The sequence below is a fragment of the Bradyrhizobium genosp. SA-3 genome (assembly GCF_004212635.1).
Classification (GTDB): Bacteria; Pseudomonadota; Alphaproteobacteria; order Rhizobiales; family Xanthobacteraceae; genus Bradyrhizobium.
Genome location: NZ_PSRT01000044.1, coordinates 1 through 57,671, shown reverse-complemented (window position 1 = coordinate 57,671; position 57,671 = coordinate 1). Strand labels below are relative to the sequence as shown.

General features: G+C 60.4%; 51 protein-coding genes and 1 pseudogene (1 of these 52 running past the window's edge). 12 read left to right on the top strand and 40 right to left on the bottom strand.

From position 1 onward, the window contains the following. From CWO91_RS17405 to CWO91_RS17355, 11 genes are all read right to left on the bottom strand, one after another. On the bottom strand, positions 1-753 hold the 5' portion of the coding sequence (locus CWO91_RS17405) for an ABC transporter permease (RefSeq protein WP_130214701.1). Its footprint begins 66 nt before the window's first position; only the first 753 of its 819 coding nucleotides appear in the window; its start codon is at positions 751-753; its stop codon lies off the left edge, out of view. Next, positions 750-1,535 carry an ABC transporter permease gene (locus CWO91_RS17400; RefSeq protein WP_130214699.1) on the bottom strand — a complete coding sequence of 262 codons (786 nt, stop codon included), beginning with the start codon at positions 1,533-1,535 and terminating at the stop codon, positions 750-752. The genes CWO91_RS17405 and CWO91_RS17400 overlap by 4 nt, the downstream gene beginning before the upstream one ends. Then, positions 1,519-2,298, bottom strand: coding sequence for an ABC transporter ATP-binding protein (locus tag CWO91_RS17395; RefSeq protein ID WP_208753041.1), 780 nt, complete (start codon positions 2,296-2,298; stop codon positions 1,519-1,521). Before CWO91_RS17395 ends, CWO91_RS17400 begins: the two co-directional genes overlap by 17 nt. A 22-nt stretch (positions 2,299-2,320) precedes the next feature. After that, positions 2,321-3,265 carry an ABC transporter substrate-binding protein gene (locus tag CWO91_RS17390; RefSeq protein ID WP_130214697.1) on the bottom strand — a complete coding sequence of 315 codons (945 nt, stop codon included), beginning with the start codon at positions 3,263-3,265 and terminating at the stop codon, positions 2,321-2,323. A gap of 50 nt (positions 3,266-3,315) precedes the next feature. After that, complete coding sequence (locus CWO91_RS17385; RefSeq protein ID WP_130214695.1) at positions 3,316-3,708, bottom strand: RidA family protein; 393 nt, start codon at positions 3,706-3,708, stop codon at positions 3,316-3,318. Between the two features lie 28 nt (positions 3,709-3,736). Then, positions 3,737-4,450, bottom strand: a complete 714-nt coding sequence (locus CWO91_RS17380) for an ABC transporter ATP-binding protein (RefSeq protein ID WP_130214693.1) — start codon at positions 4,448-4,450, stop codon at positions 3,737-3,739. Further along, positions 4,447-5,220 carry an ABC transporter ATP-binding protein gene (locus CWO91_RS17375; RefSeq protein WP_130214691.1) on the bottom strand — a complete coding sequence of 258 codons (774 nt, stop codon included), beginning with the start codon at positions 5,218-5,220 and terminating at the stop codon, positions 4,447-4,449. Before CWO91_RS17375 ends, CWO91_RS17380 begins: the two co-directional genes overlap by 4 nt. A 1-nt stretch (position 5,221) precedes the next feature. After that, entirely contained in the window at positions 5,222-6,100 is an 879-nt protein-coding gene (locus CWO91_RS17370; protein WP_130214689.1) for a branched-chain amino acid ABC transporter permease, read from the bottom strand. An 11-nt stretch (positions 6,101-6,111) separates the two neighbouring features. Further along, positions 6,112-6,984, bottom strand: coding sequence for a branched-chain amino acid ABC transporter permease (locus CWO91_RS17365; RefSeq protein ID WP_130214687.1), 873 nt, complete (start codon positions 6,982-6,984; stop codon positions 6,112-6,114). Positions 6,985-7,007: 23 nt separating this feature from the next. After that, a complete protein-coding gene (locus CWO91_RS17360) occupies positions 7,008-8,135 on the bottom strand; it encodes an ABC transporter substrate-binding protein (protein ID WP_130214685.1) in 1,128 nt (375 codons plus the stop codon). Between the two features lie 79 nt (positions 8,136-8,214). Continuing rightward, positions 8,215-9,255 carry a LacI family DNA-binding transcriptional regulator gene (locus CWO91_RS17355; RefSeq protein ID WP_208753040.1) on the bottom strand — a complete coding sequence of 347 codons (1,041 nt, stop codon included), beginning with the start codon at positions 9,253-9,255 and terminating at the stop codon, positions 8,215-8,217. Positions 9,256-9,335: 80 nt separating this feature from the next. Here CWO91_RS17355 and CWO91_RS17350 point away from each other — a divergent pair, with 80 nt between their 5' ends. The 7 genes from CWO91_RS17350 to CWO91_RS17320 all read left to right on the top strand — a co-directional run bounded on the left by CWO91_RS17350 (position 9,336) and on the right by CWO91_RS17320 (position 15,879). Further along, the gene (locus tag CWO91_RS17350; protein WP_130214684.1) at positions 9,336-10,481 is read left to right on the top strand and encodes an acyl-CoA dehydrogenase family protein; all 1,146 of its coding nucleotides are present in this window, start codon (positions 9,336-9,338) and stop codon (positions 10,479-10,481) included. 14 nt (positions 10,482-10,495) lie between these two features. After that, positions 10,496-12,031, top strand: a complete 1,536-nt coding sequence (locus CWO91_RS17345) for an AMP-binding protein (protein WP_130214682.1) — start codon at positions 10,496-10,498, stop codon at positions 12,029-12,031. 10 nt (positions 12,032-12,041) lie between these two features. Then, positions 12,042-12,821: a citryl-CoA lyase gene (locus CWO91_RS17340; RefSeq protein WP_130214680.1), complete on the top strand. Its 780-nt coding sequence runs from the start codon at positions 12,042-12,044 to the stop codon at positions 12,819-12,821. Between the two features lie 11 nt (positions 12,822-12,832). After that, positions 12,833-13,291: an acyl-CoA thioesterase gene (locus CWO91_RS17335; RefSeq protein WP_208753039.1), complete on the top strand. Its 459-nt coding sequence runs from the start codon at positions 12,833-12,835 to the stop codon at positions 13,289-13,291. Positions 13,292-13,293: 2 nt separating this feature from the next. Next, complete coding sequence (locus CWO91_RS17330) at positions 13,294-14,055, top strand: enoyl-CoA hydratase/isomerase family protein (RefSeq protein ID WP_130214678.1); 762 nt, start codon at positions 13,294-13,296, stop codon at positions 14,053-14,055. A 3-nt stretch (positions 14,056-14,058) separates the two neighbouring features. After that, positions 14,059-14,703, top strand: a complete 645-nt coding sequence (locus CWO91_RS17325) for a flavin reductase family protein (protein WP_130214676.1) — start codon at positions 14,059-14,061, stop codon at positions 14,701-14,703. 233 nt (positions 14,704-14,936) lie between these two features. After that, positions 14,937-15,879, top strand: a protein-coding gene (locus CWO91_RS17320) for an IS630 family transposase (RefSeq protein ID WP_130214674.1) whose coding sequence is annotated in 2 segments (ribosomal slippage) — positions 14,937-15,272 and positions 15,274-15,879 — 942 coding nt in all. Because the reading frame shifts where the segments join, the coding sequence is not laid out codon by codon here. 47 nt (positions 15,880-15,926) lie between these two features. Here the strand turns inward: CWO91_RS17320 and CWO91_RS17315 are convergent. The 12 genes and pseudogenes from CWO91_RS17315 to mdeB all read right to left on the bottom strand — a co-directional run bounded on the left by CWO91_RS17315 (position 15,927) and on the right by mdeB (position 30,353). Next, on the bottom strand, positions 15,927-16,424 hold the full coding sequence (locus tag CWO91_RS17315) for a MaoC/PaaZ C-terminal domain-containing protein (RefSeq protein ID WP_130214672.1): 498 nt from the start codon (positions 16,422-16,424) through the stop codon (positions 15,927-15,929). Between the two features lie 18 nt (positions 16,425-16,442). Next, positions 16,443-17,570 (bottom strand): thiolase family protein, encoded by a 1,128-nt coding sequence (locus tag CWO91_RS17310; protein WP_130214670.1) that lies wholly within the window; start codon positions 17,568-17,570, stop codon positions 16,443-16,445. Beyond that, positions 17,567-19,075 carry an AMP-binding protein gene (locus CWO91_RS17305; RefSeq protein ID WP_245471285.1) on the bottom strand — a complete coding sequence of 503 codons (1,509 nt, stop codon included), beginning with the start codon at positions 19,073-19,075 and terminating at the stop codon, positions 17,567-17,569. Before CWO91_RS17305 ends, CWO91_RS17310 begins: the two co-directional genes overlap by 4 nt. Next, positions 19,072-19,626 carry a biotin transporter BioY gene (locus tag CWO91_RS17300; RefSeq protein ID WP_130214668.1) on the bottom strand — a complete coding sequence of 185 codons (555 nt, stop codon included), beginning with the start codon at positions 19,624-19,626 and terminating at the stop codon, positions 19,072-19,074. Before CWO91_RS17300 ends, CWO91_RS17305 begins: the two co-directional genes overlap by 4 nt. An 11-nt stretch (positions 19,627-19,637) precedes the next feature. Continuing rightward, a complete protein-coding gene (locus CWO91_RS17295; RefSeq protein ID WP_130214666.1) occupies positions 19,638-20,264 on the bottom strand; it encodes an energy-coupling factor transporter transmembrane component T in 627 nt (208 codons plus the stop codon). Next, positions 20,261-21,031, bottom strand: a complete 771-nt coding sequence (locus CWO91_RS17290; protein ID WP_245471284.1) for an energy-coupling factor ABC transporter ATP-binding protein — start codon at positions 21,029-21,031, stop codon at positions 20,261-20,263. Before CWO91_RS17290 ends, CWO91_RS17295 begins: the two co-directional genes overlap by 4 nt. A 24-nt stretch (positions 21,032-21,055) precedes the next feature. Then, positions 21,056-21,904, bottom strand: coding sequence for a pantoate--beta-alanine ligase (gene panC / locus CWO91_RS17285; RefSeq protein ID WP_130214664.1), 849 nt, complete (start codon positions 21,902-21,904; stop codon positions 21,056-21,058). Between the two features lie 2 nt (positions 21,905-21,906). Continuing rightward, the gene (gene panB / locus CWO91_RS17280) at positions 21,907-22,791 is read right to left on the bottom strand and encodes a 3-methyl-2-oxobutanoate hydroxymethyltransferase (RefSeq protein WP_130214662.1); all 885 of its coding nucleotides are present in this window, start codon (positions 22,789-22,791) and stop codon (positions 21,907-21,909) included. Positions 22,792-22,843: 52 nt separating this feature from the next. Beyond that, positions 22,844-23,275 (bottom strand): annotated as a pseudogene (panD, locus tag CWO91_RS44325) (aspartate 1-decarboxylase); the annotation flags it as partial. 1,337 nt (positions 23,276-24,612) lie between these two features. Next, positions 24,613-26,343: a dihydrolipoyl dehydrogenase gene (gene lpdA / locus CWO91_RS17260; protein ID WP_130214656.1), complete on the bottom strand. Its 1,731-nt coding sequence runs from the start codon at positions 26,341-26,343 to the stop codon at positions 24,613-24,615. Between the two features lie 7 nt (positions 26,344-26,350). Next, positions 26,351-27,640 carry a 2-oxo acid dehydrogenase subunit E2 gene (locus CWO91_RS17255; RefSeq protein WP_130214654.1) on the bottom strand — a complete coding sequence of 430 codons (1,290 nt, stop codon included), beginning with the start codon at positions 27,638-27,640 and terminating at the stop codon, positions 26,351-26,353. 19 nt (positions 27,641-27,659) lie between these two features. After that, positions 27,660-30,353, bottom strand: a complete 2,694-nt coding sequence (gene mdeB / locus CWO91_RS17250; protein WP_130214652.1) for an alpha-ketoglutarate dehydrogenase — start codon at positions 30,351-30,353, stop codon at positions 27,660-27,662. Between the two features lie 387 nt (positions 30,354-30,740). Between mdeB and CWO91_RS17245 the strand changes: the two genes are divergently transcribed. Continuing rightward, positions 30,741-31,604, top strand: coding sequence for an AraC family transcriptional regulator (locus tag CWO91_RS17245; protein ID WP_245471283.1), 864 nt, complete (start codon positions 30,741-30,743; stop codon positions 31,602-31,604). A gap of 53 nt (positions 31,605-31,657) precedes the next feature. Here CWO91_RS17245 and CWO91_RS17240 read toward each other — a convergent pair whose 3' ends face one another. The 16 genes from CWO91_RS17240 to CWO91_RS17165 form a co-directional block, all read right to left on the bottom strand. Further along, positions 31,658-32,890 carry an ABC transporter substrate-binding protein gene (locus CWO91_RS17240; protein WP_130214650.1) on the bottom strand — a complete coding sequence of 411 codons (1,233 nt, stop codon included), beginning with the start codon at positions 32,888-32,890 and terminating at the stop codon, positions 31,658-31,660. A gap of 142 nt (positions 32,891-33,032) precedes the next feature. After that, the gene (locus tag CWO91_RS17235) at positions 33,033-34,904 is read right to left on the bottom strand and encodes an AMP-dependent synthetase/ligase (protein ID WP_130214648.1); all 1,872 of its coding nucleotides are present in this window, start codon (positions 34,902-34,904) and stop codon (positions 33,033-33,035) included. Between the two features lies 1 nt (position 34,905). Next, positions 34,906-35,685, bottom strand: coding sequence for an enoyl-CoA hydratase/isomerase family protein (locus tag CWO91_RS17230; RefSeq protein WP_091890190.1), 780 nt, complete (start codon positions 35,683-35,685; stop codon positions 34,906-34,908). Positions 35,686-35,714: 29 nt separating this feature from the next. Beyond that, positions 35,715-36,845: an LLM class flavin-dependent oxidoreductase gene (locus CWO91_RS17225; RefSeq protein WP_091890187.1), complete on the bottom strand. Its 1,131-nt coding sequence runs from the start codon at positions 36,843-36,845 to the stop codon at positions 35,715-35,717. Between the two features lie 220 nt (positions 36,846-37,065). Continuing rightward, the gene (locus tag CWO91_RS17220) at positions 37,066-37,833 is read right to left on the bottom strand and encodes a creatininase family protein (protein ID WP_130214646.1); all 768 of its coding nucleotides are present in this window, start codon (positions 37,831-37,833) and stop codon (positions 37,066-37,068) included. 6 nt (positions 37,834-37,839) lie between these two features. Continuing rightward, entirely contained in the window at positions 37,840-38,550 is a 711-nt protein-coding gene (locus tag CWO91_RS17215) for an enoyl-CoA hydratase/isomerase family protein (protein WP_276486193.1), read from the bottom strand. Between the two features lie 267 nt (positions 38,551-38,817). Then, complete coding sequence (locus tag CWO91_RS17210; RefSeq protein ID WP_130214644.1) at positions 38,818-39,537, bottom strand: ABC transporter ATP-binding protein; 720 nt, start codon at positions 39,535-39,537, stop codon at positions 38,818-38,820. Then, on the bottom strand, positions 39,530-40,255 hold the full coding sequence (locus CWO91_RS17205; RefSeq protein ID WP_130214642.1) for an ABC transporter ATP-binding protein: 726 nt from the start codon (positions 40,253-40,255) through the stop codon (positions 39,530-39,532). Before CWO91_RS17205 ends, CWO91_RS17210 begins: the two co-directional genes overlap by 8 nt. Further along, positions 40,252-41,229: a branched-chain amino acid ABC transporter permease gene (locus CWO91_RS17200; protein WP_130214640.1), complete on the bottom strand. Its 978-nt coding sequence runs from the start codon at positions 41,227-41,229 to the stop codon at positions 40,252-40,254. Before CWO91_RS17200 ends, CWO91_RS17205 begins: the two co-directional genes overlap by 4 nt. A gap of 37 nt (positions 41,230-41,266) precedes the next feature. Further along, entirely contained in the window at positions 41,267-42,136 is an 870-nt protein-coding gene (locus CWO91_RS17195) for a branched-chain amino acid ABC transporter permease (RefSeq protein WP_130214638.1), read from the bottom strand. 252 nt (positions 42,137-42,388) lie between these two features. After that, positions 42,389-42,844, bottom strand: a complete 456-nt coding sequence (locus CWO91_RS17190; protein WP_244551197.1) for a flavin reductase family protein — start codon at positions 42,842-42,844, stop codon at positions 42,389-42,391. A gap of 122 nt (positions 42,845-42,966) precedes the next feature. Then, positions 42,967-43,326, bottom strand: a complete 360-nt coding sequence (locus CWO91_RS17185; protein WP_091890167.1) for a VOC family protein — start codon at positions 43,324-43,326, stop codon at positions 42,967-42,969. A gap of 604 nt (positions 43,327-43,930) precedes the next feature. After that, positions 43,931-46,084 carry a methylmalonyl-CoA mutase gene (scpA, locus tag CWO91_RS17180; protein WP_130214710.1) on the bottom strand — a complete coding sequence of 718 codons (2,154 nt, stop codon included), beginning with the start codon at positions 46,082-46,084 and terminating at the stop codon, positions 43,931-43,933. 34 nt (positions 46,085-46,118) lie between these two features. Next, complete coding sequence (locus CWO91_RS17175; RefSeq protein ID WP_130214636.1) at positions 46,119-47,999, bottom strand: methylmalonyl-CoA mutase family protein; 1,881 nt, start codon at positions 47,997-47,999, stop codon at positions 46,119-46,121. 111 nt (positions 48,000-48,110) lie between these two features. Continuing rightward, a complete protein-coding gene (locus CWO91_RS17170) occupies positions 48,111-50,126 on the bottom strand; it encodes an acetyl-CoA carboxylase biotin carboxylase subunit (protein WP_130214634.1) in 2,016 nt (671 codons plus the stop codon). Between the two features lie 7 nt (positions 50,127-50,133). Beyond that, positions 50,134-51,663, bottom strand: a complete 1,530-nt coding sequence (locus tag CWO91_RS17165; RefSeq protein ID WP_433995563.1) for an acyl-CoA carboxylase subunit beta — start codon at positions 51,661-51,663, stop codon at positions 50,134-50,136. Between the two features lie 144 nt (positions 51,664-51,807). On the opposite strand from CWO91_RS17165, the gene CWO91_RS17160 reads away from it, so the two are divergent. The 4 genes from CWO91_RS17160 (at position 51,808) to ribB (ending at position 57,088) form a co-directional block, all read left to right on the top strand. Further along, positions 51,808-53,214, top strand: a complete 1,407-nt coding sequence (locus CWO91_RS17160) for a helix-turn-helix domain-containing protein (protein ID WP_130214708.1) — start codon at positions 51,808-51,810, stop codon at positions 53,212-53,214. Positions 53,215-53,577: 363 nt separating this feature from the next. Beyond that, the gene (locus tag CWO91_RS17155; protein ID WP_128918405.1) at positions 53,578-54,204 is read left to right on the top strand and encodes an Lrp/AsnC family transcriptional regulator; all 627 of its coding nucleotides are present in this window, start codon (positions 53,578-53,580) and stop codon (positions 54,202-54,204) included. Positions 54,205-54,297: 93 nt separating this feature from the next. Beyond that, positions 54,298-55,953, top strand: coding sequence for an acyl-CoA synthetase (locus CWO91_RS17150; protein ID WP_433995562.1), 1,656 nt, complete (start codon positions 54,298-54,300; stop codon positions 55,951-55,953). Between the two features lie 58 nt (positions 55,954-56,011). Beyond that, positions 56,012-57,088, top strand: coding sequence for a 3,4-dihydroxy-2-butanone-4-phosphate synthase (gene ribB / locus CWO91_RS17145; RefSeq protein WP_130214630.1), 1,077 nt, complete (start codon positions 56,012-56,014; stop codon positions 57,086-57,088). A 262-nt stretch (positions 57,089-57,350) separates the two neighbouring features. Here the strand turns inward: ribB and CWO91_RS17140 are convergent. Then, positions 57,351-57,671 (bottom strand): helix-turn-helix domain-containing protein (locus tag CWO91_RS17140; protein WP_130214628.1); only part of this gene is annotated, 321 nt, incomplete at its 5' end.

Sequence of the window (57,671 nt, the reverse complement as noted above, 5' to 3'; positions counted from 1 at the left end):
GCCGAACGAGCCGACGACGGCCAGCAGACCGAAGACCTCGGCCGCGTTGAAATTGCGTTGAGCCATCAGGAGCAACGCGCCGAGCCCCGGCATCAGTGTCAGCATCTCTGCCAGCAGCGATACGATGATCGCCAGCGGAGCGGCGACGCGCACGCCCGTCAGGATCGACGGCAGCAGCGCCGGCAGGAAAATCTTGGTCACTCGCGCGATCGCACCGAGCTGTAGGGATCGCGCGGCCTCGAGCAGCGTCGGATGCAGCGACCGCACGCCCGACGTGGTGTTGAGCAGAACCGGCCAGAGCGCCGCGAACACGATCACCAACAGCTTCATCTTTTCGTTGACGCCGATGATCAAGGCCACCACCGGCACGATGGTGGGAGGCGGCAACGTGCGCAGGAATTCCAGCGTCGGCCCGAGACAGCGCGCCAGACCGGGCGAGGCGCCGATCAGTCCGCCGATGCCGACGCCCAGTGCCGTGGCAAGGACAAGAGCCGCAGCGACCGACTGAAACGTCACTAGCACAGCGGGAACGAGATCCCCTGCGCTCGTCCGATCGATCAGGGCGGCTGCCCATGTGGATGGAGGCGGAAAGTATGGCGAGCGCGGATCGCCCAGCACCTGCCAGAGCAACAGCAAGGCGATCAGCGGCAGCAGCCCTTGCAACGCCGACCAGGCGTTGTTAGCCGCATGGAAGGCCCAGCGGCGTCCTCTGCTACCGGCGACAGCCTGCGCGGGTGCGTTGGTTGCGATCATGATTGCTGAAGCTCCCGAATTCCGGGAAACAGCCGTGCGAATGTCACTCGAAGGCACGCGTTGAGGAGAACGCCGAGCGCACCCGTGGCGACGAGATAGCCAAACATGAGGCCCGGCTGGAGAGCTTCCTGCGCCGTCACCAGACCCCAGCCGAGCCCGGCCGGATTGCCGACCATTTCCGCGATAACAGCGACGACGAGTGCGAGACCGAGCGCGACACGGGCGCCGACCATGGTGGATGGCAGCACCGCGGGAAGGATGACCTTGCCGAGCCGTTGGGTTCGCGACAAATGCAGCGTCGCGGCCGTATCGAGGAGCCTTGGGTGGATGGCCTTCGCCCCGGCGACGGTGTTGACGATGACCGGCCACACGCTCGCGAAGACGATCACGGTGATCTCCGTGGTGACGGTGAACCCGAACAGCAGGACCGCGACTGGAACGAACGCAACGGCTGGCAAAGGCCGGAGGAGTTCGAGCGAGGCGCTGAAGAAGCGATGGACAGTAGGCGAAAACGCGAGCGCGAACGCGATGGCCGCGCCAAGCACGCTTGCAATGGCCCATCCGGCCAGGGCGCAGGCGACCGTGTGCTCGGAATCGCCGATGATCTGGCCGGACCGGATCGCACCATGGAGCGCCTGGCCGATCTCCGTCGGCGCCGGCAGGAATTCGAACCGGGTCGCGGCAGTCCTGACGCCGACTTCCCACGCCACGAGAAGGACCAAGGCGGTCGCGAGCGCCGGCGCGTTGAGCGCGATCCCTGCACGTCTAAGCATGGATCTCATGGCGAAACGCCTCGTAGAGCTGATGACGCAGCCGCAGATATTCGGGACGCTCCTTGGTCGCGATCTGGTCCCGCGGCCGCGGCAGGTCGACGCTGATGCGCCGCGCGATGTGGGCCGGACTGCCTTTCAGGAGGATGATCGTATCGCTGAGATAGATCGCCTCCTCGATATCGTGGGTGACAAACAGCACGGTCGCGCCGGTTTCGGCCTGGACCGCCAGAAGCTGGTCCTGCAGCGAGGCCTTCGTCATCGCGTCCAGCGCGCCGAACGGCTCGTCCATCAACAGAGCGCTCGGCTCCATGGCGAGCGCCCGGGCGATCTGCACCCGCTGCTGCATGCCACCCGACAGTCGCCACGGATATTCATCCCTGAATCGCTCGAGCCCGACCATGCGGATGGCGTTCCGAACCTTCTCATCGAGCTCACGGTCGCGGAGGCGCCCTTCCACGCCGAGCGCCACGTTTCTCCGCACGGTTCGCCACATCAAGAGAGCGTGCCCGTAGTCCTGGAACACCATGGCCATCCCGGGGACCGGGGAGCGGACCTCGCGCCCCTCGTATACGGCGCGGCCCGAGCTGTAGGGCGTCAGCCCCGCCAGCGTCCGCAGCAGGGTCGTTTTTCCGGTACCGGAGCCGCCGAGGATCGAGACGAACTCGCCTCTTCCGACTTCGAGATCGAGATCCTCGATGATGCGGCGAACACCCGGCGCACCGGGCAAGTCGATGCAGAGGCGCTCGCACTCAAAACTGGGTTGGGTTGTCATGATCAGCGTCAATCGCCTCGTGTCACTTCAGCACCAGATCGGATGCACTCAACTGAGCGGTGAGTTGCCCAGTCCCCCGCGTCGCTTCGATCCACGCCGAGATGTGCCTTGCAGTCAAAGATGTGCTGTACGTTGGCAGCACGATGCTTTCGATCACGTCATTCGGCAGACGCGTCCATTTGGCGAGGATCGCGCGCGCTTCCACCTCGTAGCCGGCGATATAGGCCCTTGCCTCCTCGAGCGCGGCGACCCAGCGCACAATCGCGTCTGGATTGGTGCGCGCCCAGGTGCCATTCGCCATCCAGCACGTCAACGTAATGGGATCGCCGACCTGTAGCATCGGATCGCCCAGGTCGATGTGGCCCGACTTCTTCAACGCAATGACGAATGGCTCGACCGTCTCGACCGCATCGACGCGTTGCGCCTTGAGCTGGTCCGCCATGTTGGGAAACATCATCTCGATGAAGCGCACGCCTTTTGGATCCACCCCGCCGCGCTTGAGGGCAAGCAGGGTCGCGATGTGGACGACGCCGTTGATCGATGGCGTGCCGATCGTCTTGCCGTTCAGCTGGCCGATCGAGGTGATCCCGGACTGATTGCCAGCCATGAGGCGCATCTGCCGATTGGCTGCTGTCTCGATCGTGTTGCCGCACACGCCCACGACATCGAGACCGCCCGCAGCCGCCTTCACGATATCGATGGCGGTAGCGCCCGAAATGTCCAGCTGGCGCCCAAGCGCACCGATCGTCGTGGAGAGGTTCTGGACCGTCATGATTTCGACGTCGAGCCCTTTCTCCAGAAAGAGGCCCTTGTCCTTTGCCACCCAGAGCGGAAGCCAGGCCGACGAGATCACCGAAGCGACGCGGATCTTGATGGGTGCCGCGCCGCCTTGCGCGAAGGCGCGCGATGCGGGGTGTGCAGCGGCCAGGCCAAGCAGGCCGAGAATGGTGAAGCGCCTCGTGGGCATCACGCTTTCCTCCGTGTTGTGCAGCGTTCCTGTTGAGCGCACCGGCCCGTTCAGGCGGGAGCAAGCGCGACGGCTTCGATTTCCAGCAGCAATCCGAAATGAAGGGACGCCACGCCGGCGACCACCCTCGCCGGCCGGACATCGCCGATCCAATCGGCATAGATCTGGTTGAAGGCCGGCCAAGAGTTCATGTCAGTCACGTAGATGCGCACCTGGAGGAGCCGGCTTCGATCGGTCCCTGCGGCTTCGAGGCAGGCATCGACATTGGCGAGCACCTGCCCCGCCTGCCGCTCGAACGGCTGGTCGGTCATGGGGGTCCCGTTCACATCGACCGGAAGCTGTCCGGACACGAACACGAGGCCAGCGGCGGTGCAGGTGTGGGAATAATGGCCGGCAGGCGGACGCAGCCGGTCACTGTTTGCGAATAGGATACTGTGTTGCATGACGCTGCCTTCGATGTCTGCCTTCAGTTCAGTAGAACTGCATGAGGACCTTGTTGTCTGCCAATTCGTCGGGCGAAGTTTCGTGGATGATTGCGCCCGAGCGCATCACCAAGACGCGGTCGGATATCTTGAACGCTTCCTTCACGTTCTGCTCGACCAGCAGGATCGACAGTCCAAGCTGCTGCTGGAGTTGCCGGATCGGCTGCAACAGATCCTGAAACAGCTTCGGCGCCAGACCGATCGACGGCTCGTCCATCAGGAGACAGCGGGGGCGGCTCAGCAGAGCGCGCGCGATGCTGACCATCTGTTGCTGTCCCCCCGACAGCGTGCCCGCGCGGCGGGCGTAGAACGTCTTGATGCGGGGCAGGATCGACATCACCCACTCGATGCGCTCGGGCTGCTCTCGCTGCGGCACGTCGGTCGCCCACATCGCAAGGCGGAAGATCTCGTCGACAGTGAGGCCCGGAAAAATGCCGCGGCCTTCGGGCACGAGGCCGATGCCCAGGGCCGCCATCTTCTTCGGTTCCGGTTGGTGCAAGCGCTGGCCGTCCACCGATATCTCGCCGCCCTGGCGGGAGGCCACCCCGAACAGCGAATTCAGCAAGGTCGACTTGCCGGCACCGTTATGACCGACGAGGCAAAGCACCTCGTTCTTTCGGATCTGAAGGCTGACATCGTCGAGGACGACGCGGCCACCGTAGCCGACGCGGAGATTATCAACACTGATGAGAGCATCGGTCATGAGTTGCGTTCGCCGAAATAGATGGATGACAACTCCGGATTCCCGAGGATCTCCTCGGGCTCGCCGTCGGCGAGAAGCCGCCCCTGATCGAGGAAGCTGATCCTGTCGGAGATGCTCACGACGATCTCGAGGTTGTGCTCGATGATGCAGATCGTGATGCCGCGACGGACTTCACTGCGCAGCAGCGCCACGAAGCGTTCGTAGGACCTGGGATCGAGCCCCGACGCTGGCTCGTCGAGGAGCCACATCTTGGCCTTGGTGGCCATGATCCGCGCCATGCTCAGGAACTTGCGCTCCGCATAGGCAAGATCGTTCGCGCGAACGCCGGCCTTGTGCAGTAGCCCAGTGGCATCGAGGATCTCATGCACGCGCTGGTGTCGCTCCGCGCCGCTTCCCGCCTCCGACTGCCAGAACCAGGCGCTCTTCTCCATCACCGTGAGCACGTTCTCGAAAACTGTCATGTGGGAGAAGAGACGGAGATCCTGGAAGGTTCGGGCCACACCGAGACGCGCGATCTTCCACGGCGTGGTGCCGACGATCGATTCGCCCTGCCAGCGGATATCGCCTGCGGTCGGCCGCAGATGTCCGGTGATCAGGTTGAAGAGCGTTGTCTTCCCTGCCCCGTTCGGGCCGACCAGCGTGGTGATGATCCCTTCGCGCAGATGCAGCGAGACATCCTCGACGGCCTTCACGCCATCAAAGCTCTTGGTGAGATTGACGATCTCCAGAAGCGTCGCCGGCGGGACGGGCGATTTCGACACTTGCAGCACGTCACGCCTCCCCTTGCTTCACGCCCATCAGGCCGTCCGGCTTGAAGATCATCAAGAGAACCATCGCGAGCCCGTAGATCATCTGCTGCACGGATCCGATCTCGGTTCGCGGGAGGAACGGTAGATAGGTCAAGGCAGCCGGCAGCAGCGTAAGAAGAACCGCCCCGACGATCGGCCCCCACACCGTTCCGATGCCGCCGACGATCACCATCGCCATGAAAAGCGTCGAGGCATCGATGGTGAAACTCTCGACGTTGATGAAGCTGAGGTAGTCGGCATACAGAACGCCCGCCACGGCGCAGATCGCGGTCGAGTAGAACACCGAGAGCGTCTTGATCAGCGCGACATTTTTCCCGAACGCCAGCGCGGCCGACTCGCTGTCCCTGATGGCTTTGAGGCTGCGACCGAAGCTCGAACGCACGATGGCCGTGGTCAGGACCACCACCATGGCCAATGTCACGCCGGCAAGGCCGAGGAACTCGACGGGATCACCGAACGCGTGTCCCGCGATGCTTGCCGGCGGGATGCCGACGAGCCCGCCGATGCCGCCCGTGATCGACTTCCACTCCGAGAACACTGTTGCGGCGAGGACCTGAAAGCCGAGCGAGGCCGCCACGAAGTAGTCGCCTCGCACCCTCAAGGCAGGCAGGGCCAGGGCCGCCGAGATCACTCCGGCGATGAGCATCGCGGCCGGTAACTGAAGCAGCAACGAATCCGTCCACTGCAAGGCAATGAATGCCGCAACATACGCGCCGACGCCGAAGAACACCGCGTGGGCAAGCGAGAAAATGCCCGCATATCCCATGATGAAATTCAGGGTGATCGCCAAAATGGCGTTGATGCAGACCAGCGTTGCAAGGTTTACGAGATAAGCGATCACGATGCAGGCCCTCAGCTAGTCACGACGCGGCCGAAAAAGCCTGACGGACGCAGGACGATGAACGCGAACAGAATGAGGAAGGTGACCGCCTCGCTCCACTGCGGATCGAACCGCCACAACGCCAGGTTTTCCGCAATGCCCAGCAGCAGCCCCGCGCAGGCAGCGCCGCGCAGGCTGCCGACGCCGCCGACGATGGTGGCGGCAACGCTGATCAGCATGACGCGGCCGCCGATCGCGGCATTCAGCCCCGACGTCATGCTGGTGAGCACGGCGGCCGGGACGACGAGCAGGGAGCCGAGCGCGAACGCGCATGTCGACACGGCCTTCGGGTTCAAGCCAAACGTCCGCACCAGCGCGGGACTCTCGGACAGCGCGCGGAGTGCGATCCCGATATTGGTCCTGCCGAGAAACAGCTGGAGCGCGACGAAGCACGCCACCGCGGTGACGACGGCAATCCCCGCCGTGGGCGCCACGTAGAGTCCGGGCACGAGCTCGACGCTCCTGCTCAATACCGAGGGCACCGAAATGAAGCCGCGCCCGAAGACGGTCCCGATCAGGTTCTGAATGACGACGGCGACGCCGAAGGAGCCCACGAAGATCGTGAAGAACGATCCGTCGGTGCTCTGGATCGGGCCATAGACATAACGGTCCAGGGTAACTCCGAACACCACGACCACGATGCAGGCCGCGAGGATCGCGATCGGCCACCAGACCAGGAGAACCGCATAGAGATAGTAGAATACGTACGCGCTGATCGCGAAGCTCGCGCCGTGAGCGAAGTGGAAGATCTTCGTGGCCCCGAAGATCAGCGAGAAACCGACCGCGGTCAGGCCGTAGAGCGCCCCAACCTGGATCCCGTTGATGATGAGTTGGAGTAGCAGCATGGGTCCTCGCACAGGCGCCAGAGCTAGTGAGCCGCAACGGTCTCAACGATGGCCGGCTCGCCATCCACTTCGTTGATCTGCATCGCCGACCGGATCGTGCCGTCTTTCTCGAAGGTGACACGCCCACCGACCAGATCGAACGCTCCGATCTCACGACGCTCCGCCAAGAGGTTCTCGCCCGTGATCGGCAAGCCGGCCTTCTGCAAAGCCGACGCCAGGGTGCCGTACAGGATCACGGCGTTGTAGTAGTTCGCGGCGTAGGCCGTCGGCGCCCTGTTGGTCTTGGTCTGGTATTCCCGCGTGAAGCGCTTGGTCACCGGATCGCCGGAATTCCAGTCGATGCGCTGCGTCGTGAACAGCGCTCCCTTGGCCTCGGGAAGGCTGGCGATGGCGGGAATCGCGAACCCCGAGTAGCTGGCGAGCTGCTGCGTAACGCCGTTGTCGCGCAACTGCTTGATAATCTGCGACTGCTGCGCGCCGAACGAGGCGATGTAGACGACGTCCGGCTTGGCATCGCGCACCCGCGCCGCAACCCCGCTGAACTGCTGCGCATTCGACGGCACGGACAGCGCCTCGGAAAGCGTCGCGCCGAGCGAAGGCAGGCTGGATTCGAGCTCGCGCTTGATCGACTGGCCGAGCGGATCGTCGACATAGACGAGGACAAACCGCTTCAATCCCCGCTTCTGGACGAGGTAGGGCGCCATCGCCCGCACCTCGAAATTGGCCAGCGGGATGACGTTCCAGAAATACTCACCGAGTTCGGCAAGGTCGGGCCCGACCCCGCCGCCATTGACGGCAACCGTGTGGCTTCGCGCCGCTGTCGTGGAGATCGCCTTGGACACGCCGGTGAAAGCGGAGAGCACGTAGCTGACCTTCTCGACGTTCACGAGCTTGTTCATGGCGATCACCCCCTGCTGCGGGAGCGCCTGACTGTCCTCGTAGGCGATCGACAGCTTTCCGCCGAGCACTTTCGCGTCGTTGAGGTGGGAGACCGCGAGCTCGGTCGCCCCCATGTAGAGATCGCCGTAATCGGCGTTGGCGCCGCTTAGGGGGAAGATTGCTCCGATGCGAAGATCCTCAGCGGACGCCTGCCCGGCGAGCGCGAGAAGCATCGAAAACGCAAGAACCGCGACTTTCTGCAGAGGCCACATCGCAAACTCCCGATTTACGAAAACGATTTCGTAATCTAGGTCGCGCGGGCCCGGCTTGTCAAGCGAGAGATGGTGGCCTTCAGATTTCGCCGGCCGCGACCAATTGGCTGCCGTGAGACGAGCGCAGAATCAGCTCGGGCGACCAGATTTCCTGCAATTCCTTGGGCGAACGGCCGTCCATGGAGGCAAGAAGCAGATCGACCATGCGGCGGCCAGCCTCAAACGTCGGCGCGGAAAATGTGGTCAGGGGCGGATTCAGATAGGGACCGAGCGGGTGATTGTCGCACCCGATCACCGAAACATCGACGCCCGGGCGCCTGCCCGTTTCCGCGATCGCCTGCATCGCGCCGGTGGCAATCAGGTCATGACCGCACATGATCGCCGTCGGCGGATCGCTCATGGCGAGCAGCTGCCGGGCGCCGTTCAGCCCACCCTCTTCACTGGTGCTGGTCTCGACCACGAGATCAGCATCGAATGGCAACTTCGCCGCCTTCAGGGCCGCGCGATAGCCTTCCTGCAAGAGGTGGCTGATCATGAGGTATCCCGGCGTGCTCAAGAGCCCGATCCGGCGATGTCCAAACCCTACGAAACGGGCGGTTCCGTTGCGGCCGGCGACCGTTCGGTCGATGTCCACGAAGGGAAACGGCTTGCCGGTCTCGCTTCGACCCAGCGCGACAAACGGCACGTTGCGTTCCTGGAGATAGCGGATCCGGGGATCGTCGCGGCGCGTGCGGCCGAACAGCACACCGTCGACCCGCTGCCGCTCGACCAGCCGGCGGAAGCAATCGATCTCCGTCTCCAGCGTTCGACCGGCGACGATGATGAGCTGAAACGGGGTCTGACTGAGGTTCTGGTCAATCCCCATGAGCAGATCGAGGAAGAACGGATGCGCGAAATGGGTCTGCGGCGGCGACAGCACGAAGCCGATCGTCTCGGACGTTTGGGTGCGAAGCCGCCGCCCCGCCGGATCCGGTGAAAAGCCAAATTTGTCCGCCGCTTCCAGCACACGCCGCTTGGTCGCATCGCTCACATCGCCGCGGTCGTTGATGGCCTTGGAGACCGTCGACACGGCGAGCCCCAAATGCCGGGCGAGCTCTACGATGTTGATCCGCTGCTTCATTCAAGCCTCTTGCCGCCAACACTTGACACAGGAGTTCGCCGGCGTCTAGGTTATTTACGAAATCGTTTTCGGAGATTTCCATGATCGACCTTGCCTCGCATGAAATGACGATGCTCCGCCAGACGGTGCGGGGATTCGTCCGCAACCGTCTGGAGCCGCTCGAACAGCAGATCGAGAGCGACGACAACGTATCTCCCGATCTCTTGGCCAAGCTGCGCAGCGAGGCATCGGAGCTCGGGATCTACGGCTTCAATCTTCCGCCCGAGCTCGGCGGGTACGGCCTTCCGGTCGCGGCGCAGGTCGGAATCCTGGAAGAGGTCACCCACACCTCCGTTCCGCTGTCCGAGGTCGTCGGATTCCTGCCACTCTCGCTGATCCACCTCAACGAGGAGCAGCGCGGCCGCATTCTTCCCGATCTCGTGTCCGGCCGCGTGACGATGACATATGCCCTCACCGAACCGGATGCCGGCTCGGATCTCGGCGCGATCCGCACCAAGGCGATGAAGGTCGAGGGCGGCTGGCGCCTCGAAGGAGCGAAGCAGTTCATCTCCAACGTCGAGACCTGCGACTACGTGATCGTGCTGGCCGTCACCGATGCCTCCGCCTCCCTCAAGAGGCGGCTGACCACGTTCATCGTCAAGCGCACCAATCCGGGGCTCGTCGGCATGACGCGCTACAAGAAGATGGGGTGGCACGGCTATCATCTGAACGGCTTCTCGCTTGAGGACTGCTTCGTTGCGGATGCCGACGTTCTCGGCCGCCCCGGCGACGGCTTCCTGGTAATGATGGCCTCGATCAACCACGACAGAATCCTCTCGGCCTGCCGGTCGCTGGGATTGGCGCAACGCGCGCATGACATGTCCGTCGCTTACGCGAAGGAGCGCCGCGCGTTCGGCTCGCAGCTTGCGGGCCATCAGGCCATTCAGTTCATGATCGCGGACAACGATGTCGAGATCGAAGCAACGCGGGCGCTGATCTATCGCGCCGCCGCAATGTGCGACCAGGAAGATCCGACCGCACGGATCGCGGTGTCCAGGGCCAAGCTGTACGCCAGCGAGATGGGATGCCGCGTCGTCGATCGCTGCCTCCAGATCTTCGGCGGGATGGGGTACATGTGCGAGCTCCCCATCGAGCGTTTCTATCGGGATGCCCGCGCGTTCCGGCTGGGCGAAGGCACATCCGAGATGCAGCGAATTCAAATCGCTCGCCAGGCTCTTTCCAACTGACGCAGGGGATCACAATGAGTGGAGCGCCAAGCGCCTTTTTCGGTCTGCTCGAAGACAATGCCGACGCGCCGGCGATCTATCTGGGCGACTATGTCGCTACGCGCAGGGATCTGGCCGAAGCGTCGAACCGCGCGGCAGCCTTTCTGAGCAGCCTCGGCTTGACGCGCGGCGACGTGATCGCGCTCTGGATCCCTGATGGCCCGACCTGGCTGCAATTCCTGTTTGCCGCCGCGCATCAGGGGATTTTGGTCGTTCCGATCAGCACGCGATACCGGCGCGCCGAAGCACTCCATGTCATCGCGTTGTCCCGCGCGAAAGCCGTCGTGGCAGCGACCAGCTTCCTCGAAGTGGCCTTCGCGCAGATCGTGCGCGACATCCAGGGTGAGGTGCCCACGCTCGCGCACGTCATCGAGATCGCCGACCCGAGCCGTTTCCATGCGGGCGCCGACGGTCATGTTGAAGCTGTTGGCCGGCCGCAGGATCTGCTGTGCACGTTCAGCACGTCCGGAACGACCGGTGCGCCGAAGCTCGCGGTTCACGACCAGCATAGCTGCCGCACCCACGGCCACACCGTCGCTTCGGCATTCGACATCCATCCCGGCGACAAGACGCTGTGTGCGTTGCCCCTCTATGGGGTCCTGGGATTTGTCCAGGCCATAGCGACGCTTGCGGGCGGCGGAACCTGCATTCTCCTGCCGGTCTTCAAGGCCGGCGAAGCCGCATCGGCGATCGAGCGACACGCGGCGACCCATGTGTTTGGCTCCGACGGACTGCTCGATGCCGTCTTCAACGTGCCTGCGGCAAAACTCTCGACGCTGCGCGCCGGAGGTTTTGCCGATTTTGCGGGCCTGACCGATCGGGTGATGAGGACGGCCGAAGACAAATGGCGATTGCGCCTCGTGAGCGTATACGGCTCATCCGAAGGTTTTGCCCTGATGGCCGCGCGCTCGCCCTCCGAATCGATCGAAGCCAGGTCGCTGCCTGGCGGTCGTTTGCTCTCCGGCGAGATGGCATTTCGCATCGTCGAGCTCGACAGCGAAACGCCGGTGGCGCCCGGCGCGACCGGTGAGTTGCAGATCCGAGGCTACAATGTGATGTCCGGCTATCTGAACAACGAGGCCGCAACCGCGCGGTCGTTCACCTCCGACGGCTGGTACCGAACCGGCGATTTCGCTTATGCGGACAAGGAGGCCTTCGTTTTCCTGTCGCGCATCGGCGACGGCCTGCGCCTGCGCGGCTACCTAGTCGACCCCAGCGAGATCGAGACGTTTCTCTGCCGCCATCCGGACGTGTGTGCCGCTCAGGTCGTTGGCGTGCGCCTCGAAGGCGAAGGAGACGTTGCGGTTGCCTTTGTTCGCGCCGACCGCCAGCTCGGCGAGACGGAGCTGCTCGCCTACTGCCGCGAAGGCATCGCCAACTACAAGGTCCCGCGTCGCATCGTTCAGGTCGACGCGTTCCCGGTCATCGACGGCCCGAACGGCACCAAGATTCGCAAGGCAGCGCTGAGGGAGCACGCCTCCCAGCTCCTCAGCTCCGCTCCCATCACCTGACGAGGTTGACATGAAACAACACGAGATCAAATCCGACATCGCTTGGGCGACTCCCACGCAAATCAAGGTCCACGGGCTCGACCTCTGCACCGAGATCGTCGGCGTCGTCGATTTCGGACAGATGGCGTTCCTCGAGATTTTCGCACGCCTTCCGAACGCGAACGAAGCGCGCATGTTCAACGCCATGATGGTGATCCTGGTAGAGCATGGAATTACGCCCTCGTCCCTCGCCACGCGCATGACCTATTGCGGCGCGCCGGAAGCCGTGCAGGCTTCGGTGGCCGCGGGACTGCTGGGACTCGGCTCCGTGTTCGTCGGCTCGCTGGACAACGCGGCGAAGATGCTCCAGGAGGCGTTGCCCGACCCGCAGGCGTCCGTCGATCTGAAGCGGCTGGCGGCCGACATCGTCAGCGCCCACAGGAGCCGGCGTGAGATCATTCCGGGCGTCGGTCATCCCTTCCACAAGCCGATCGATCCGCGCACACCGGCCCTGTTCAAGGTCGCGCGCGAAACCGGTTTTGCTGGTCGATACGTGGAGCTGATGGAGAACATCGGCGCGGAGGCAAGCCAGCAATACGGCCGGCCGCTTCCCCTCAACGTCACCGGCGCGATGGCAGCCATCGCCTCGGAGTTCAAGCTGCCCTGGAAGATGTGCCGCGGCCTCGCCGTGGCGGCTCGCGCGGTCGGGCTTGTCGGGCACATCATCGAGGAAATGCGTCAGCCGATGGCCGAGGAGATCTATTACCGGATCGAGCACGAGGCCACCGAGCACTCCCGACCGCGCGAGTGAGGGAGCGTCGGATGAACGAGGATCCGGTTTCGCGCGCCCCTTCAACGCCACGGCTGATGCCGGAGCACTTCCGGTTCTGGAGCCTGGAAAAGCTGCGCAACGCAGATACGGATCAGTTCCGGCACGTCAACAACGCAGCGATCGCCAGCTTCTTGGAAAGCGGTCGCATGGAGCTGTTTGCGGATCCCGCGATCAGCCGCCTGATGGATGGGCTCAACGTCGTGGTCGGACGGCTGACCATCGAATTCCATGCCGAAATCTTCTATCCGGGCGAGGTCAATATCGGCTCGACCGTCACTTATATCGGCCGCTCGTCTTTCGAGGTCCTGCAAGGCGTCTTCCGCGCCGGGACATGCGTGGCGTCCGCGACAGCATCCTGCGTGCTGCTCCAGGCGGGTAAGCCATATGCCGTTCCGGACGACATCCGGCGGCATCTGCTCGGCGATTTCTCCAGTTTAGCGGGAGCCTGACCATGCCGGTGCTTTACAGCCGCCACGGCGACATCGCCGTTCTTACCTTGAACGACGCGCAGCGACGCAATGCCCTGTCCAGGGCTTCGGTCGCGATGCTGCTCGAGCTGATCGAGCGGTCTCGCGACGAGAAGGCGCGAGCCATCGTGATCGCCGCCAATGGTCCGGTGTTCTGCGCGGGCGCCAACATTGACGATCTGAAGGCTGGATGGATGAGCGGCGCTCACGACCCAACCGATCCCGCCCTGCTGTTTCGCGCCTTGGCCGAGGAGACGCGTCCCACCATCGCGGCGGTCCAGGGCGGCGCTCTCGGCGGCGGATTTGAGCTGACGCTCTCCTGCGATCTCGTCATGATGGGAACGGAGAGTTATGTCGCCCTCCCCGAATTGGGACACGGCGTCATCCCGAACACCGCGCTGGCGCGCCTCCACCGGGCGGTGGGCACGAGGCGTGCCGCCGAGTTGATCCTGACCCGCCGCCGGTTGAGCGCAGCCGAGGCCGTCGAATGGGGATTGGCAAATCGCGTGGTCCCAACGGCTGATGTCTTCTCAAGCGCAATCGACCTCGCGCTGGGTATCGTGCAGTCGGCGCCGCCGGGCGCGATCGCTGCCGCGAAACGTAACCTTGCCCATCACGACGAAACGGATTGGGCGCGCGTGCTGTCTTCGCCCGAGGATGTTCCGCCGGCCGAGTGGCGTGAGGGATTGCGATCCTTCGATGAACGGCGCAGACCCAGCTATGATCAATTCTGGCAGGACATTTGAACAATGGAGCCGAGGGCAACCCGCGCCGCGTCGCAAGACATCCACTTCTACGAGCCGGCGAAGGGGCACGGCTTGAAACACGATCCCTTCAATGCCATCGTCGCGCCGCGGCCGATCGGCTGGATTTCATCGCTCGATGCCAAGGGCAATGTCAATCTTGCCCCCTACAGCTTCTTCAATGCTTTCAGCTACAAGCCACCGATCGTTGGATTCTCTTCCACAAACTGGAAAGACAGCGTTGAGAACGTCCAAGAGACGAGGGAGTTCTGCTGGAATCTCGTCACCATGAATCTCGCCAGGCAAATGAACGCAACTGCTGCTCACGTCGCACCTGAGATCGACGAGTTCACCATCGCTGGACTGACGGCTGCGCCCAGCAGGCTCGTCAATGTGCCGCGCGTGGCGGAAAGCCCCGCATGCTTCGAGTGCAAGGTAACGGAAATCATCCGACTCAAGGGCGCGGATGGGCGAGACGCCGAAGCCTGGCTGACATTCGGCGAAGTCGTCGCCGTCCATATCGACAAAGCATTTATCAGGGATGGCGTCTACGACACCGCGCTCGCACGACCGATCGCACGCGCGGGGCGTCGCGGAGACTATTTCGAGATGACGCCCGAAAACATGTTCGAAATGGTCCGGCCGGACTGACCGAGCAGCCGAGTACCCTTCGCGCTCAACGCATCGAGTACCGTCGGGCGTACGAATCGGCGAAAATCCTGGATTGGGATGCAAAATCGTTTGATTGGTGCGGGGGAGTGCTACCGCCTTTCCCACACCAGCCAAACCTATGATAGAGCATATTGTTTTTGACTGGAATCGGGATTCCCACTGGGAGCGATTTCTGATTCAACATCCATGCTGGAGGGAGGAGGCCAGCATGGATGACGCGACCCTATTCGGAAGACATCCGGGAACGGGCTTTGGCGCGAGCTGACGCGGGGGAAACAGTTCGTTCGATTGCCGAGGCGCTCCAGATCAGCCCTTCCTGTGTGACGAAGTGGAAGAATCTGAGACGGGATACCGGAGGCCTGTCACCCGGTCAGATCGGCGGCCACAAGAAGCGGGTTCTGTCGGATGCCAACGCCGACTGGCTGCGCAAGCGCATTCGCTCGGGGCCATTCACCTTGCGCAAGCTGACGCAGGAACTGGCTGCACGCGGGATTAAGACAGACGTGCGGGCGGTGTGGACTTTTGTTCACACTGAGGGGCTCAGCTTCAAAAAAAACGCTTCTACCAGCCGAGCAGGATCGCCCCGACGTCGCCCGTAAGCGGACCCGCTGGAAAGCCCATCAAGGCAGGATCGACGTCACGCGGTTGGTTTTTATCGACGAGACGTGGATTAAAACCAATATGGCGCCGTTACGCGGCTGGGGACCCTGTGGGCAGCGCCTCCAGGCCTCTGCGCCCTTCGGCCATTGGAAGACCATGACCTTCATCGCGGCGCTGCGTCACGATCGGATCAGCGCACCTTGGGTGATTGATGGTCCCATCAACGGTGAGCTCTTCACGCTGTATGTCGAAAAGGTGCTGGCACCCACCCTCGCACCGGGCGAGATCGTCATTCTCGACAATCTTGGCAGCCACAAGGGCAAAGCGGCTCGCCAAGCCATTCGCGCCAGAGGCGCCCACCGTATCTTCCTGCCGGCCTATAGCCCCGACCTCAATCCGATCGAGCAGGTCTTCGCCAAACTCAAACACCTCATGCGAGCTGCAGAACCTCGTGACGTGGAGGCAACCTGGCGAAAGGTTGGTGAACTCCTCGATCTCTTCTCCAAGGAGGAGTGCACCAACTACTTCAAAAACTCAGGCTATGTTTCCGTGTAAAAACAGCATGCTCTAGCTCATCCATTCCTTCGCATAAGGCAGCTGCCTCAGTCGAAAAAAACATCGGTGCGCTGTGAGGTTAGAGCACGTTGTCCGGAGCCCAGCTCGAGATCGCACGATGCGTCCACCTGCACGAAACGCGGCCGCCGCCTCACGAGAGTCAATCGCGCCCGTAACCGGAACACAGCGCCGGGACGTACCGGATGGCGAAACCGAACCGCACGGATGCCCGCCGCACGGCTTTGCGCGGCACCTTCGACGAAATATGCTTCCTGCAAAAGACCTGATACGAGCGCCAGGAGCAATTGGCCGGGCACGATCGTCGTACCTCCGTCGAGTTCGCGCCTGGTGCGCTCGACATCGGTGTGAACCCAGTTCCGATCACCCGTCAGCGCGACGAAACGGTCGACCTCATCCTGCGTCACTGATCGCCAGCGGCCGGGAGCAAGTTCGGTGCCCACGAAGGCTGCAAGATCGATCGCCCGTGCGACGCGAAGTGGGCCCGCGTGTGTCGGTGGTTCGGAGCTCGGCGATATCTGAATCATCGCTTCCCGTCCTTATCTTTAGATCGTAGCCAGCAGGGCGCTGCCGAGCCCGCCCGCAGCCGCGATGGTCGTCAGCCCAATCGCGCCGGATGATTCCGATTGCATTTCGTGCCAGAGGCGTACCAGCAGGATCGCGCCGGATGCACCGATCGGATGTCCCCGTGCGAGTCCGCCGCCGCCACGGTTGAGCGCCGATTCCTGCACCCCGATGCCGTCGAGGCAGGCAATCGCCTGGGCGGCAAATGCCTCCATGACCTCGGCCACCGCAATCTGCGTCGGCGCGATGCGTTGCGCTGCAAGGAGGCTCTTTGCCGCCGCAATCGGCGCCGCGCCGGGCATGGCCGGATCGCCGCCGCGGCGGGTCGCCGATATGATCCGCAAGGGCCGCCTCGCGCTGAGCCGTCGGGCCATCGTCTCGGAGACCACCAGCAGGGCTGCTGCCGCGTCGGCTTCGACCGCCACCGTCGCGCGCGTCACGCCGAACGCAGTGTCGCCCGCAAGTGGTACAAGGCGTGTGCAGGTCGCCCCCGTCAGGGCACGAGGAAAGGCATCCTGCGACAGGCCGGCGAGCGGCGTGATCTCCGCCGCGGCGGGCGGATTTTGCAGCGCCTTGCGATGGCTTGCGATGGCGAATTCATCCTGCCGTGCACGCGAAATACCAAACCTTTTCGCCAGCGTCGCGGCGGCAGCAATCATGTCAGGGTCCCGCTCCGGCCATGGCGCGAACGGGGGACGGTCATAGGGTTGCGGCGCCTCGTCGGCGTGACGTGGTCGCCGCGCGCGCAGCGGCGCACGACTGAAACTCTCGACACCGCCGGCGATGACGGCATCCGCACTTTCGCTCGCGATGCGCTCGGCGGCGAGCATGATCGCGTCGAGGCCACCGCAGCACTGGCTGTCGATGGTCAGCGCCGGAACGTGATCGGGAAGACCCGCCCGCAGCGCGGCGAGCCGCGCCGGGTTTCCGCCGCCATGCAGCGCGTTGCCGAAGATGACGTCGTCGATCGCCTCCGCCGCGATGCCGGTATCGGCCAGCACGGTCCGGATCGGCGCCGCGCCAAGTTCGTCGGCCTCCACCGCCTTGAAGGCGCCGCCCCGAGGAGCAACGGCTGTGCGGCGTGCGGCGACGAGATATGCGGCCCTCATCGCAACAACTCGCAGGCGCCGGATTCCCAAAGCTGGCGCAGCGCGTGGAAATCGGTCTTGCCGGACGAGGTCATCGGCCAGTGCGATGGCACGGCAAAACGGCGCGGGATCTTGTAGAGCGGCAGGCTCAGGCGGGCATGGCTGATGAGATCAGAAGACGGCAGGCGCCCATCCGGGCCGAGCCTGAGCAGTGCCACCAGCCGCTCGCCCCGACGCTCGTCGATGGCACCCAGAACCCCTGCCGCGACCACGGCAGGATGTCCCTCGAGCACACGCTCGATCTCCTCCGGGTGCACATTCTTGCCGGCCGTGATGATCATGCGGCTCGCACGACCGACGAGCCGCAGGAGGCCGCGCTCGTCAAGCATGCCGATGTCGCCAACCGACACCGCGTCGCCGTGACGTGGCAGCAGCGTATCGCTTCCGCAGGCATACTCCATGAAGAGGAAAGGACTGGCGACGAACACCTGACCGGCCTCTCCAGGCGGAAGGCATCGCCCGAGATGGTCGCGGATGGTGAGGCTGACAGCTGCGAACGGACGCCCGACGGAGTCCGATGGGACATCCTCATCGTCCTTCGCCACGGTGACGAAGCTCAACTCGGACGCGCCGTAGAACTCGGCAAAACGCGCCGCTGGAAATTGCTGCCGTAATTCGGCAAGCGCGCGACCTTGCCATTTGGCACCGGACGACAACATCCAGCGCAGGCTTGCGAATGGTGGCAGGCCATCGCGCATGGCGGCCTCGATCATCATTTCGAGCTGGGTTGGTACGCCATAGATCACACTCACCCCGTGCGATACGATCAGACGGTTGACGAGATTGGGCCGGAACTGCCGACAGAGAATGACCGTCGCTCCGACATAGAGCCCGTGCGCAACGCCGTAGAGAAATAGCGAATGCGTCAACGCGCCCGGCGCGAGGACGATATCGCCCGCGCCGATGTCGAATTCGCGGTTCCCCGCCCGGAAACTCTCGATCCACGATCGATGGTGGCGGCGATATCCTTTCGGCGTTCCGGTCGACCCCGAGGTGAAGCCGACATAGAACGGCGTCAGCGGATCGGGCTCGGCAATTGCCGCGGACGATGGACCGGCGCCGATGGCGTCCGCGACGGACTCGAACGGACCGTGAGGATCGACAACCGCCAGCACTTCCGTCTCGCCGGCCAATGTTGCGTCACTGCTGACGACGATCCCCGGCGCCAGTGCCATGAGCGCGAGCCGCGCCGTCTCCGTCGGCCAGGACGGATCGAGAATTTGCGCTTCCCGCCCTGCGCGACAGGCGGCGAGAAACAGCAGCACGAGCGCCGGCCCGTTGGGCAGATGCAACGCAACGCCGCGGCCCGCCGGCACCACCTTCGCCAAATGTCCGGCGAGACGATTCACCGCCTGATCGAGATCTCTCCAACTCACCGCATGGTTGTCGCAAACGACGGCCGGTCGGTCCGGCGTTTCGCTCGCATGCCGCGACAGCGTTGCAGTGATGGTGGAGGCCATGGTCATGAACGGCTGACGATTGCAGCCGGATAGCTCCGGTGCGATGCCTCCGCGACAAAGGCGCTGGCCACCGCCTTCAAAAGATCGCCCGGCACGAACACGGCGATTGCAGCCAAGGCCTGCGGCAGACTCATCCTTGCCATCGCCATCAGGCCGAGAATACCAAAGGCATATTCCACCACGATGCCGCCCGTGACCGCGGCAACGAGCGCCGCCGCGAATACCGGCAGGGTCTTCAGCTGCGCCATCACGAGACCCGATACAAAGGCGGCGGGCGCAAAGCCCAGCAGGAAGCCAACGGACGGTCCGAAAAACACGCCGAGCCCGCCGCGTCCGCCCGACAGCAGCGGCGCTCCGAGCAGCACCGCGAACAGAAACAGCAGCACCGCCAGCGCGCCATGGCGAGGGCCGATGACGATCCCGGCCAGCATGACGCCGAGCGTCTGGGCCGTGATCGGGACACCCATGGCGATCGGCAAGACGATGCTGGGCACCATGCCAAGCGCTGCGATGATAGCGGCAAGCAGGGCGATACGAACGATGGTGCGGGACTCCACGGGATTTTCTCCTACAGCGGGGGTGAGTGACGATCGGCGGCGGACCGGTCGAAACCGCGTGCATCGAGCGCTTCGGCGACGCGGTCGGCAAGTTGCAGAATGTCGGCGACGAAAGCGGCCACCAGTCGCAGCGGAATGCGCCGGTGCGTGCGTGCCTTCCAGGCCTCCTCCCGGGCGCGCCATCTTGCGAGCAGGACCGGCACAAAACGCAGAACAAGCGCGACTGCGAGCGCCATCTTGCGCGGATTGACGCCAAACGGACGTAACAAGCGGAGCACCGGCGCCAGTACTTCCATCAGAGCGCTCATCGTGGTGGTCATGCTGACGAGATCGGCGAGCAGAAGCATCGCCAACAGCCGCATGGTGACGACGGCGCCGGCATTCCAACCACCCGACGCGGTCTGCAAGCCGCCGACGACCACAAGCAGCGGCAGCAATGGCTGCAGCAACTTGAGGCGCGCCATGCCGGCACGGCCGAAGGTGGCATAGACCATGGCAATCATCGCCAACATGCCCGCCAGAATTCGGCAGTCGCCGACCGGCAGCAAAAGCACACTGAGGAGGGCAAGGCCCGCAAGCTTGACGCCGGCCGGTACGCGGTGCAACCAGGTCTGTGGCGCGAGGCCGTCGGTCATCATGACGTTAGGGCGTCCCCTGCCCCAACGATCGTTGCATGAGCCCGGTAGGCAGGCAGCACTTCGGCGGGTCGGCCATCGAGGCGGATGTGGCCCGCATCCAGCCAGATTATGCGATCGAACTCCGCGAGCAGCTCGAAATCATGAGACGCCATCACGACCCGCTGCGGAAGCGCCGTGACCCGGCGGTACAACCGCAGTCGTGTCGGCAAGTCGAGACTGGCGAAAGGCTCGTCCATCAACAGGATCGACGGCTCTGTTGCGAGCAGCGCCAGGATGCAGACAAGTTGCTTCTGGCCGCCAGACAGCTCATTGACGTTGCGGTCCGCCCATTGGCCGCAGCCGTGCCGCTCCAAAAGCGCCATCGCCTGCTGCCGTGCCTGCTGCGTCGGTATGCCGCGCTCTACCGGACCGAAAGCGACCTCCTCGGCAACCGTGGGGAAAATGAGCTGGTGGTCGGGATTCTGAAATAGAAAGCCGACCTGTGCCGGAAGGTCTTTGCGATGTCGTACCGTATCGAGCCCCGCCACCTTGACGCGCCCGCGAGTCGGCAGGAGCAACCCGTTCATCAGCCGCAACATCGTGCTCTTGCCTGAACCATTGTCACCAATCAGGCCGATCCGGCGCTCAGCCAGGCAAAGTTCGGGAATGGCAAGAACCTGACGGTCCGTGCGCCGAAACTGCACCTGTTCGAAGATGATCCCTTCGGCCGCCCCACTGAGGTGAGGACGGCCTGCGGGAGGCGCTTCGCGTCGGACAGCTTCAATCAAGACGATTTTTTCGCCTCTGTCGCGCTACGGAGTTGGCTGAATTATCACGTTGTCGATAAGCCTCGTCGAACCGACATAGGCCGCCACGCACAGTGCCGCGGGGCGGCGTAGCGGACTTACAGCGGGCTTGAGCGTGTCGCCGTCGACAAGCTCAAGATATTGCAGCCGATCGACCGTTTGCAAATGCCTCTTGGCGATTGCAATCAGCTTGTCCACGTTCCGCTCTCCCAAGCCGAACTCCTCCGCTGCGGCGAAGAGTCCACGACTGATGGCGAGGGCCCGCCCTCGGTCTTCCTCGCTGAGATACCGGTTGCGGCTGCTCATTGCGAGGCGGTCTACTTCCCGAACGGTCGGCACAGTAACGATCTCGATCGGAAGATTGAGATCGTTGGCCATGCGACGCACGACCGCGCACTGCTGAAAGTCCTTTTGCCCGAAGAACGCGACGTCCGGCTGTACCATGTTGAACAGCTTGCTTACGACCGTCGCGACCCCGCGAAAATGTCCCGGCCTGAAAGCTCCGCAGAGCGGTTTCGCGAGTTCGCCTGGTTCAACGAAGGTCTCGAATTGAGCCGGATAGACTTCCTGCGCGGCGGGCGCGAAGACGATCGCAACACCGGCATCGCGGCACAGCTTTTCATCGCGCTGAAAGTCGCGCGGATAGGTGCTGAGATCCTCTTTTGGCCCGAACTGAGTGGGATTGACGAAGATGCTGACCACGGTGACGTCGCATTGCGCCCGGCTGGCCTCGATCAGCGCCAAGTGGCCGTCGTGCAGATAGCCCATTGTCGGTACAAATCCGACACATTTGTCGGCTCGGCGAGCCTCTGCGAGAGCGTGGCGAAGCTCGGCGACCGTCGTGATTGTTTGCATTTTCAAGCTTCACATCGGGTTTGGTTGGAAGGGGCCCAGTTTGCGATCGTCTCACCTATGCCTTCGGGAAGCCGATAGGACTCTTGCGGTGTCGGGAATGTACCGTTGCGGACATCGGCAACCCAACGCGACAGCGCCTCCTGCAACACCCGAAAGCCGTCGGTGTAAGTACGAACGAATTTTGGGACATGGCCTTCAATCAAGCCAAGCACGTCGTGGAACACCAACACCTGCCCCGAACAACCAGGACCCGCGCCAATCCCGATGGTAGGTATCGTCAGCGTTTCTGTCGCTCGCGCAGCGAGCTCGGCCGGGATGCCTTCCAGGACCAGCGCGAAGCAGCCGGCCTCCTGCAGGCGATGGGCGTCGTCGAGCAGACGCAAGGCGTCATCGGCCTTGCGCCCCTGCACTTTGAATCCACCCATTGCATTGACGCTCTGCGGGGTCAAGCCGAGATGACCCATCACGGGAATCTCGCAGTCGACCAGAGCACGTATCATTTCGGCGCGTTTGGATCCGCCCTCAAGCTTTACGGCGTCAGCGCCACGCTGCAAGAAGCCTCCAGCGTTGCGGATCGTGTCTTCCCGGCTGAGGTGAAAGCTCAGAAATGGCATATCAGCCACGAGCAAGGCTCGAGGTTTCGCACGCGCAACCGCCTCAAGATGGTGATTCATCATCGCCATGCTGACGGGTAGCGTATTGTCGAATCCGAGGCAGACGTTGCCGACGCTGTCTCCGACAAGGATCATATCCACGATGGGGTCAGCAATGCGTGCGGTGACCGCATCATAGGCGGTCGTCATCACGAGGCGCCGCCCCTCCTCCTTCCACAGTCGCAGCCTTGGAACCGTGACCCGCTCGACCGTGGCTGCAGAGGTGTGGCTCATTTTCGATCCCTATCCTGTCAGTCGGCCTTAGTTCGAGTTCCGCGGTTCGGAGCGGTATGGGCTTCACGTCGCCTGCCTCACCGCGGATTTCGAAGCAATAGCGCTCCGCACCGTCCAGAGTGACGGAATAGATCATGCGATCGGTAATGTGGTTGTTGCGATCGAAGGCGAGAATTCTTGGTTTCAGCCGAACGATTTGCGCCTCATCCACGTACCTCGAACTGCAAACGATGATCTGGTCGCCTACTTGGCAAGTGCGCGCGGCAGCGCCGTTGAGGACACAACAACGCGACCCGGGTTCTCCAAAAATCACGTACGTCGAAATTCGCGCCCCGGAGTTCTTGTTCCAGATCTCCACGAACTCCATCGGCAGAATCCCCGCCTCATGGCACTGATCCGGATCGAGAGTGATCGAGCCGTGATAGTGAAGATTCGCCTCTGTTACATGGATGCCATGCAGTTTTGCGGCCAGCACTTTTCTCATCTGAAGGTTCCGTTGAGCCTGGCTCGCGCCCCTAAAGCCGACGCTCTCCTATGGAGCACGAGATAAAACTGTCAACTCAGAGAGACAAAAAGAAAAATATCTCTCAAAAACAGCAGCTGGACGCATAAGAACCTCCAATGGTCGCGCGATCATCGTTTAAGAACTTCCCACCCAATCGTCATGGAAATTGGAGTCGACGCAAGCTGGTTGCCGACGTTTCGAGTGCATTAAGAGTCATACATGGTCAGCCGACGACTCCAGATCTTGTCGGATCTATGCCGGCCGTCGGACATCAGAGTACAGCCATTTAGAAGCCCGTATAGATCGCCGCGCAACACTCATCACGCACAGCTAGCGGACGCAGCGATTGAAACTATCGGCAAGATTTCTGGCGAGACCTTCGCCCCCCTGACCCGAGATGAATTTCGAACGCTTACCGAAATCTTGAAGAAGATCATACAATCCTGATCAACCGGCTTCGAGCGACACAAGATGCAGCCAAGCGTCGAGAAAAGGGCCCGGCGATCCCGCCGGGCCAAGTAGAGGGAGGAAGCGAAAGATCGGAAACCTTTCGCAAACGCCGAATGCGGAGTTCGATCGCAGAAACTCAGCGAACGACTTCCAGCAGCAATACGATCGTACACATCAGACCGCATTTTGTGCTGAAGTCGGCACCTCTCAGTGCTATTTCCGGCATTTGACGTCGTCGTATGATTTCGACAGCACCACAAAGAACTGGCGCGTGACTTGGAAGGCACCGGCTCCGCACGTCCGGAACAGTTCATTTCATCGCCCGGCTCAGATCTCGCAATGCCCACACCGCCGTACCCGCATTTGCAATTCAGAGCTCCCAATCGCCGACGGTCCTGCCAAGCATGACTGCCGGGTCCGCTCGCGTTGATGAATGTCCATTCCTTGAAACTGCGCTGAAGAAATCGCGCCTATTGTCCGACGCGCTGTCCTCGATCATCTCTACCTAGCGCGCGGCGAATCTTTCTTCTGAATCTCGACAGGTCGAACAGGAGCCTTGGCACTCTTAATCGCCTTGCCTTCGATTGCGAGATGTAGAACTCGCACCAATCTGGCAAGGCCGAGTTCTACAAATGCGACCCGAACATGCGGATCATTCGCAATCCTGAGTTGGTTGTCTACAATGACGATGGATGCCGCCAGATCAGGTCTTCTCTCCAGAACGAAGTCTCGACATGCCGCGGCAAATTCCTCCTCTTGAACGCTCAAAGGTACCTTGACGTTCGTCCGAGAATCTCCCGCCATATTCGGGTCCCATATGAACGACCGGCAGCGAGAGACCTGGTGCCGGCTCAGTTTTTGAATTTCTAGTGGCTCGCGCGCTTGGTCGACCTCTTCGCACCCGGCAACACATCCGTGCAAACACCTTCATAAACTTCGGCAGCCAGGCCTATTGTTTCTCCGAACGTCGGATGCGGATGAATGGTCTTGCTGATATCAATTGCATCGGCGCCCATCTCGATCGCCAGACAGATTTCTCCGATCATGTCGCCAGCGTGCGGGCCAACGATCACACCCCCGATGATGCGGTGCGTCTCTTGGTCGATGATCAGCTTGGTCATGCCATAAGACGCGCCCGAGGCGACCGCTCTGCCCGAGGCGGCCCACGGAAACTTCGCGGATCTAACGCGCCTACCTGAAGAGGCAGCCTCATGCTCCATGACGCCAACCCAGGCCACCTCGGGATCAGTGTAGGCAACGTTCGGGACGATCTTCGCGTCAAAGAAGCTCTTGAGCCCGGCAGCCGCTTCGGCCGCGACATGCCCCTCGTGAACCGCCTTATGGGCGAGCATAGGGTTGCCCGCGACATCGCCGATCGCGAAAATATGAGGCAAATTCGTCCGCATTTGTCTGTCGACTGCAACGAAACCTTTTGCGTCGCGTCTTACACCAATCTTCTCCAAGCCAATATTTGCGCTGTTCGGCACTCTGCCTGCGGACTGCAGGACAAGATCGTAAGTTCGACGCCCCGGCTTTGCGCCTTCAATCTCGACCGATACGCCCTTACTATCTGCTGTGGCGCTCACTACACCCGCATTGAGATCAATATGTTGGAACCGATGAGCGTTCCTGCTTTGCCATATCTTCACAGCGTCCGGATCAACGCCGGCTAGCATACTTGGCAATCGTTCAACGAGATCGATTTGAGCACCAAGCGAGCTATAAATCGTGGCCATCTCGAGTCCGATAATGCCCGCCCCGACGACAAGCATTTGCTTCGGAATCGTCTTTAGCTGCAGGGCTCCGGTCGACGTGACGATCCGCTCGTCTTTCGGAAACACACTTAACTTATTCGCCGAGGAACCCGTGGCGATGATGCACTTCTCGAACTCAACATATTGAGACGCACCAGTATCGAGATCGATTGCCAAGCAATTCGACGCGACAAATCTGGCAAATCCGTTGATGATTCTAACGTCCCGCGCCCGCGCCATCTGACCTAGCCCGTCAGTCAGCTTCTTTATCGTTCCGTCCCTGAATGATCTGAGTGCATTCAGATCCAATTCCAGCGCGCCGAATCGAACTCCCTTGTCAGCGATCCTTTCGGCCTCTTCCTTGGCCGCCGCGATGTGAAGCAACGCTTTGGATGGAATACACCCGACGTTCAGGCATACGCCACCCAACGATTGGTATCGCTCGATCATCGCGACCTTGAGACCCAGATCCGCGGCGCGATATGCAGCAGAATATCCACCTGGTCCACCACCGATCACGGCGAGATCGAAGCGTTCCTCGCCTCCGCCAGATGCGGCCGAGCCATTCTGGGCTACAGCCTCGGATGGCGTCCGGTCCGGCGCAATCGGTTGCGCCTTGGCAATGACGGTGCCTTGCGACACTTTATCGCCAACCTTCAGAAGCACCTCCTTGATAGGACCCGCGATCGGCGAAGGAATTTCCATCGTGGCCTTGTCAGATTCAACAACAATAAGCCCCTGCTCCTTGTCAACGATGTCACCGTCTTTGACGAGCACCTCCACAATCTGAACGTCCTTAAAGTCTCCAATGTCGGGGACCAATATATCGATCACGCGCTCCATGGGGGCCTCACAACGCGTATCGCCGCAGATCGTTCAACAGAGTCGCGACGAAGCCCAAGAACCGCGCGGCAGCGACACCGTCGACCACCCGGTGATCCCACGAGAGCGTTATCGGAAGCATTTGACGCGGCTGAAATCCACTTCCGTTCCAGACTGCCTCGGTGACAGCGCGCCCCGCTCCCAGGATCGCTACTTCGGGAGCGTTGATGATCGGCGTGAACCCATGACCGCCGACGCCTCCCAGCGACGAGACGGAGATGCAGCGTCCTTGCATGTCCCCCGGGGATAGCTGACCTCCAACGGCCTTGTCCGCGAGCGCACGCATTTCGGAGGCGATCTCTATCAGTCCCTTCTTATCGCAATCTCTGATGACCGGAACCACCAAACCCTTAGGAGTGTCGACTGCAAATCCGATGTGAATGTACTTCTTGAGAATTAGGGCATCTTGATCAAAGGACGAATTGAAGCGGGGATATTTCTTCAGCGCAAGGGCTGCTGCCTTAATCAAGATCGACACCATCGTCAGCTTCGCTGAGGCCTCCCCCGCCTCTCCATTGATATTCTTTCGGAACGCCTCCGCTTCGGTCACATCAGCTTTGTCGAAGTTTGTGACGTGCGGGATCGTGTTCCAGTTTCGTGAAAGATTTGCCCCGGTTATCTGCTGAATTCTCGAGAGAGGCACTCTTTCGATCGCGCCGAACTTTTCATAATCTGCCCTTGGCAGCGCTGGAGCGATTGCAGATGGCGGCAACTGGGTCGACCCCATCAACTGTTTCACGTGGCTCGTAACATCATCGTGCAGCACCCTGCCCTTGGCTCCGCTTGGCACGACGAGGGCCAACGGCACGCCGAGTTCCCGTGCCAATGCGCGAACCGACGGTGATGCATGCGCCTGACCGACCTCGGGCCGTCCGCCCGGGTCCTCTAATCCACTTGGCTCAGGCCTTTCTCGTACCTTGATTGACGCAGACCCTCCCTGCGCCACAGCACCGGCATCCTTCGCTGATGAAGCGGCTTTCGCACTCATCTCTTGAGCAGGTGAGTCATCTGATGCCGATCCTGCCTCTAGAATCATCAAGATTGATCCTTGAGATACCAAGCTACCGACCTCGATCATCAACTGCTTGACTTTTCCTGCCGCGGGAGACGGCACCTCCATCGTTGCTTTGTCAGATTCGATCGAGAGCAATGGCGTATCGATTACGACATCATCGCCAACCGCGACGTTGATTTCAACGATCGGCACGTCCTTGTAGTCCCCGATGTCCGGCAGGACGATTTCTATTGAATCAACCATGATTTCGCTTTGACCTGCGTTACCTTGACCAGGGGGAATTTGCGTCCGCCGGGACGCCATAGCGCGCGATGGCCTCGGCCACCCGGCTGCGATCGATCGCCCCCGACCGCGCCAGAGATGTCAGTGCAGCGATAGCGATCTGCGCGCGATCGACTTCAAAGAACGACCTTAGCGCGGAACGCTTATCGCTCCGTCCGAAGCCGTCAGTACCGAGAACGGTGTACGGCGCCTCGAAATACGACGCTATGAGCTGCGGATAGGCACGCACGTAGTCGGAGGCCGCCACGACCGGCACGCTTCCTGAGAGACACTTTGAAACGTGGCTCTCCTTTGGCTTGGAGAGCGGGTTTAGACGGTTCTTGCGCTCAATTTCTCGAGCCTCCCGCGCCAGTTCTGCGAAGCTGGTGGCCGACCATACTTCGCAGGGGATCTGCCAATCCCTCTCCAGCATCTTTGCAGCCTCCAATGCCTCTGGAAGGATTGCGCCGGAACCGACGAGGCGCACCTCCGCAGGTCCATTTTCGCTCGAAACGACGCGATAGAGACCTTTTATGATGTCGTCGCGAACATCCACAAGCATGGTTGGCTGCGCGTAGTTCTCGTTCATCACCGTAAGATAGTAGAATTCATCACGCTCCTCTTCGAGCATGGCGTGCATTCCATGGTCCACGATGACGGCGACTTCGTAGGAAAACGCCGGGTCGTATGCTCGGCAGTTCGGGATCGTCGCCGCGATGACATGGCTAGAGCCGTCTTGGTGCTGCAGTCCTTCGCCGCCGAGAGTGGTGCGGCCGGCCGTCGCGCCGATCAGGAAGCCCCGCGCGCGCTGATCCGCGGCCGCCCAGATAAGATCGCCGATCCGCTGAAATCCGAACATCGAATAGTAGATATAGAACGGTAGCAATGCGAAGTTATGGACGCTGTAAGATGTCGCAGCGGCCGTCCAGGAAGAAATCGCGCCTGCCTCTGTGATGCCTTCCTCGAGAAGTTGACCGTCCGCCGCCTCCTTGTAGTAGAGCATCGAGCCCGCGTCTTCCGGCTCATAGAGTTGCCCGACCGGTGAGTAGATCCCCACCTGCCTGAACAGGTTAGCCATACCGAACGTCCGCGCCTCGTCGGCAACGATTGGCACAATTCTGGGACCGAGCACTTTGTCCTTAAGCAGATTCGAGAACAGCCGAACCACCGCCATGGTCGTCGACGTCTCTTTGCCCTCGCCCTTGAGCGCGAACTCGGCATAGGACTGTAGGGCGGGGACGGCAACGGCCGCCGCCGTCCGCCTCCTGGTCGGCATGTAGCCGCCAAGTGCCTCACGCTTCGACCGTAGATACTGAAGCTCGGCGCTGTCGTTCGCGGGACGGAAGAATTCGAGACGTTCAACCTGCTCGTTGGTCAGTGGAAGAGAGAAGCGATCGCGGAACGCATAGAGCGCATCGATGTCGAGCTTTTTCGCCTGATGAGACGTCATGCGCGACTCCCCGGCGCCTCCCATTCCATACCCTTTCTTGGTCTTCGCCAGGATAACAGTCGGCCGCCCCTTGGTCGCCTTTGCTGCAGCGAAAGCGGCAAATAGCTTCCGAAAATCATGGCCGCCTCGCTTCAGCGCATCGATGTCAGTATCGGACATATGCGAGACGAGAGCCCGCACCTCCGGATCTTCACCGAAGAAGTTTGCGAGATTGTACGCTCCGTCCTTGGCCCCGAGCGTCTGATACTTCCCATCAACCGTCGCCGCGAATTTGCGCAACAATGCGTGCTCTGTGTCGCGCGAGAAGATCTGATCCCACTCCGATCCCCACAGCACCTTAATCACATTCCAGCCTGCCCCTCGGAAGATCATCTCCAGTTCTTGGATGACCTGTCCGTTCCCGCGCACTGGACCGTCGAGCCGTTGAAGATTGCAATTGACGATAAACGTCAGATTGTCGAGGTTCTCACGCGCGGCCAAAGACAGGCCGGCGATCGACTCCGGCTCATCCATTTCTCCGTCACCGAATACGCCCCACACGTGGCGGTCTTGGGTACGCGCCAAACCTCTGTTGTCGAGATATTTCATGAAACGCGCCTGGTAGATGGCGCTGATTGGTCCGATGCCCATCGAGCCTGTTGGCATCTGCCAGAAGTCTGGCATGAGCCAAGGATGCGGATATGAGGACAGGCCCACTCCGGTGAGCTCTTGACGATAGTATCTCAAGTTCTCTTCTGACAGGCGCCCTTCGAGATACGCGCGCGCATACACGCCCGGCGAGGAATGCGGCTGGAAGTACACAATGTCACCTTCCGCCTCCGGACTTGACGCGCGGAAGAAATGGTTGAAACCGACCTCAAATATTTCTGCCGCCGACGCATAGCTAGCGACATGGCCCCCGAGTTCCCCATAGGCCCTATTGGCCCGAACAACCATGGCGAGGGCGTTCCACCTGATAATCGCAGTGATCCGGGTCTCCATCTGGATGTCACCCGGATAGGGCGGCTGCGACTCGAGAGGTATCGAATTTCGATAAGGAGAGTAGGGAGGCACATCTGAAAGTACGCCGAGTTCCTTGGCTCGCTGATCCAGTGCCGAGAGAATAAAGCGTACACGTTCAGCACCCGCGCTTCGATGGAGAGATCCGAGGGATGCAAGCCAATCGGCCGTTTCGTTTTCGTCTTGGTCAAGCGATTGTCCACCGGCTGACTTGATCGGCGCGTCGATGCGAATGGTCACTGTCATCAGACTCCTTCGAACTCCCTCCTTGGTAGCATTGGGTGTCGTGGCATATCTCGCCGAAAACTCCGGCATTTCGGGCTGAACACGCGATCGGACGAGGCAGCTGTTGCGGATTTTGGCATTCTCTGCCGTGTCGCGTGCGAGAGGGCAAATGAGGTACCCGGAAGGCACACTTTGTTGCGGCTGGCTGGATCGCGCCGCACGGCTGCCCGCCCATCCGGCTCATGTCGCGGTTGGAAAAAGCAGAGCCGAGGGCTTAGACCCGCTTCGACACATTACTTTTTCGTGACGATCATTTGGCAAAGGGTTATTGTCGCCCGCAGGCTCCCGAAGCGAGCTCCACTCGCGCCACCTGACGGATGGAACCGTATCCATTAACGAGTGAACTCAATGAGCACATCACCCGCATCTGAATTGGATCATAGCCTGGCCAGAATGAATTTGCCGGATCTTAGGCTCAATTACGACCCGATAGATCCGGATCAGTTCGATCGTCCAATCGTCTCGATGTGCATTGAGACTGGTGAACATGGTGACGAACTCCCGCTCCACTCGCACAAGAAGGGACAATTGGTCGTCGCCTCACATGGATCAGTCATGTGTCGTGCCCCTGGTGGGTTATGGATCGTTCCTCCGCAAGGAGCCGTGTGGATACCTCCTGGGGTCATGCATAGCAATTGCGTATCAGACAATGGAAAGGTCTACCTCGTCTTCATCGATCCGCTGGCAAGTATGCTTCCAAACACTTGCTGCACATTCACGATATCGTCGCTCGTTCGCGAGTTGATACACCGGCTATCCGTATTTCCGCCACTTTATCCCGTTGAAGGACCGACGAGCCGACTCGGTCGAGTGCTGCTCGACGAATTAGTGCAGATGTCCACGGAACAGATGTACTTGCCAATTTCCACGGACAGCCGACTTCAACATCTCGCGGCATCACTGCTCAATGATCCCGGCGACCGTAGCACCATCGATGAACTCGCCGCCCGGTATGCAATGAGTGTGCGGACCTTCGCCCGCCTGGTCTTGAAGGAAACCGGAATGACATTCGGACGCTGGCGGCAGCGGCTTCATATCTTGGTCGCATTGCAACGCTTGACGGCTGGATCGTCGGTGCAGGCCGTTTCGCTCGATCTGGGCTATGAGACGCCGAGCGCGTTCATCACTATGTTCAAGAAGACAATGGGAAAGAGCCCCCGCCGCTTCCTCGCCGAACGGTCGAGCTTCAGCAGCCAGCAGCCCTTCACATAGCACGCATAGAAACACAGCCCCGGCATTGAACCGGGGCGGTGGTTCGTGGCGCCTTATCGAGAGCTGAAGGGCACCACCGGATATTCCAGGTCTGCTTCGGCAATTGCCCTCGGTGAAACCACGCGCGGCTTGCCTTTTTGCGCTTGAAGCAGAGCCACGGCGGAATTCACGTTCTGGCCGCTCGAGTCAAATTTGATCGTCCCAGACGACATCAAGACTGGCTGCATTTCCGTCAGCTTGAGGGTGCCGTGAATTGCCCCCGATTCCGACGAGCCCGCACGATTTACCGCGTCCCTGACGATCTGCACGGCCTCGAAGGCGCATGCCGCATTTGCGTCGAGCCATTCATTGGGGTAGTCGGCCGCGAACATCTCGAGAATTTTGTGCGCATCGGGCGCCTTCGGATTGTAGTAGAGCGCCGACGCCATCGCGCCGTCAGCGTACTTGCCGAGCGCGTCGTAATATGCCTTGTCGATAACGCCGTTCGAATTCGCCGAGTAGATCATTTTCGGGCTCCATCCCTGCTTTACACACTCACGTGTGATCATGATGGCGTCGTTGACCCGAGTGATCGGGAAAAGCATGTCAGCGCCGGTCGCTTTTGCCTTTGCGACTTCGACTGAGAGATCCTTGGCCTTCTCATCGTATGGAATGAACTCAGTGAGCTTGATCGGGAGATCGACCTCTTTCCAGGCCTGTGCTATGCTCGTGGCGCTCGACTGCCCCATCACGTTGTTGAGGTGGAGGACGACCGCGCTGGCTGGCGGACCGTTGAGGGTCGTCAACAGAGCTTTCAAATCGATCAGCGACTGACGAATGATCATCAGCGACGTCGGATAGTAACGGAAGACCTGAGTGAAGCCCTGCGAGGTCACTTGCGTCGCGCTGGCGATATGCACGACCATCGGGACCTTCGCTGCTTCGCAGGCCTGAAGCGCCGAGATGGTCGCGCCCGAGTCCCAGGCGCCGATGAGGACCGTACAACCCTGGCGGATCAGGTTCTCCGCAGCGATACGGCCATTTTCCGGCCGACTCTGCGTATCGGCGTGAATGACCTCAATCTCATCACCGTACTTCTGTCTGGCGAACTTCGCGCCGAGATCAATGCCGCGCACGCAAGCCTGTCCGGGGAACGCCAACACGCCGCTGCTGGGCATGATCGCGCCGATCTTAACCTTGACTTGGCCCACCGCCCTGACCGGCCACGATACAAGCCCTGCGGCGATGCCAAAACCGCTGCCGAGCACGGTCCGGCGAGTAAGCCCGTTTCCGATGCGATTCTTCATGTGAAGTCTCTTTCAGTTGACTACAATGGAAATTACGGCGATTGGTCGGAAGCTTTAAGAATGACAGCGCGCTGCAACGCGAACACAGCTGCGACACGCGCTCAGCAAGCTTGATGATCGCACGAAGCGGAAACGGATCAGACTATATTCCCACCTCGGTCTTGATCAGGTTCTCCTCACTATCGTCATAGAGCGAATCGATCAGTGACCGGTACCGCTCCATTATTTGCTTGCGGCGCTTTTTCCGCGTTGGCGTCATCACGCCATTCTCCGGAGAGAGTTCCTCCGGAAGTATTCGGAAGGCCTTGATCTGCTCGGCCCTCGCTAGCCGACCGTTTGCTTTGGCAATCTCGCCTTCAACCATCCGGACGACGATCTCTGACTCCGCCAGATCCGAATAGTGAGCAATGCGAACATCACGCGATTTGGCCCACTCCATCGTCGCGGTCGCATCTACTTCGATCAACGCGGTCAGATACTTCTTTCCTTCTCCGATCACCGCCGCTTCAGAGATAAAGGGACTGTGCCGGATTTCATTCTCGATCTGCGTGGGGCTGATCGATTTGCCGTTGGATGTGTTGATGATCTCCTTCTTTCGATCGACCAGCTTGAACAGGCCTGTCGGCCCAATCTCCACGACATCGCCGGTATAAAGCCAGCCATCGCGGAGGGCCGACTTCGTTTCCTCTGGCTTATTCCAGTACCCGACAAAGAGCCCGGGACCTTTGACGATCATTTCTCCGTCTTCAAGAACGGCAGTTTGCCAAGCCGCATCATGCACGGGGACGCCCACGGTTCCTGCTTCCGGCCATTCAGCCATCTGGACCAGGTTCGCTCCAACCAGCTCGGTCTGCCCGTAACATTCCTTTAGCTGCAGTCCCCACAGCTGCCACAGAGACATGAGTTCGGAAGGCATCGCAGCCGACGACGTATAGGTGACGGTGAGTTCTTCAAACCCGACCTCGGCAAGCAAGGGACGGAAAATCCGTTCCCGGCAGACGGCGAACAGGGCGGATATGAACGGGTTGGGCACACCGCCGGCCTGACGGTCGTCGAGCGCCTTGCGAGCGATCGTCATTGCGAATTGGTAGTCCTGCTTCTGCTTCTCAGACCCCGAATGAACCTTGCTGAGGATTTGGGTGGCAAACCTCTGATAGAACCTCGGCGGAGCCATGAAGTAGGTTGGCTTCACTTCCTTGATGGTCTGAGCGAAATCAGCGCTCGTCTCCCCGAAGTACGGGATCAGCCGAATCAGCAAAGGTAACGTCGTTGCCTGTGCGCGCGCAACCGTATGCGACATCGGAAGATGCACCACCACGCGATGAGCATCGGAACGCAACTTCGAACTGAATGTCGTTACAGAGTGTGCACCAGCGAGCAGCGAAAGGTGGGTCAACATCGCGCCCTTTGGAAACCCCGTCGTGCCGGATGTGTACCCGATGCTCGCCAGGTCACTAGCCTTTGCTTTCGCAACTTGCTCCCTAAGGAACACGTCCGCGTCAACCGAAGTCTCCCCACAGAAGACTTGGAGAGGAACGACATTCGCTGGGCCGCCCGCCCCCTTCCACTCTGGGTCGAGCACAATGATGTTTCTCAATTTCTCAGTCTGGCCTGACGCCAGGACAATATTGAGCTGAAGTTCGCTCCCGACAAAGACGAAGGATGCTCCGGAATCGCTGAGGTAGTATCCAACTTCTTCTGGCGATGACGTAAAATAGACGCCGACCATCACCCCGCCGGCGCAGATCGTCGCCATGTCCGCAAGCAGCCATTCCTGAGACACGTCTCCCATGATGGCCGCACGGTCACCGTGCTTGAATCCGGCTTTTTGCAGAGCCGCGGCCAAATTGGCGACCAGATCTGAATACTGCTTCCAGGTTGTCGCAGTCCATTCGCCCCGGCGCTTCTGCTTGAATGCTATCTCGTCCGGCCGCGCCGCTCGTCGAGAGCTCAGAAGCTGCGGAATGGTGACATCCGCGAACTGAGCCCCCGACGTGATGTGTTCGACATCCATTTCACCGCTCCGCGAAACGCTTGCGCTTTTCGGCGAACGCGGCGACCGCATCCCTCCGCTCAGGCGATGCGAAAGTGATGGTCTCCAGAGCAGTCGACGTATCCAGCAATAGGTGCGAATATTGCTTGATGATCTTGTTGACGCTGTATTTCGTCCAAATGATCGCTTCCCTCGGACCGCTCGCGAGCATCTCAGCGTATTCGATCGCGGCCTCCTTGACGTCTCTGTCGGAAATGACCTCGTTGATCATTCCGATGGAAGCCGCCTTTTCCGCGGAAATGAATTCGCCGGTCATGAGATAGTGTTTCGCACGGGCAGGCCCCATCAGGAGAGGCCAGATCACAGCCCCTCCGTCGCCTGCGACGACACCCGCCGTGACATGCGTATCGGCGAACCGTGCTGTTGGACTTGCGAAGATGACATCGCAAAATAGCGCAAGCGTCGCGCCCAGACCGACAGCAACGCCGTTGACTGCAGCAACGATCGGGACTTCGACTTCCAGCATATTCCGAATCAGATGACGCCCACCTCGGGTCGGCGAAGGAATCGGGCTCTTGTCGAGCGTCTTCTGATCGCCACCGGAACAGAAGCCGCGCCCGGCGCCCGTCAGCACGATTGCGCGTGTCGCCTTGTCGTCGTCCAGCTCGACGAAGACGCGCTCCAGCTCGTGGTGCATATCCCAGTTGATCGCATTCAGGATTTCCGGGCGGTTCATCGTTATGACGGCAACACCGCTCGGCCGCCGCTCGACAATCAGATATTTGTAGCCCTGCTTCGACATTGGTCTGCTCCCGTGTTTTCCTGGAAACTTTACTTTTGCGGCCGCATGGCGCGAATCTGACCGAGGATCTCCTCCGTCGGCCGCACGACATTGTTTCTGTCATTGAAGTGCGGGATGACGTAGCGCCCGACCATTTCAATCGCTTCCATGATCTTCTCGTGATTTACAGAGTCCAGATGCAGAAGGACCTCATCAATGCCCAATGCCTGGAACTTTTCGATCTGTCGAATGACGGTATCGGGGCTTCCGCAAACCGTAGTTGCCGAGTGATTGAGCAGATAGTCCCAGTCCTTGGCGGCGCGCTCCATGGCGGGTACGCTCTCGCTCATGTACGCGTAATCATCGGCAATCTTTGCCAAGCGCGGATAAGCGTCGGTCGAGATCTTCGCATAATTCATCAACGGCTCGGCGTAGTCTTCCTTCGCCTTCTGATCCGTAGGACCAATCCCAAAAAAGAGCGGAATGCCGATGCGTGGGCGCTCGAGCGGCCCAAGCTCGTCACGCTTCCAGGATCGACGATAGGAGTTGAGCAGCTTTTCCTGGACCTCCCATCCCTGGTAGATCGAATTGCTCATTACAGCGAGGCCTTCGGCGCCAGCCCAGCTGTGACTGCGTTCGCTCGTGGCAGCGATGCCGATGACCGGATGGGGCTTCTGCAGGGGCTTCGGGACAAGCATTCGCGGCGGAACCTGGTAGTACTTGCCCTCGAAGGTGAAGATGTCTTCGCGCATCGATTTCTTCAGAAGCGCGATCCCCTCCTCCATTTGAGCGAGCGTCTCACCCGGATCGACGTTGAACGCGCGCATCGCGATGGTGGTATTGGCTCGACCGGCGTAGAACTCCATGCGACCGTTCGAGAGAATGTCCGTCACCGCCAAGCGCTCCGCGGTCCGCAAGGCGTGATTGATCTTCTGCGGCATCAAAGTGACCGCCGGCCTCAGCTTGATGCGCGAGGTGACGGCAGCGAGATAGCCATATACCACCTCTGGCGCCGAGCTCGAAATGCCGCCCAATGCGACGTGTTGTTCGGAGAGCGAGGCGCAATCGAACCCCATTTTTTCTGCGAGGCGCACCTCGTCCACCAGCTCATGGAGTCGGCGCGCATAACTCTGCCCGACCTGGGTTTCCTGCTCCGACCAAAACCCGAACGTAAGTGCCATCTTCTTAATCCTCAGGGAGTTTCGAGATGGCCTAACATTTCATAAGCACAGCAATATTTTCGTCCGAATGCAGGGTCTCGCTACGCAACTTTCCAAATTTTGTGCTGTACGCAGCCGAACCGCGTCATGTCTCAGGACATCGCCGTCCTTCGTCGCAACGACGTGGCGATTTACTTGGGGACAGTGCTCGAAGAGCGGGATGCGCTCGATACGACCCCGTCTATTTGTCAAAGGACGCGACGAGGAGCTCGGTTATCGCCTCAAGACATCGCTCGCCAATTGCCGCAGTCGACCCATGCGGATCGCCAATGATGCCGTTGGCAGTGACCGATTTGACGCCGTTTCTCCACATGGACCGAAGTTGCTCTTCAGACAGCGCGCCAAGGTGCCCCGCCTCGAACCGATCCGGCCGCACGCTGTCGGGACGCAGATACAGCATGAGAGACGTCTCCGCTATGTCGGCATGCCCGCCGACCGCATCTGGGTTTGCGCCGGCCTCTTTGACGGCGCTTCGCCACCTGTCGATCCAGGCGATCGAATCGGAGAATGCGTCGATCTCGACGTCTTCGGGAATAGCCTGCTTCAATCGAGGAAGCATGTCGCGCAGGATTGGAAAATTACCGATGTGTCCCGAGAACAGCAGGATCCGCTTGAAGCCGTGCCGAGCGAGACTTGTGCAGTAGTCGAGGCAGATCGCTTCGAACGTTTCAGGACGAAGGGAGATGGTGCCGGGAAATACGAGATGGTGAGCTGAGCAGCCGACCTTGATTGTCGGTGCGATCAAAGCATTTCCAAGATGCCGTGCCACCTTATATGCGAGCGCATCAGCGTGGTCGGCATCCATGCAAAGAGGAAGATGCGGTCCATGTTGCTCGACGGCCCCGCACGGTACCAGGATCGTCGACGTTCCCTGCGCCAGGGCCGCCGACACCTGCTCGAAATTCATCAACTCCAGTCGAACTTCATCAGAAGAAGCGAATTCGGTCATCGATGCCTACTTTGCGTTTTTCGACAGAAATCGGGCCCGCGCATCTGCCGAACTGTCTCCCGTCAGGTAGGCCCCAAGATCCTCAATTGTCATCGCCTCAAGGGAGGCGTCGTCCATCTGGTCCGTCAGGTTCAGCGAGCGCTTGATGGCCGCAAATAGCCTTTGATCCTTTCCGCGAAGGTACTTACACTCTTCTAACGCTCGCGACGTCACGTCCGAAGTCGCTGCAATCTCGTCGATTGCTCCGATCTCGAGTGCTTTCCTTGCATCGACCAGCTCGCCACAATATAGCAGCGCTCGCGCATCACGAAGTCCCAGTTTCTGCACTGCCTTCCGCATGCCTTTGGCCGCGGGCAAGAGACCATGGTTGATTTCCGGGAAACCGATCTTACACTCGCCATTCGCGATCACGTAATCGGCGTGCAGAAGAAATTCCAACGCGCCGCCGACAGCGTAACCTCGGACGGCACACACAAGCGGCGCCGGATATCGCTCCATCTCGCAAAGGAGCGCATGGAACGACCTCATACGAGGCCGGGATATCTCGATGCCCGTCACTTCCTTTATGTCGCCGCCTGCACTGAAGAACCGGGTACCCTGACCAGTCAGAACAATACCTGGCGGCATCGCCTGGCTGGCAAGCGCCCGAAAGGCATCCAGCAAGCGCTCAACTAGTTCGTTGTTCAACGCGTTTGCCGGTGGCCTATTCATAGTCATTGTGACTAGGTCAAGGTGGCGATCGATTAAGAGGGCATCATCCTGTATCATGAGTAGAGCCTAGGTGACGCACCTCGGAATTGATTGCTGTACACCGCTTCATCGTCGGCAGGCATCAACACAAAAGGTTGCCCCGGCGGCACATCACGGCATTATCTGCTTAGACGGCTTGCAATTCCGCTGGTCCGAGGGACCGTTAAGTAAGAGAGAGAGAGAGAGAGAGAGAGAGAGAGCACAGTGCTCGGCGCAATTTGCGCCACAGCTCCGCTACATTCCGAGATATGCGCGTTGAATCTCGGAATTGTTGAGCAATTCTTGACTCGATCCGTGCAGTACGATTGAACCATTCTCCAGGACATAGCCGCGATTGCTCAAGGCAAGCGATTTCGCCACGTTCTGTTCGACCAGCAGCACTGTAATCCCTTGCTCGTGGAGCGATTTCACTACGCCAAACATCACATCTGTCAGTGCAGGCGATAACCCAATCGACGGCTCGTCGAACATAACCATTTCGGGCTTCGACATGATCGCACGTCCGATCGCCAACATCTGCTGTTCGCCCCCGGATAGGGTCCCGGCCAGTTGCCGTCTACGCTCCCGTAGTCTCTCAAACAGTTGGTAGACGAACTCAAGCGTCTCGAGCTGATAGGCCTTCGCGCGCTTCAGTGATCCGCCTAGCAGAAGATTTTCCTCGACAGAGAGGCTGCCGAAAATCTGTCGACCCTCGGCGACCTGCGCTATACCGCGTTCGCATATCTCCCATGGGGGCAGCCCATTAATATTGACGCCGTTCATTTTTACGGTGCCACTTGAAGATCGTACTATACCCGAGATCGATCTGATGAGCGACGTTTTCCCTGCACCATTCGCCCCAACGACGCAGATCAACTCTCCTTTGCGGATCTGCAGCGAGACGCCGTTTAGTGCGCTCGATCCGTCGTAGGCAACAGAGAGCCCGTCAATCGATAAGAGCGCCGCGTCAAGCATGGAAGCCTGCCCCTAGATAACTATCAAGCACCTTCTGATCGGCAACCACTTCTGCGGGACTTCCCTCCGCGATCTTGGCACCGTGATGAAGTACGACGACGTTCGACGCGACTTCCATCACGATCCGCATGACGTGTTCGACCAGGAGGATCGTCAGGCCGCCTTCGGCAAGTGTCTGCAGCACTCGGACGACACCCGCCGCTTCTGTCGGTCGAAGGCCCGCCATTACTTCATCCAGCAACAGCAGTTTTGGCCGAGTGGATAACGCCTTCGCCGTCTCCAGCATTTTCCGATCCGGAAGCGTTAGCTGGTCCGTCCGCGCATTGGCCTTGCCGGCGAGTCCGACGCTTTCAAGGGATTCGTAGGCTTTCGATTTGGCTTCCTTTACGCTTTTGGTCCAGCTGAAGGCGCCCACCATTGCGTTCTCGAGCACGGACATATCACGCATTGGTCGAACGATTTGAAATGTTCTTGCGATACCCATCCTGCAGACAATTTCCGGAGGGGTACTGTCGATCTGGCGTCCTTCGAAGAACACCTGCCCGCTGGTCGGGCTCAGGGAGCCGGCGACAAGGTTGAAACAGGTCGTCTTTCCCGCACCATTCGGCCCAATGAGCGCAGTAATACGTCCGGCCTCTAGCGTGAAGTTGACGTCCTTGACCGCAACCAATCCCCCAAACGATCGAGAGAGGTTCTTTACTTCCAATAGAGCCGTCATTCCTCGGCCTTCCTCAGATGCGGCAACCACAGTCGGGATGGCGCCTGAATTGCTTTGCAGAGACGCACGATCGCCGGCCAGATGCCATCTGGCAGAAACCAGACGACCAAAATGAGGACAATACCGTAAGCGATATTGTTCAGCCCCGGAATCCGAAGATTGTCGCCGATGGCACTCATCAAATGGTTCAGAGGGATCGCGGCAAGCGAGCCAATCAGAGGACCGAACGTCGTCCCCAGCCCACCGACCACAGGTCCGATCAGCACATCAACAGAGAGCCCCATACCCATGATTGAGTCCGGGAATATCGACCCTTGCACGAGTCCCAGAACCCCACCGCCGGCCGCGGCCGCTGCGGCGGATACAGAGATCACAAGAATCTTGTGCCGGAAAGTGCGGACGCCCAGCGCTCGTGCGGCCGGTTCATCGTCTCGCATCGCTCGCCACACGTATCCGAGGTAGGATCGTGAAATCAGTTCGGTTCCTATAATTCCCAGCGCGGCCAGTGCGAGCGCGACAAAGTAATAGAAGCGGGCTCCTCCCAGGAGCATTGAGAATTCGATCGCGCCAGTTGGCGCCGGAAAGAACAGCCCCTGCATTGCGCCAACGAATTCCCATCCACTGAACATGATCCTGGCAAACTCCGCAGCCGCAATCGTCAGCAGCGCGAAATAGATTCCGCGCACTTCGAAGCGGAAGCTCAACCAGGCCAATGCCGCACCGACTGACCCGGCAATGATCATTCCAAGGAAGAGGCCAATCCACGGCGAGATTCCGTACTTTACGTAGAGGACGCCAACCGAATAGGCACCTAGCCCGACAAAAAGCGCATGGCCAATCGATAGTTGGCCGCCGATGCCAAGCATCAAGTTCCAGGACTGCCCCAGGAAGGTGAATAGCAACACGATCGTCATCAGTGAGATAAAGTACGGATCTGCAGAAGAGCCCACGAACGCAAGAACGATGAAGACCATCGCTCCCGCGAGCCACCGCTTTACTTCAGGCCCGCCGTCAAATCTCTTTTGCACCGAAGAACCCTCTCGGACGGAAAATCAGGATGATGATGAGGAGCGCATAGGGAAGCGCCGTCTTCATCGACGGTGTGAACATCAGAGCCGCAATTGCCTCGGCAACGCCGATAACAAGGCCTCCCAGCAGCGCTCCGCTGAAGCTGCCGAGACCACCGACAATGACCGTCACGAAAGCAAGAAGCGTGAAGTCAACGGCGAGATAGGGTTGGGCATCAAACAGAGGAGATATCAGCGCCCCGGCTACACCGGCGCAGGCAGCACCAATTCCGAACGTCACCGCGTAGACCCGTGGAATTTTCAATCCAACGACAAGCCCTCCCAACCGGTTGTCTGCGGCCGCTCGCAACGCCCGGCCAAGCGAGGAAAACCGGAGGTATACTCCCAGCAGAGCGATAAGCACACCCGCGGTTATCGCCGCCTGCAATCTCGCCAGATCGAGCGTCACGAAGCCGAGTGATACAGTGCGAAACGATAGTAGAGAAGCGCTCGGACGCGGGTCAGGCCCGAAGCCGACCAGAAGGACGCCGCTAAAGAGCAGCGATAGACCGATGAATACAATGAATTGGTAATGATGGGGCCGGTTGACGAACCGCTTCACTATCAGGGCTTCCAGGAGGTACCCGAAAAAGAACATGACGACCGCAGCTATTGCCGCCGCTACGATGATCGGGGCGTCCCAAAGACGGACCGCCCAGTATCCGATATAGACGCCGAAGACGACCATCTCACCGTGAGCGAAGTTTACCACCCGCATCACGCCGAATATGATGGTCAACCCCAGCGCCACCAAGCCATAAACGAGACCAAGCAGAATGCCGCTCGCAAGAACGTTGAGCCAAAGTGACAACATTAGTGAGCAACGAGCGGTACGAGTGGACACCGCAGCCAGGACATTGGGATGCCCGAAGGCGCGGCTGGCGCCTCGCGTCCATCGCTCCAAATCGAGATGACTTCGCTAATCGCTTTCCGCCTGGTCTCCTCAACGCTCATCGCCGCACCCTTGCTCCAGAATTGACCTTTATTGGCTACAAACATCGGTTCATAGAAGCGGCGTTAGTATCCGCTCCATGCCTCAAGCACGTTCCCCGAACCAGTCGGAGTTCTAACGCTTCGGTACTGTGAATTCGCCATTCACATAGACAAGGGGGTCGCGATCGGCGTTTATCGCTTGTGCGACCACCTCACCGACGAAGATCGTATGACTGCCAGCATCGTGAGAGTCAGTCAGTCGGCAATCGAAGCTACAAATCGCATCGATCAAACTTGGCGCTCCCGTAATCAGTTCGCGCCACAAACCGTCGGTAAAGCGTATGTCACCCTTGCTGCCGTCCTGCCCGGAGAACTTTCTTGCCAGCTCGGCGTGATCCGCCGCGAGAATATTCCAGCAGAATGATCCGCTCTGCTTTATCGTATCGTGACCGCCAGCCGACTTGTTCACGCAGACCAGCACGCTCGATGGCTCGGTCGACAATGAGCAGCCGGCCGTCAGCGTCAAACCGTGCCTGCCAGGATGCACCCCCGTAGTTACGATAGACACTGCACCCGGCACGTTGCGCATTGCGCTCCGGAATTCCTTGCTACTGAACGCAGGGATTTCTTGACTAGGCATGGGCGACACTCGGAAGTTCATGGTGATAGGTTTCCCCGATAAATCGAGCCGAATCTAGTTCATAAAGCGGGTTAGACGCCCTTCTTGACCACAGCCTGAAAGAACTGAATTGTGTTGCGTTGCGGATCTTTCAAATGGGCCACCCGGCCATGCGCCCCCATCTCCCGAACTTCACCGACGAGCTCAGCGCCCTCCGCCCGCGCTCGCTCAAGCGCAGCGTCCATATCCTCCACCTCGAATACAACCACAGCATTCCGAGACTGCTCGGACACGGATTCCGCAGGGCTTGCTAAGCAAAAGGCGGCCTTGTCTCCTACGAACTGAATCCACTTGCCGCGGTCAGCAAAGCGGATCGTCAATCCAAGTGCTTCGTAAAAGCGGGCCAGTGCTTCAGGTTCCGGAGCGGTAAGATAGACGTGCTTAAGCTTCATCTTCTCACTCCCTATTTGGCGAGGACCGTTTATTCATGCCTCCGCCGAGGACTACAATTGCGTGATCATAGTTGCGCTGTCCCTTCGGCATTAATGTTCAAAGTCGTCATGCCCCACATGACCAATCAGCATTTTATGCTGTTGCCTACGGACGCAAGGCTTCCTCTTCGCCAACCGGTTCGGCGATAGAAATGCTCGTTGCGGTTGGGGTCGAACTGCTCTGATCGAAACGCGGAGGCCTGAGGCAACTCTGCCGCATATTTCGGCAGCTACGGACAAAGAGCTGGCGCTGCATATCTACTGCGCGAGCTCTAAGATTCACCATTTCCGACGACCGACCCTACCCTTTGTCGGACTCGGCTGCATCTTCCTCAGCGCATCTCTCTCCGAGCATAATTCTTGAATTTTCGCCTGTATCTTGCCGATGAGCGCTTCCGTTGCGCCCACGTCTATTCCTGAATGTCGCAGTCGAGACACTTCCCTGCGGTGACGTCCGACCTGAACGCGGAGGTGATCTATCTCATTACGAATTCGATCTAACATCGACATGATTGCTGCCTGCTAGTCATATTCGGACGAGCACTCGGGTGAGTTTGTATTCAGGCTATGCAGCCTCGCTATGCCCGAGCCGGGCATTCAGTTTGTGGATGAGCTCCTCGGCTGCGTCCGCGATCACCGTGCCGGGCGGGAAGATGGCCTCGGCGCCGGCGGCATAGAGCGCATCGTAATCCTGCGGCGGCACCACGCCGCCGACGATGATCATGATGTCCTCGCGTCCCTGCTTCTTCAGCGCGGCATTGAGTTCAGGCACAGCGGTGAGGTGGGCGGCTGCGAGCGAGGAGACGCCGAGGATGTGCACGTCGTTCTCGACCGCCTGCCGCGCCGCTTCGTCGGCGGTGGCAAACAGCGGCCCGATGTCGACGTCGAAGCCGATATCGGCAAAGGCCGACGCAATCACCTTCTGGCCGCGGTCGTGGCCGTCCTGGCCGATCTTGGCGACCAGGATACGCGGGCGGCGGCCCTCGGCCTCCTCGAAGGCGTCGATCAGCGCCTGAAGCTTCTCGACCTGGTTGCCCATGTTGGATGCTTCCCGCTTGTAGACGCCGGTGATGGATTTGATCTCGGCGCGGTGTCGGCCGAACACTTTTTCCATCGCGTCCGAGATTTCGCCGACGGTGGCCTTGGCCCGCGCCGCGTCGATGGCGAGCGCGAGCAGATTGCCGTTGCCTTCGCCGGCCGCGCACGTGAGCGCGGCGAGCGCGGTATCGACGTCCTTCTGGTTGCGCTCGGATTTCAGCCGCTTCAGCTTGTCAATTTGAAGCCGGCGGACATTGGTATTGTCGACCTTCAGGATATCGATCGGCGCCTCATCCTTCGGCCTGTACTTGTTGACGCCGATCACGGCTTGCTTGCCGGCATCGATGCGGGCCTGGGTCTTCGCCGAAGCTTCCTCGATACGCAGCTTGGGCACGCCGGCCTCGATCGCCTTGGCCATGCCGCCGAGCTCCTCGACCTCCTGGATGTGGCCCCAGGCTTTGGCCGCGAGGTCGCGCGTGAGCCGCTCGACGTAATAGGAGCCACCCCAGGGATCGATGATGCGGGTGGTGCCGCTTTCCTGCTGCAGGAACAGCTGGGTGTTGCGGGCGATGCGCGCCGAGAAATCGGTCGGCAGCGCCAAGGCCTCGTCCAGCGCGTTGGTGTGCAGCGACTGGGTGTGGCCTTGCGTTGCCGCCATCGCCTCCACGGTCGTGCGCATCACGTTGTTGAAGACGTCCTGCGCGGTCAGCGACCAGCCCGAGGTCTGGCAATGCGTGCGCAGCGACAACGAGCGCGGGTCTTTTGGATTGAACGGCTTCAGGAGCTTGGCCCAGAGCAGGCGCGCCGCGCGCATCTTGGCGACTTCCATGAAGAAGTTCATGCCGATCGCCCAGAAGAACGACAGGCGCGGCGCGAAGCGGTCGACGTCGAGGGCGGCGGCAAGGCCGGCACGTAAGTATTCGACGCCGTCGGCGAGCGTATAGGCGAGCTCGAGGTCCTGCGTCGCGCCGGCCTCCTGCATGTGATAGCCGGAGATCGAGATCGAATTGTACTTCGGCATCTTTTGCGAGGTGTAGGCGAAGATGTCCGAGATGATCCGCATCGAGGGCGCGGGCGGATAGATATAGGTGTTGCGCACCATGAACTCTTTCAGAATGTCGTTCTGAATGGTGCCCGAGAGTTTTTCCGGCGGTACGCCCTGTTCCTCGGCGGCCGCGACATAGAGCGCGAGGATCGGCAGCACCGCGCCGTTCATGGTCATGGACACGCTCATCTGGTCGAGCGGAATCCCCGCGAACAGCGTACGCATGTCGTAGATGGAATCGATGGCGACGCCGGCCATGCCGACGTCACCGCCGACGCGCGGATGGTCAGAGTCATAGCCGCGATGGGTGGCGAGATCGAAGGCGACCGAGAGGCCTTTCTGTCCGGCCGCGAGGTTGCGGCGGTAGAACGCGTTGGAATCCTCCGCCGTGGAGAAGCCGGCATATTGCCGGACCGTCCAGGGCTGGTTGACGTACATGGTCGGATAGGGACCGCGCAGGAACGGCGCGATGCCCGGATAGGTCTCGAGGAAATCGAGCTCGGCGATATCTGCTTCTCCGTATGCTGACTTGACCGGAATGCCCTCCGGAGTCACCCACGGATCGACGGGAACAGAAGAGGTGACGACCGAGCACCTTTCGAAAGCAACATTTGCAAAATTCGGGATACCGCTGATGGATGACATTTGAGTGCTCGCGTTCGATTGGCATTTATCCGAAGGAAATCTTCGGGTTTTGGATCCACTCGTAAGCGGCATTTAGCGTTGCCAAGGCGTCGCAACTGACGTGAATGAAGCTGCCGATGCCAGCCCGCCGAAACGCGGCCTCGGATTGAGAGAGAAGTCCCGCCAAATAGATGTGCCTAGCACCGACTTGCTGAAGCGCTTGGGCAGAGATTTCGGCGCGCTCCGCATAGATCTTGTCGCTGGAGCAAAGGCAGGCGAGTTCGGCGCCTGAGCCTGTGAATGCGAGGGCAAGCTCGGCTGGGTCGGCAACGCCTGCGCCGTCGATAGCCTCAATTCCTCCGGCTTCGAAGAAGCTCTTCGCGAAGGTCGCGCGGGCCGTAAAGTCGGTCGGTGTGCCCAGACTAGCAAGAAACACTCGCGGCCGCATGCCGCGTAGCTTCAATATCGCATCGGACTTGTCGCGGAGCGATTCGAATGGTTCCGCAAGCCGGATCGGTGGCAGTGCATCGAATACGTATTTCTGGTCAACGTTTGGCGGAAGAGCCATCGGTGTTACGTTCAGTACCGCCGCTGCGCCTTCGCCAAGGTTTGCGAACTCGCTCACCCCGGTCAGCAGGTCGCGGCGCTTCGCGAGATTGGCTTCGCGCGCCCTGCGCGTAGCTGTGATCTTCGCCTGAAACGTTCCCTGTTGGAGAGTGGCAAAAATGCCTCCGGCATTTTCAGTCTCCTGAAAGCTCCTCCAGGCCGCCTCGCATAGCTCCATTGTTAGCGCCTCAATGCCGCCAGCACCTGCGGCAGGATCGCTAACCTTGGCTAGATTGCTTTCCTCCAGCAGCAGGAGCTGCGTGTTGCGCGCCACGCGCCGCGCAAACGCGTCCGGAAGGCCTAGCGCCAACGTGTGCGGGAGAACGGTGATCGCATTGGCACCGGCGATTCCCGCAGAGAATGTCGCCAAGGTAGCGCGCAACATGTTCACGTAGGGATCGCGCCTGGTCAACATGCGCCAGGAGCTATCGGCCGCGATGAACAGCGGCTTTGGCGCAAGTCCACACGCCGATTCGATGCGCGCCCAGAGTAGTCGTAACGCGCGGAATTTGGCCATAGTCAAAAACTGGTCTGCGTCAGCAGCGAGTCGCGCATAAATCATAGTTCGTGCTTGATCCGGCGGAATGCGCGCCGCTTCCATAGCGTGCAGATATGCCACCGCGCAGGCAAGCACGAAGGCAAGCTCCTGCGCTTCTGAGCCGCCGGCATCATGAACGATACGGCCATCGCTCACAGCGAACGGCCCTTTGAACCCCAGCGTTACGAGCCCTTTGATCGTGCTGGCAACCGTCCGCGCGATTTCCTCCCAGGTGTATCGACTGCGTCCGCGGAGGGCGCACGCGCCCAGCGGATCCAGCCCAAATCTAATGTCGCAGAGGGCAGGATCGAGACCGACCGACTTCACGTATTCCGCGACGTGGATCGCGGTCTTACGCTCATGTGTACCAATCCGAAGTTCAATCCCAATGCCGGCATCAAGTTGAACGTCCTCTAGAGCTTTGGCGACGGCGCCCGCCGTTGGGTCCAAGCCGAACCCGCGGTTGCAGTTGGCCCCGGCAAAGACGAGCGCCAGGCCCGTCGCTCCATTCTCGAGATCTTGGAGGGCTTGCCTGTTTGCTGCTGCCGCGTCTGGATGATCGATACGCTGCATGATCTGCCAAGGCGCCGCGGGTGCACGCCCCTCGATCGGCGTAATGTCTTTCGCTCGGCGGTAAATCGGCTCGATTCTCAAGCCGTCGTACGTCTTGCCAATCAGCTTTTCGAAGGGTGCTCCCTTTAGCACGCCATCAACCAGCTTGCGCCAGTCCTCGCGTGAAGCAGGCGAAAAGGCCGATGCCAATGCGAATTGTTCGGTATTCATCAACGCCACTCTGTCCCAAGTGACGCCGAGCTGCCCAACATCACTTCTGCCTGGAGGTAAACGGAAGTCCTTAGACGGGCTGCCCATCTCAGGCCGCGATCTTTGCAGTACTCAGGAAAACTCCAGAATCAGCGCGTCCACCGCGAGCGTCGCGCCGGCGCTGGCGTGGATCTTCTTCACGGTGCCGTCCCGCTCGGCGCGGAGCACATTCTGCATCTTCATGGCTTCGACCACGGCCAGCGTCTCGCCGCCCTTGACCTCCTGCCCTTCGGTCACCGCGATCGAGACGATGAGGCCGGGCATCGGACAGAGCAGCTTATTGCCGGTGTCGGAGGCCGTCGTCACCGGCATCAGGCGTGCGGACGTCGCTTCCGTTTCGGTCCAGACATAGACCGGCACCTCGACACCCTGATGCGCAAGCCGAATGCCGTTGGCAATCGGCCGCGCCTGCACTGCGACGAAGTGGCCGTCGATCGTGCCTTGCCAGACCGGATCGCCCGGCTTCCACGGAGACTGTAATAGATGCGCATGGCCGGCCTTGCCCTCGGCATCGACGAAGCGGATCGCGATCGCCTCACCCTCGCGTCCGACCTCGAGCTGGATTTCCTGGCGATCGAGCCAGACGGCGCGGCGGCGCTCCCGCTGCACGATGCGCCCCCCCATCTGGCCGGAGATCTGCCGCTTGCGTTCGCCGAGCACGTGATCGATGGCGGCGCCGACCGCGGCGATCCGCCGCGCGACCTCGCCCTCGGGAACGCGCACCGCAAAGCCCTTGGGGAACTCCTCCGCGATGAAGCCGGTCGACAACCTTCCCTCGCGCCAGCGCGGATGATGCATCAGCGCCGACAGGAACGGGATGTTGTGCCTGATGCCGTCGACATAGAACGAGTCGAGCGCAGTCGCCTGCGCCTCGATCGCGGCCGCGCGCGAGGGCGCATGCGTGACGAGCTTGGCGATCATCGGATCGTAATGGATCGAGATTTCGCCGCCCTCCTGCACGCCGGTGTCGTTGCGGATGGTGATGCCGTCATGGCTGGCTTCCGCCGGCGGACGGTATTTCACCAGGCGCCCGATCGAGGGCAGGAAGTTGCGGAACGGGTCTTCGGCGTAAAGGCGCGATTCCACGGCCCAGCCGGTGAGCGTGACGTCCTTCTGCGCGATGGCGAGCGTCTCACCGCCCGCCACACGGATCATCTGCTCGACGAGATCGATGCCGGTCACGAGTTCGGTGACGGGATGCTCGACCTGGAGGCGCGTGTTCATCTCCAGGAAGTAGAAGCTCTTGTCCTGTCCTGCGACGAACTCGACCGTGCCCGCGGAATCATAGTTCACCGCCTTGGCCAGCGCGACCGCCTGCTCGCCCATCTTGCGGCGCGTAGCCTCGTCCAGCAGCGGCGACGGCGCCTCCTCGATGACCTTCTGGTTGCGGCGCTGGATCGAACATTCGCGCTCGCCCAGATAAATCACGTTGCCGTGCTTGTCGCCCAGCACCTGGATCTCGATGTGGCGGGGATCGACGATGAACTTCTCGACGAAGACGCGATCGTCGCCGAACGAGGCCTTGGCCTCGGCCTTGGCGAGGTTGAAGCCCTCGGCGACCTCGACCTTGGAATGGGCGATGCGCATGCCCTTGCCACCGCCGCCGGCGGAGGCCTTGATCATCACGGGGTAGCCGATCTCGTCGGCAATCCTGACCGCGTGCTTGTCGTCCTCGATGACACCGAGATAGCCCGGCACGGTCGAGACTTTTGCTTTCGCGGCCGCCTTCTTGGATTCGATCTTGTCGCCCATCGCCGCGATCGCGCCAGGGTTCGGGCCGATGAAGACGACGCCGGCCGCCTCTAGCGCGCGCGGAAACGCCTCGCGCTCGGACAGGAAGCCGTAGCCGGGATGCACGGCCTCGGCACCCGTCTTGCGGCAGGCTTCGACGATCTTCTCGATCACAAGATAGCTCTCGGCCGCGGCCGGCGGGCCGATCAGCACCGCCTCGTCGGCCATCTCGACATGGAGGGCATCGCGGTCAGCCTCTGAATAGACCGCAACCGTTTGAATTCCCATCTTGCGGGCAGTCTTGATGACCCGGCAGGCGATTTCGCCGCGATTGGCGATCAGAATCTTTTTGAACACTGCGATCTCACAACGGCAAATTGTCGTGCTTCTTGGCCGGCGCTTCCACCTTCTTGTCCTTCAGCATCGCGAGCGCCCTTGCGATCCTCCGCCGCGTCGAATGCGGCATGATCACATCGTCGATGTAGCCGCGCTCGGCGGCGATGAAGGGGGACAGGAAGCGGTCCTCGTATTCCTTGGTGCGCGCGGCGATCTTGCCGGGGTCGCCTAAATCGCTGCGGAAGATGATCTCCACCGCGCCCTTGGCGCCCATCACCGCGATCTGGGCGGTCGGCCAGGCGTAGTTCATGTCGGCGCCGATCTCCTTGGAGGCCATGACGTCGAAGGCGCCGCCATAGGCCTTGCGGGTGATGATGGTGACCAGCGGCACGGTGCACTGCGAATAGGCGAACAGCAGTTTCGCGCCGTGCTTGATCAGGCCGCCATATTCCTGCGCGGTGCCCGGCAGGAAGCCCGGTACGTCGACGAAGGTGACGATCGGGATGTTGAAGGCGTCGCAGAAGCGGACGAAGCGCGCGGCTTTCCGCGAGGCGTCACTGTCGAGCACGCCGGCCAGCACCATCGGCTGGTTGGCGACGAAGCCGACGGTGCGGCCCGCGATGCGGCCGAAGCCCGTGACGATGTTCTTGGCGAAGGCCTCCGAGATCTCGAAGAAATCGCCCTCGTCCACGACCTTCAAGATCAGCTCCTTCATGTCGTAGGGCTTGTTCGGATTGTCGGGGATCAGCGTGTCGAGGGAATCGTCGATGCGCTCGATCGAATCGAAGCTCGGCCATTCCGGCACGCCGTCGGTGTTGTTGGACGGCAGGAAGTCGATGAGCCGGCGCATCTGCAACAGCGCATTGACGTCGTTCTCGAAGGCGCCGTCCGCGATCGAGGAGCGCGTCGCATGCACCGAAGCGCCGCCGAGCTCCTCGGCGGTGACGACCTCGTTGGTGACGGTCTTCACCACGTCCGGGCCTGTGACGAACATGTAGCTGGTGTTCTTCACCATGAAGATGAAGTCGGTCATGGCGGGCGAATAGACGTCGCCGCCGGCGCAGGGCCCCATGATGACGGAGATCTGCGGGATCACACCCGAGGCGAGCACGTTGCGGCGGAACACGTAAGAATAGCCGGCTAGCGCGGCGACGCCCTCCTGGATGCGGGCGCCGCCCGCGTCATAGAGGCCGATGATGGGCGCGCGCGCCTTCATCGCCATGTCCTGGAGCTTGGTGATCTTCAGCGCGTGCGTCTCGGACAGCGAGCCGCCGAACACCGTAAAATCCTTGGCGAAGACGAAGGTCTTGCGGCCGTTGACGGTGCCCCAACCGGTGACGACGCCGTCGCCGGGGATCTTGTTCTTCTCCATGCCGAACTCAGTGGAGCGGTGCTCGACGAACATGTCGAACTCCTCGAACGATCCCTTGTCGAGCAGAAGCTCGATGCGCTCGCGCGCGGTCAGCTTGCCGCGGGCATGCTGTGCCTCGATGCGCTTTTCCCCGCCGCCCAGCCTGGCGCCGGCGCGACGGTCTTCAAGGGCTTCAATGGTCGAGATCACGGAATTCTCCTCGATGGCCCCGCCGTTACGGTACGCGGGCCCTTCTCCCGCGATACAACCGCAAGACCGACCTTGAGAAGGCTTGAACATGCACAACTGCGCATGTTACATTCTTGCAAATTGCAAATTGCGAAGTTGCAAATGACTGGAAAGCTATTTATTGGGCGACGGTTCCGCGAAGTGAGGGAGAGCAAGAAGCTCACTCAAAAGGCGTTCGCCGAACGGCTCGGAATTTCACTTAGCTATTTGAACCAGATCGAGAACAACCAGAGGCCGGTTTCGGCCTCTGTCCTGGTGCTTCTCGCCGAGCGCTTTCAGATCGACCTCAGTTCGCTGTCGGTCAATGACAACGACAGGGTCATGTCGATGCTGACGGAAGCGCTGGCCGATCCGATCTTTGCGCCCTACGCGCCGAACATGCAGGAGCTGAAACTCGTCGTTCAGAACGCGCCGGGTTTCGCGCAAGCGCTCCTCAACGCGCACCAGGCGTACCGGCGCAACAGCGAGCAGCTCGCCAGTCTGGACGGCCAGATAGTCAACTGGGCCGGCGAGCCGACCGCTTACGAAGAAGTCCGCGACTTCTTTCATCTGGTCGACAACTACGTCCACGAGCTCGATACCGCCGCCGAGGCGCTCGCCGAGCGCCTCGGCATTCCCGACAACAATACGACCACGGCGCTGGTCAACCACCTGGAGGCCCGACATGGCGTGCAGATCCGCCAGAGCGGACCGCACGAAAATTCGTTACGGCAATTCGATCGTGCATCCCGCACCTTGTGGCTGAGCCCCTACCTTCCCACGCCAACCCGAAACTTCCAGATCGCACTGCAAATCGCCGCCCTCGAGGAGGAGGAGCGCATTGGCCAGATTGCCGACCAAGCGGCTTTTCGATCCGCCGATGCGCGGAACGTCTGCGCGGCGGGATTGCGCAACTATTTCGCCGGCGCTCTCATTCTGCCCTATCAAAGATTCCTGCAATCCGCGCGAGACTTGCGCCACGATTTGGAGCTGATTGCCACGAGGTTCGGCGCGAGCCTGGAGCAGGTGGCCCATCGTTTGTCCACCTTGCAACGACCGGGCTCCAAGGGCGTGCCCGTGTTCTTCGCGCGGCTGGACCGCGCCGGAAACATCACCAAGCGACATAGCGCGGCAAAGCTGCAATTCGCACGTTACGGGGCGGCGTGCCCGCTCTGGAACGCTCATCAGGCGTTCGAGGCACCCAGCCAGATCATTCGGCAACTCGCCGAGACGCCGGACGGTGTCAGGTTTCTCTGCATTGCGACCGAACTTTCGAAAGGCCGCGGCGGCTTCGGCTCGCCGCGCCCGCGCTACGCCATCGCGCTCGGATGCGAAGTCTCCTACGCCAAGGATTTCGTCTATGCGGACGGGCTCGACCTCACCAACAAGGGCACCTACGAGCCGATCGGAATCTCCTGTCGAATCTGCGAGCGCACCAGCTGTCCCCAGCGCGCGATCCCTCCGCTCAAGAGCAGATTGAACATCGATCGAGACTGCAGGGACATACTGCCCTACCGGATTTCAAGCTAGTTGGGGAATGGTGAAGCGAAGCTCCTAAGATCTCTGCTCTTGCTAGGGATCCAGCTCCACTAAATGCGTTCGCCACGAGAGGTTAGCAGAGGCTGCGCAATTGCTGCCAGAGGCCGTTGCTCATTCTGCAATCATTGTGCACACAGCCGTGGCAACAGCCAAACGAGCCTTTTCGGCAATGCAGAATAGATTTGGCAGCGCCGCATAGATTGTCCGTTTTTCGATATAAGTCGTCATTTTATCGAAATTCTACAAGCCCAGGCAGCGGTTAGCATTCGTTTCATCGAGATGTCATCACGCGAGATAACGCGGGGGGCCGGGCCTCGATGCCATAACGAACGCTTGCCCACGGGAGAAACCGACATGACGACGACAGCTTTAGATCGGATCGATATCAAGATCTTGAATGAACTGCAGCAGAACGCGAACTTGACGAACGTTGAGCTCGCTTCTCGCGTCAATCTCTCACCATCCCCCTGCCTCGCCCGAGTTCGCACCCTCGAAAAGCTGGGAGTCATTGACCGAAGAATCGCTGTGCTGGATCCAGCAGTTCTCGGCATCGGCGTCACTGCCTTCATACAGATCAAACTTGAAAAGCAGATTCAATTGTCCCTCGACAGTTTCACGCGCTCAATAGATCGCCTGGGTGAGGTGATGGAATGCTATCTCATGACGGGAGATAGCGATTATCTCCTTCGCGTCATGGTATCAGACATCGAGGCTCTTGAAGACCTCATCGTGAACAAGCTCTCACGGATCGCAGGTGTTTCCAGCATTCGCTCAAGCCTGGCGCTGAAGCGGATTTCCCATAAGACTGTGCTTCCTATCGACACAAACCGTCCCGTTCAGATCAAGTCGGGCAACCCTGCTTCTAGGCGCATCGAGAGACCCACCAAATCCCAATATGATGCTTCGCCTCAGGCTCGGCCCGACGGCGGAATGAACTTGGAGACTTCGCGGATCTTTGATCACGGCACGGCCGGCCTTTAGCCGCCAAAAAATATGCGATGTCAGAAGCGACCGTTGAGAGCGACTCCAATCACGGTGGCCATCGACACTCATTCTGATTCACGATGTAACCCAATGGCTCCAGAACAGATGACGATCAGTCCATTCGACAAGAACTTGGATAAAGTGAAAGCGAATTATGTACCGTTGACCCCGGTGAGCTTCCTACAGCGCAGCGCCCACGTCTATCCGAATCTCACTAGTGTCATCTACGAGGAACGGTGCTTCACGTGGAAGGAGACTTTCGAGCGTTGCAGGCGGTTTGCCTCCTTTCTGGATCAGTACGGCATCCGTCGCGGCGATACTGTCGCCGTGATGCTGCCAAACGTGCCGGCCATGGTGGAATCGCACTTTTCAATACCGATGATCGGAGCGATCATTCACGCCATAAATATTCGGCTTGACGCCGCCAGCATCGCGTTTCAGCTTGATCATGGCGGCGCCAAAGTCCTGCTGGTCGACCCAGAATTTGCAGACCTGATTAGGGAGGCGATCGCCCTCCTATCCGGACCGAAGCCACTGATCGTCGATGTCAGGGACAATCACTTCTCGAGCGCTGCAATCGGGGACATCGACTACGAAACTGCACTCGTATCCGGCGACCCCGCCTTCGCGTGGCATCATCCGAATGATGAGTGGGATGCAATTGCCCTCAGTTATACCTCTGGAACTACGGGTGATCCAAAGGGGGTCGTAACGCACTATCGCGGAGCCTATCTGAGCGCCGTTAGCACCATCCTCGCCGGCAATCTCGGCCAGCATCCGGTCTACCTCTGGACGCTGCCGATGTTTCACTGCAACGGCTGGTGCTTCCCCTGGACCCTGGCAGCAGCTGCCGGCATTAATGTCTGCCTGCGCAAGGTCGAGCCGACCAGGATTTTCGAGCTGATCAAGCAGCACGGTGTTACCCACATGTGCGGCGCGCCGATTGTCTACAATATGCTGATCAACGCGCCCGACGCGTTGGAGCGCAATGCGGCCCGCGGCGTCGTGGGCCTGATCGCCGGCGCTGCGCCTCCGGTTGCAGTGCTCGAAGGCGCTGAGAGCATCGGCATAAAGCTCACGCACGTCTACGGCCTAACCGAGGTCTACGGGCCCGCCTCCGTCTGCGCCGAGCAACCTGGTTGGGACGAGTTGCCCGCCGCCGAGCGCGCGAAGATGAAGAGCCGGCAGGGCGTGCCTTACCATCTGCAGGACGCCGTCACGGTCATGAATCCCGAGACGATGCAGGAAGTACCGCGTGACGGCGAGACGATCGGCGAAGTCATGTTCCGCGGCAACATGGTGATGAAAGGTTATTTGAAAAACGAGAAAGCCACCCGGCAGGCCTTCGAGAGCGGTTGGTTCCACACCGGCGATCTCGGCGTTCTGGATGAACATGGCTACGTCATCGTCAAAGACCGATCGAAGGACATCATCATCTCAGGGGGCGAGAACATATCATCGGTGGAGGTGGAAGACGCGCTCTACAAGCATCCGGCCGTGTTGTTTGCTGCCGTGGTGGCCAAGCCGGACGCGAAATGGGGCGAAGTCCCGTGTGCTTTTGTCGAGCTCAAGGACAATTCCGCTGTAACAGAACCCGAACTCATTGTTTTTTGCAAAAATCAGCTTTCAGGGTTCAAGGCACCGAAATCAGTAATTTTTGGCCCGCTTCCGAAAACCTCCACCGGAAAGATTCAGAAGTTCCTGTTACGTGAAACGGCTGGATCAGCGAAAGCAATAGCGGGCTAAAGCTGGGGCGTCGAACACAAACTTCGTCATTGAGCGCACCAAACGGACCGAGGGACACATGATGGCCTCGATTTCTGCCGCCCTGAAAGCATTCTCCGAAGGAGAGATTGTCGTCGTCGCGGACGATGATGATCGAGAAGGTGAAGGAGATCTCGTTGTCGCGGCGTCTCTTTGCTCAACTGAAAGGATGGCGTTTATTATCCGCCATACCTCTGGAATCGTCTGCGCACCCATCACGTTAGAGCAGGCGCGTCGTTTGAGACTAGATCCAATGGTCGTCCACAACGAGTCCAACCACACCACCGCTTTCACTGTCTCGATCGATTACAAGCCTGATGGCGGGACCGGAATCTCAGCTGAAGAACGCGCCTCCTGCTGCCGGGCGCTGGCCAACTGCAATGTCAGCGCAAGCGACTTTGCACGTCCTGGCCATATCTTCCCTCTTATATCGAAGGAGGGTGGCGTCCTGATGCGGTCGGGTCATACTGAAGCTGCGGTCGACCTGTGCCGGTTGACCAAACTGGCTCCAGTTGGAGTAATCAGTGAACTGATGAACGACGACGGGTCCGTGATGAAGGGCTCGCAAGTTCGAGATTTCGCCGCCAGGCACGCTCTCAAATACGTAACTATTGCCGACATCATTGGCTTCCGGCAGGCGCGTGAGAAGTTGGTTGAAAGGGTCTCAAGTGTGACCGCCGACAGCCCGATTGGTCCGCTGCAGGGATATTCGTATCGTACGCCGTTTGATCCGATCCATCACGTGGCATACGTGTATGGCGGGATCGGCGACGGCAAGAACGTACTGACCCGATTTTACAAGCCGAACATCATCCGGGACATGTTCTCGGGAGAGGCACAAGCAAAGATGAATGTTGTGCTGCAACGCTTCAAAGAGAACGGAAGTGGTGTGCTCGTCTATCTAAGAGACGGTGCGGCTGGTGTTCCACCGGCCCCCCTGCTCCCATCGTCCTCTTCGGACGAGCACCGTGACCGGCAGTGGCGCGAGATCGGCGTTGGGGCGCAAATATTGCGAGATCTTGGCATAGCCTCGATCCGCCATCTGACATCATCCACCCATCACTTCAAGGGGCTTGCGGGATTCGGCATCGAGATCATCAAAAACGAGCAACTCTGATAGAATTGAAGAAGGACGCATAAGGTAGCGCTTTCGCGGCGGCGCCGTTCCGCTCAAACCACGAGGGGACACGCAAAGTCGACGCTCTCAATGCAAGAGCAAAAGACGTCAGTCACAACGGACGTCCGTGGACGGGATCGCGGTCATGAGAACGAACCGGGCGATCACCGATTTCCGGTCCTGTTCATGAGCGGAAATATTGTCGCGGGAGGACTTCGAGCCATCCACGACAGCCGGTCCCACTTTCAAAAGGCCAGCTTCTCTAACTGAGATGAGCCGCGGGCGTCTGTTCGCCTCGCTTAGCACGGTCGGAAAAATACCGCGCCGGCGATTTGCCAAGCGCTTTCTTGAACATCGTTATGAAAGCGCTGACGGAGTCGTAGCCGAGAACCTCGGATACAGCTTGCACTGAATCTCCCGCCGACAGCCGCTGAAGCGCGATGATGATGTGCAGTTGTTGGCGCCAACGACTGAACGTCATGCCGGTCTCGGCGACGACGAGGCGCATCAAGGTTCGCTCCCCTAGCGCCATCGCCTCGCCCCACTCTGCCACCGTACGGCGATCCGCCGGGTTTTCCATCTG

Bases quoted from the DNA above. Each gene is read 5' to 3' on its own strand.
- CWO91_RS17330 (WP_130214678.1), top strand. From the start codon at position 13,294: ATGCCGGTGCTTTACAGCCGCCACGGCGACATCGCCGTTCTTACCTTG.
- CWO91_RS17215 (WP_276486193.1), bottom strand. From the start codon at position 38,550: ATGACTATGAATAGGCCACCGGCAAACGCGTTGAACAACGAACTAGTT.
- CWO91_RS17365 (WP_130214687.1), bottom strand. From the start codon at position 6,984: ATGCTGCTACTCCAACTCATCATCAACGGGATCCAGGTTGGGGCGCTC.
- CWO91_RS17235 (WP_130214648.1), bottom strand. From the start codon at position 34,904: ATGGATGTCGAACACATCACGTCGGGGGCTCAGTTCGCGGATGTCACC.
- CWO91_RS17345 (WP_130214682.1), top strand. From the start codon at position 10,496: ATGAGTGGAGCGCCAAGCGCCTTTTTCGGTCTGCTCGAAGACAATGCC.
- CWO91_RS17305 (WP_245471285.1), bottom strand. From the start codon at position 19,075: ATGACCATGGCCTCCACCATCACTGCAACGCTGTCGCGGCATGCGAGC.
- CWO91_RS17400 (WP_130214699.1), bottom strand. From the start codon at position 1,535: ATGAGATCCATGCTTAGACGTGCAGGGATCGCGCTCAACGCGCCGGCG.
- CWO91_RS17295 (WP_130214666.1), bottom strand. From the start codon at position 20,264: ATGATGACCGACGGCCTCGCGCCACAGACCTGGTTGCACCGCGTACCG.
- CWO91_RS17385 (WP_130214695.1), bottom strand. From the start codon at position 3,708: ATGCAACACAGTATCCTATTCGCAAACAGTGACCGGCTGCGTCCGCCT.
- CWO91_RS17225 (WP_091890187.1), bottom strand. From the start codon at position 36,845: ATGGCACTTACGTTCGGGTTTTGGTCGGAGCAGGAAACCCAGGTCGGG.
- CWO91_RS17195 (WP_130214638.1), bottom strand. From the start codon at position 42,136: ATGTTGTCACTTTGGCTCAACGTTCTTGCGAGCGGCATTCTGCTTGGT.
- CWO91_RS17210 (WP_130214644.1), bottom strand. From the start codon at position 39,537: ATGCTTGACGCGGCGCTCTTATCGATTGACGGGCTCTCTGTTGCCTAC.
- CWO91_RS17190 (WP_244551197.1), bottom strand. From the start codon at position 42,844: ATGCGCAACGTGCCGGGTGCAGTGTCTATCGTAACTACGGGGGTGCAT.
- CWO91_RS17205 (WP_130214642.1), bottom strand. From the start codon at position 40,255: ATGACGGCTCTATTGGAAGTAAAGAACCTCTCTCGATCGTTTGGGGGA.
- CWO91_RS17350 (WP_130214684.1), top strand. From the start codon at position 9,336: ATGATCGACCTTGCCTCGCATGAAATGACGATGCTCCGCCAGACGGTG.
- CWO91_RS17380 (WP_130214693.1), bottom strand. From the start codon at position 4,450: ATGACCGATGCTCTCATCAGTGTTGATAATCTCCGCGTCGGCTACGGT.
- mdeB (WP_130214652.1), bottom strand. From the start codon at position 30,353: ATGACAGTGACCATTCGCATCGACGCGCCGATCAAGTCAGCCGGTGGA.
- CWO91_RS17175 (WP_130214636.1), bottom strand. From the start codon at position 47,999: ATGAATACCGAACAATTCGCATTGGCATCGGCCTTTTCGCCTGCTTCA.
- CWO91_RS17150 (WP_433995562.1), top strand. From the start codon at position 54,298: ATGGCTCCAGAACAGATGACGATCAGTCCATTCGACAAGAACTTGGAT.
- CWO91_RS17360 (WP_130214685.1), bottom strand. From the start codon at position 8,135: ATGTGGCCTCTGCAGAAAGTCGCGGTTCTTGCGTTTTCGATGCTTCTC.
- CWO91_RS17335 (WP_208753039.1), top strand. From the start codon at position 12,833: ATGAACGAGGATCCGGTTTCGCGCGCCCCTTCAACGCCACGGCTGATG.
- CWO91_RS17355 (WP_208753040.1), bottom strand. From the start codon at position 9,255: ATGAAGCAGCGGATCAACATCGTAGAGCTCGCCCGGCATTTGGGGCTC.
- lpdA (WP_130214656.1), bottom strand. From the start codon at position 26,343: ATGGAGCGCGTGATCGATATATTGGTCCCCGACATTGGAGACTTTAAG.
- CWO91_RS17340 (WP_130214680.1), top strand. From the start codon at position 12,042: ATGAAACAACACGAGATCAAATCCGACATCGCTTGGGCGACTCCCACG.
- CWO91_RS17160 (WP_130214708.1), top strand. From the start codon at position 51,808: ATGACTGGAAAGCTATTTATTGGGCGACGGTTCCGCGAAGTGAGGGAG.
- CWO91_RS17255 (WP_130214654.1), bottom strand. From the start codon at position 27,640: ATGGTTGATTCAATAGAAATCGTCCTGCCGGACATCGGGGACTACAAG.
- CWO91_RS17325 (WP_130214676.1), top strand. From the start codon at position 14,059: ATGGAGCCGAGGGCAACCCGCGCCGCGTCGCAAGACATCCACTTCTAC.
- panB (WP_130214662.1), bottom strand. From the start codon at position 22,791: ATGAGCCACACCTCTGCAGCCACGGTCGAGCGGGTCACGGTTCCAAGG.
- CWO91_RS17390 (WP_130214697.1), bottom strand. From the start codon at position 3,265: ATGCCCACGAGGCGCTTCACCATTCTCGGCCTGCTTGGCCTGGCCGCT.
- CWO91_RS17315 (WP_130214672.1), bottom strand. From the start codon at position 16,424: ATGATTCAGATATCGCCGAGCTCCGAACCACCGACACACGCGGGCCCA.
- CWO91_RS17220 (WP_130214646.1), bottom strand. From the start codon at position 37,833: ATGACCGAATTCGCTTCTTCTGATGAAGTTCGACTGGAGTTGATGAAT.
- CWO91_RS17155 (WP_128918405.1), top strand. From the start codon at position 53,578: ATGACGACGACAGCTTTAGATCGGATCGATATCAAGATCTTGAATGAA.
- CWO91_RS17310 (WP_130214670.1), bottom strand. From the start codon at position 17,570: ATGAGGGCCGCATATCTCGTCGCCGCACGCCGCACAGCCGTTGCTCCT.
- CWO91_RS17230 (WP_091890190.1), bottom strand. From the start codon at position 35,685: ATGTCGAAGCAGGGCTACAAATATCTGATTGTCGAGCGGCGGCCGAGC.
- CWO91_RS17200 (WP_130214640.1), bottom strand. From the start codon at position 41,229: ATGGTCTTCATCGTTCTTGCGTTCGTGGGCTCTTCTGCAGATCCGTAC.
- CWO91_RS17395 (WP_208753041.1), bottom strand. From the start codon at position 2,298: ATGACAACCCAACCCAGTTTTGAGTGCGAGCGCCTCTGCATCGACTTG.
- CWO91_RS17245 (WP_245471283.1), top strand. From the start codon at position 30,741: ATGAGCACATCACCCGCATCTGAATTGGATCATAGCCTGGCCAGAATG.
- ribB (WP_130214630.1), top strand. From the start codon at position 56,012: ATGATGGCCTCGATTTCTGCCGCCCTGAAAGCATTCTCCGAAGGAGAG.
- CWO91_RS17240 (WP_130214650.1), bottom strand. From the start codon at position 32,890: ATGAAGAATCGCATCGGAAACGGGCTTACTCGCCGGACCGTGCTCGGC.
- panC (WP_130214664.1), bottom strand. From the start codon at position 21,904: ATGCAAACAATCACGACGGTCGCCGAGCTTCGCCACGCTCTCGCAGAG.
- CWO91_RS17185 (WP_091890167.1), bottom strand. From the start codon at position 43,326: ATGAAGCTTAAGCACGTCTATCTTACCGCTCCGGAACCTGAAGCACTG.